The following is a 57,671-nucleotide window of genomic DNA, read 5'->3' on the forward strand; positions in this document are numbered from 1 at the left end:
AGTAGCTATGACCGGGATCCCGGCCCCCAAGCTGGTGGCGGCGACGCCGGATTGGCTGGCTTCCATGTGGGAAAGAACAACGGCATGATAACGAGACAGTATCGCTGCGATTTCCCGCTCTGTAAGCCAGCGATTTATCACTTCAGCGCCGAGTGCGGCGAGACGCCGTTTGTTGTCACCAAGCGCGCCCTCGCCGAAGACTCCTAGTTCGACCTGAAAGCCTTCTCTGCGTAAGGCCTCGATGGAATCGAGAAGCAAGGTTAGCCCCTTATAGGGCATGATGCGACCCAGGAACGCAAGCCTGATCGGCTTGCCTTCGGTGAGACTGATCGTCCTCCGCTGCGCGCCATAGTCGAGATCTGGATGAAACAGCGTGAACAATTTGTGCTGAGGGACGCGCCGGGCCGTCAGGAGTCTCTTCGTCACTGCGTCGCTCAGAGTGAGGACCGCATCAGCTTGCGCAATCGTCCGATCGAGGAAAGGGTCTATCAGCGCCGACCTGTAGTCACCCGGGTGGATTTCCGCATCGTGAATGATTGAAGAATAGAGAACTCCATGCGGCTTCAAAACGGAGAATACGACGGACGACCAGACGTGGGGCATGAATTCAATCACGGCCTCAATCTTCCGATTGACAATCTCGCGCGTGATGCGGCTCCGCAGCATCGGAATGCGCCAGGCTTGGCCGAGAGCGCCAAGATCATTGGAAAAGGTGTCCACGGCGACCAGCCGGTCTTCAAACTCCGAAAAAGCCGCAAAGCTCTCATTTTGGCGAGATATGGATATCGTGGCGTCGATTGAAGGACATGAGATCGCTACGGTCGCCGCGTCCTGCACGAAGCGGGATAGTCCGCGCCGCCCCCAATAGACCAGCATGATGCGAGCTCTATCAGACCGCTCCAACATGATTAGCTGTCGCCTTGAGAACGTGACCGAGGCCCACGTGATGCGTGTTGAGCGCCGGGCCCACCAGAACTCGGAGAGCAGCCTGTGGCTTTGACCGGATCCAGCCACGTCATACGAGAGCACCGCGTGCCCATAGTTCGGCAAGTGTGAGCTTGTATTGAAAGTCGATGGGGAAGCTTCGTTCCTCTCGGCGCAAGCGATCACCATCAATGACGCCGTGCGACACGAGCATGCTTTCGTTTCTCCAAAGCGGTCCGTGTCGTTCGATCAGCTTCATCATCCATTGTTGGACTGGAGGTGTGAAGCCCTGCTTGGGTCGCTGGCTGACTTCATCTGGCAGCAGATGACCAAAGGATGACAGCAAAAGCCATTTGTGCGGCTTCTCGAAATCCTCGAGGCCGCCGTGACGCATAGCGGATACCGCGTTGATGAGGTCGATGTCCAGGAACGGCACGCGCATTTCGATGGAGTGGGCCATGCTCATACGGTCGAGCAGCGTGAGGCAGTTGCAGAGGAGCCAGGTCCTCGAAAGCGCCTCCGTCACGGCTGGACCGCTGGGATATCCTTCAATCGGCCGAGTGCGCGCGAGCCAATGATTGGGTTCGACCGAAGCAGGATCGGCGAGAAGTGAGCGTGATAGCGCGGCTGACCGGCCGATTTCCTTCAATGGAGCCAGAATGGAGGTTTCCCGGGGGGCGCCATGTCCGAACGTTCGGCGTGCCCATTCTTTGATTCCTCCATTGACGCCCTTCTTGCGATGCTCCGCAGCTGCATTGCGGACCCACTCGTACCCCCAAAAAAACTCGTCTCCGCCCATGCCCGAAAGCAGAACCGGCACCTTTGCGGCTCGGGCTGCGCGGCAGACCTCGAAGTACCCATATGCTGCTATGTCGGCGATCGGGGTGTCCATCGCTTGCACCAGCTGCGGGAATTGCTCGACCATTTGGTCGACATCAATTTCCACTTCCGTGAATTCGATGCCGAGAGAGCGCGCGAAGCGCTGAGCGATCAGCCGTTCGTCCGTCGGTGGTCGTCCCTTATAGCCGATCGTGAAAGCATGAATCTGGCCGGGATAGTGTTTCGCCGAAATGGCGGCGACCAGGGACGAGTCGATCCCACCCGAAAGTGCAACGCCGACCGGAACATCGGCGCTCCCCATCCGCCGGCATGCCGTATCCAGCAGGTCTCTCACCTGCGCAACCGGATCTGGACAGTGAATAGCCTCGACGTCGAGCATACTCCAATAGGGGCGCGGTTCCGCAGAGAGCTGCTTTGGCGAAAGAGTTATCAGATGACCTGGTGGCAACTGATGAATTCCCTCTATCAGGGAGTTCGGCTCCAAGCAGTACTGAAAGGTCAGAAACTCGTGCAGTGCCACTGGGGAGATGCGCCGTTGCGCTGCTGGCACGAGGCGTAGCAGCGGCTTCAGCTCGCTGCACCACCAGACTCGCTCGGCACCGTCGTCTCGCCGGTCTCGCAACATGTAGAGCGGCTTTTCGCCCAGGCGGTCGCGCCCGAGCACGAGCCGCCCCTTGCGATCATCCCAGATGGCAAAAGCAAACATCCCCCGCAAATCTGCGATGCAGTCCTCACCTTTGTCCTCGTAGCCGTGAACAATCGTTTCCACGTCTGAGTGGGTTCTCAGATCGTGGCCGCGAGCCTGAAGCGCGCTGCGTAGCTCGTGGTGATTGTAGATTTCGCCGTTGCAAACCATTGCAACCGACCGGTCCTCGTTATAAAGCGGCTGTCCTCCTCCTGCCAGATCGATAATCGACAGGCGTCGCATGGCCATCGCCACGTGAGTCGATGCGAACAGTCCATCGGAGTCCGGGCCACGATGATACAGGGCTCCATTGATCTCGCTTAGTAGAGCGAGCTCGCTTTGCCGAAGTGGAGCACTGCAGATCACGCCGCTGATGCCGCACATGAGTTTAGTCCCCCATTTCCGCCGTCCGAAGATCGTTCGCTTCAGACGTGGTTGTCTCGCCAGCGCTCCGCGCGGCTAGCAAAAGGTTCACGCAGTGATCGCGGGCTTGCCGCGTGTCACGCCGGCCTTCCCTTCGATCGCAATAGCTCGTTCGACAAGGTCAACGAAGGATCGTGCAGCAGCGAGCCGCTGCCGGAGATTTCGCTCCTGGGCACGTCGTTCCGAAGCAGGATCGGGACCGTCCGGGAGTTCGCGCCAAGCGCTCGAAAGCGTTTCCGCCAGAATTGCGTCATCGTCAGGTGGAAAGAACCTGACCGGCAGACCCTTCTCGCCTTCGAGCTGCTCACGGTGCACGGGAATATCAGAAGCGATGATTGGTCGTCCCAGCGTCTTTGCATCTTCAACGACAGTACTCCAGCCCTCGAAGAGGGATGGTTGAAGAACCAGCGTAGCGTGGCGGAAAATCTCGATCTGGTCAGCTCGAGGAACCAGTCCCAATCGCAGTATCCTGTCTTGAAGCTCGGATTTGGCGATGAACTCGAGTAATTCAGGTACATATTCCTTGTCGCGATAGTCGTCTTCCCGGCCCGTGCAGACGAGTACCAGATCCGGGTGCCTTGCCTTCAAGCGACGCAGCGCCTCGAATGCAACTCGGTGGTTCTTGTGGGCCCAGAATTGATTTGCGATGTAGGCGTAGCGCCGGGGCAGGCGGTATTGCGTGTGTGGATTGCGACCGCCCCGCTCATGATCCGTGATGACAGAGCAGAAGCGCCAGACATGTGGCTCGACCTCAGGATTCGGGCAGAGATTGAGGAAGTCCCTCTTGGCCATTTCACTGCTCAGGACCAGGACGCCAGGCTCGGACGCGATCAAAGCGATGCCACGGTCGCGTGCATCGCGCTCATCCTCAGTAAAGAAATGAGGCAGGTGCACATGTTGAAAATCAGGTATCCATCGGATCGCCGGAACGCCCTGCACCTTCCCGCCAATTGTAGGATAGGTGGCATCCAGCTTCTGCCAAGCCGGATCTGGCGGAATGTAGGTTTGCAGAAACTTCCTATGGACACGGCGCCAGAAGTGGGCGATCGCGCCATGCCTGCGCGGGCGCCGGTCCCGGTCGACGAACGGAAAAGAGCGCAGTTCAACGGCGAGCGGCATCGCGTCGTCCGGTACGCCGAGCAGCCTGACCTCCGGTCTCTCCGCTTCTGGCAGGCTTTCAAGACAGTAGACGAGATTGCGAATATAGATAATGCCGCCCATCCACTTGGGATCGGTGATCACGTCGAGCCCGATCACCCGGGTGGGGCGCTTGCCGCTGCTTTGGCCGATCATTCAATTCCTCGGTGCCGTAATGGGCAATTACTTTGATCGCCGGGCAACGCGCCACCGTCGTATCCCGCCGAGCCAGCTCCCGCCGGGGGAAGGCGACGAAACCACCTGGCTTGGCCCAAGAAATTCCGAGTAGACCTTTTCACGTGTCGCAATCTGTTCCGGCGTCCCTTCATGCTGTCCCTCCGTGCAAGTCGCGCACGGCGAAAGCTTGGGACCATAGCGAAGCAGCTCCTTTCGCCATTCCGCCATCGCCTGGCTGGCATAAGCCGCAAAAATCGTTGGAAAATCTGTCAATTTTCCAATTGCATAGCGTTGGGTATGCTCTGCAAAGTCGACGAACATCTGGCAGCAAGGGAATAGCGTGCCGTCGTAGGAAACCGTAAAGTCATTGAAGGGACGGGAGCACGGCGCGGACCGGCTGAACGCGCCGGAGCTCAGTCCGACGGATTCCGCCCGGTTCGATCCCAGGGTGTAGTAGTTCGTAGCAAAGACATGGATCGGCAATTTTTCGATATTGACATGACCCTGCATCGTCTCTCCGGGACGTAGGATGTCGACCTTTATCGCCTTCTGCAAACGTCGGGAAAGGTCGTTGAAGCGCGTCGCTGCATAGGCATCGTCGTACGGCTTGCCGGCCGGGGCATGGATGGAAATGTACAGTTCGGACAGGCCGGCTGAGATCAGTTCGCGAACGTAGTCGCGATCCAGATAGTCTCCGTTGCTACTGAAGTATATGCGGGCCGCCGGCAACAGCTCTCGAGCGCGCCTGATGCGATTGAGCAGCAGCGACTTGTCTGAAGTTGGCTCGTTATACAGATTTAAGCACAAGCCCTCGTCATAGGAGATTTCTGCGAGGTCGCGCAGGATAAGTTCATAGGTATCGTGAGGCAGCAGTTTGTTGGTCGAGGCACGATCGACCTTCGACACGGGGCAGTAGGAGCATGCCCGATTGCAGTGTGATGAAATTTCGACAACGACGTTGCGTACTGACCTTCGAAACAGCTCTCGCGCCGCTTCAGCGCTCGTCGGCGCGAAAAAGTGGTCCCGCGCGAAATGGTCCAACGCTTCGTTCATGAGCTGACCTGGTCAAGATGAAAATCTGCATCGAAGTGAACGACGGCATTCGGGTCCGAGTAGAGGAACTTGTCGCTTGGATTCAGGACGACGACGTTTCCACACTTGAGCGCGAGAAAGAGATGAAGTCCTGCATGGCGCGTGATCGCGGCGATGTTCAAATCGTAACTTCCCGGCCGCAGATTTTGCGCTGGAACGGAAATCCTCAGACTATAGCGACCTGGCATCACGCGTCCGACCAGAAGACCTTGCTCGTGACTGTCGATAGTGCAGATATTTCTATAATGTGCCGCATCGAGCACGGCGCGGATGACGAGGTCATCGATAGCTGAATGAACCGTCACATCCATGACGATGTCGAACGGCTCCTTGAAGTGCAGCTCCTTCTTGGCCGTATTGCCGTCCTTTGCGACGATCTTGATATTGTCGCAGACAACGTCGCCGGTGCCGGAGATCAGCTCGCTCGCGCCATCCGGACCAGGAAGCGCACTCTCCCGAGTACGGGCGGCGTTGCGAGCGTTCTGATCGTCATAGGCGCGGATCACCCTCTCGATTTCGCCGAGGACCTTCACCTCGCCCTTGTCCATGAACAGTCCGCGATCGCAAACCGCCCAAATCGCTCCAATGGAATGCGAAACCAGGACGATCGACGTGCCCTTGCGCTTCAATCCAAAGAGGTAATCGTAGCACTTCTTCTGGAAGTTCAAGTCACCCACAGCGAGCACTTCATCGACCAGCAGCACCTCCGGCTCGCTCACGGCAGCCACCGCGAAACCGAGGCGCACCTGCATGCCGCTCGAGTAATGCTTGACGGGCATGTCGATGAATTGTTCGAGTTCAGAGAATGCAACGATCTCATCCATGTGGGAGCGGATCTCCCGGGGAGAGAGTCCGAGGAGTGCGGCGTTTATATAGATGTTTTCGCGGCCGGTGAGCATCGGTGAGAAGCCAGCGCCGGCCGCAATCAATGCGCCAACACGTCCGCGCAGCATGACGCGACCGGCATCCGGCTTGTAGATGCCAGTCAGGATGCGCAGAAGGGTCGTCTTTCCACAGCCGTTGACCCCCATGATGCCAAGGCTCTGGCCGCGTTCGAGGGTGAAGCTGATGTCCTTGACGGCCCAGAACTCCCCGTCACGCAACAGGCTCGAATCGCTGCCGGCGCCAACAAGCCGACCGAGGCCGTCACGAAGGCCGTGTGCCATCGATCGGCGCAGCGACAGGCCGAACTTCTTGGAGACGCTCTCGGCGCGAACTGTCCAGTCCTTATCGCTCACAACTGTCTGCTAACCTTTGGTGGTAAGGATGCGGGTGTACACTGCCGGAGGGAGGCATAAAAGCGAAATGCAAAAAGAGCAACCGGCCGACCGGTCTGCGGAGCCGACCAGTTCGGCAGCCCCTCACTTGATGTTCGCGCCTCTGTTGCCCGTCCGCCACCATGCGGCATAGGCGGCAAGCCCATCTCTCAAGCTCCAACGATGCTCGAAGCCCAGGCTTCTTGACCGTGTGGCCGAGGCCTGCAGGTGGTTCGGATCGCCAATGCGCGAATGTCCATTGAATCGGATCCGACAATCGACTCCCAATGCGCGGGCAAGCTCACTGGCAATGGACTCAACACTGGATGCGACGCCAGTTCCGCCATTGACGATGAGGCACTGCGACGTTGCGTGCTGGGCCGCGATGAACCCGAGTTCGGCTGCGTCCTCAACGTACAGCATGTCCCTGGTCTCAGCCCCCGTCCCAAAGAGGGTAATTTCGTCGGACGCCTGCGAGAGTTTTCCTGCGACGTCCCATAGCAGCTGCTTCTGCAAGCCGGGACCGTACAGAGAGAAATAGCGGATCACGGCCGTTTTCAAGCCGAATGAGTGTGACGCCGATCGACATAGCCATTCGGCACAGAGCTTGTGTGCGCCATAGGGCGATACAGGAGCCAGCGAAGCGTCTTCGGCGATCGGTCCCGGCGCGGCGCTGCCATACACTGCCGCGCTGGAGGGAAGCACGAACACCGCTTCCGGCGCTGACCTGCGCAACGTATCAAGCAGCAGCGCGGTGCTGTCTACCGAGAGACGGAAGTCTCGGTAAGGGTCCGCAAGCGATGCGCCGATTGCGCCGCTGCCCGCGGCATGGAATACGACGTCGGGGGGGCCGACAAGCTTCAGGAGCTCCTTGATCGCTTCGTTGTCGATGATCTTCTCGATCCAGGCAGCCCTGCCTGAGACTTTGGCGAGAGGGAGTGCTGCGATATCGACATCGGCAGCGCCGCCAAGCCCAATGCCAGCAATATCCCAGCCCCCCGCCGCAAAACGCGCGGCCACATGTCGGCCCAGGAAGCCACGGGCGCCGGTTATCCAAACGAGTGCCATACGTCAGAATTGCTCTTAGAGGTTCCGAAAAGGGATCGTCTCTATCGAATTGATCGCCACGGTTAAGACGAGAGGGCGCGCGCCCCTGGGCGCAGGGTCAGCTCGGACGCTTGTGCGACGGCGAAACCCGTGGACGCGGAGGGCATTTTCTACTTTCACGTGTGGATGCGCCAACTTGCAAACATGCCGGTCGTGGAGGTATACACCGTCTGAGGATTGTTTCCAACGATATCCATGCCTTCAGGCCGATTGCGGAGGAGGACAGCTGGTGAGTTCCTTCAAGGTGCCTGTGAGCGGGGTAGTGGAGCGCTTGATCGGATCTGAAGATGCGTGCGGCGGCACTGACAATCCGGTTTCGATCGATCGTGCAACCAAAGGGTGCGTTCACGTCGTTATTCCCGTCTTTAATCGTTGGCAGTTCACGCAGCAGTGCGTCGAAGATCTGCGCCGTCAGACCTATCGACATTTGACGATCAACGTATCGGACGGCGGATCGACCGACGGCACGCGAGACAAGCTCGCTCGACTCTATCCGGACGTGGAGGTGATCTACGATGGGAAGGAGCGTTGGTGGGCCGGCTCTTGTGCGCTGGCCATTGAGCGGATACTGGCCAAAGCTGCGACGGATGACTTCGTTCTTTTGCTGAACAATGACACGAGAGTCCCTGAAAACTACATCGAAACGCTGGTTGCCTGGTCGCGGACCCATGACGCGGCCGTTGGCGCAAAGGTCGTTGACAGTCGCGATCCGACGAGGGTCCTCGATGCCGGCGAGATGATTGATTGGGAGCGCTACGATTTCCCCATCAAAACAGAGATCGCCTCAGGCGAGCGGCATTGTGAAGACGTCGACACGCTTCCGGGCCGAGGTACTTTGATTCCGATCAAGATGATAAGAGCGGTCGGCAACATCGACGATCGGACCTTTCCACATTATATTTCAGATTACGACTTCTTTTGCCGGATCAAGTCTGCTGGTTTCAAGCTGCTCGTGTGTTACGACACAATGATTCTGGCTCATATCGAGGAGACCGGTATCGTACCGCAAGCCCAGTTGACCTTGCGGCAAGCCTGGCGCGAAATCTTCGACCGCAGGTCGATGACCAATCTCGGCGATCACTGGCGCTTCGTCTCCCGACATGCGCCCGCGTTGCTGCGCCCGCGGTTGCATCGCCTTTTGGTGGCGCAGGCGGCCGCAAAATTGCTGTTGCGCACGGAACTCGGCATTTTTTTTCTACCGCCGTATAAAGGCGCGCGTCTCGTCAGGAGAGTCGCGCGAGCAGTTGTCCGCTTGATTAACGAGCCGGATGCTGCGCTCGAGTTCGCGCACTGGCCGCATGCGGTGAAGCTCGTTGCGCTGATGACCTTTGCTCCACGTCCCTTCCAAGGCGATGAGGCCGCCGCCAAAGGGTTGGATGTGTCGCGGCTTGTGCGCGATGGCGTATTGATCCTGCGGTTGCCGCCTGACTGGTATTGCTTCGGCACGCTGCAATGGGCAGGCCGGTCGGATGCCGCGCAACTGAACGATCTGCTGCGCGCGTGCCGAGGGCCGAGCCTGTTGCAATATAGGGCTCTTGTTTCCTACAAGAGGGCACGCCAAGCGCATATACGGCTGGGTGATGATAGCGCGGCAGACCCAGGGCAAGCATCATGCAATCATTGAAACAGTACATCAAAGGGCGCCTCAAGGCGCCGCTCGCGGAATCAAATTACAAACGATTTCTCGCGGACGGCAACCCGCCTTGGAAGCCAGGTTACGATACGCATAAGATCAAGTCGGTAACCGCCGCAATCAACGATCCCGCCTACGATCCCTACAAACTCCCGGACGGTTTTGGTTGGCGCCTCGATGAACGTATCGTTGAGTATCCCTGGTTCATGGCGCGCCTTCCAGCGGGGAAGGGGCGATTGCTCGACGCGGGGTCTACCCTCAACCACGCGCATGTGCTCGGTCATCCGAAGCTGCGCGAAAAGACCTGCACCGTTTCGACTTTGGCGCCGGAGCAGTGGTCTGCGTGGCAGTGGGGCGTGTCCTACGTTTATGAAGATCTGCGCGAAAGCTGTTTCCGGGACGCGTATTTCGATTGGATTGCCTGCATCTCGACGATCGAGCACGTTGGCCTGGACAACACGATGCTCTACACGAGCGACGGCACAAAGAACGAGACGGATACCGACGGGTACGTCTCTTGTCTGATGGAATTGCGCCGAATGTTGAAGCCAGGTGGGGTGCTCTTTCTGAGCATGCCATTCGGTCGACGAGCCAACCACGGTTGGTTCCAGATTTTTGACGCCGAAATGGTCGACCGGCTCGTCGAGCGATTCGCGCCGCAATCGTGCATCGAGACCATCTATCGTTACAGGGCGGAAGGGTGGACCGTTGGCGACCGGGAGAGCGCAAAGGACGCAACGTATTTCGACATACATAAGCAAAGCACTTATGATGATGATTACGCGGCAGCCTCCCGGGCTGTCGTGTGTCTTGAGCTGACGAAGTAGCGGCTTCCGTGACGCGCCGTGTTCGTGCATTTGCCGAAGGACTACTTGCTCGGCTCGTCCGGCCGCGGCATATGCCGTCGGCCGACGGAAGGATTGATCGCGCTCTGGCAGATATCGACCAGACTGCCGTTTTCTATCCGACGGCCAGTCTGCATACGCACGGGCACCCGCCAGAGGCGCTGCGGATTGGCGCTCACACGCACGTCCGTGGCGAGTTGTTGTTGTTCGGACACGGCGGACGTATTCGCCTTGGCGAGTATTGTTATGTTGGCGAGCAGACCAGAATCTGGTCCGCCAGGGACATCAGCATCGGCAACCGCGTTCTGATCTCGCATATGTGCACAATCATGGATAATCTGACCCACCCGTTGGATGCGAGCGAGCGGCATCAGCAGTTCCGCGATATCATTACCGCTGGTCATCCACGCAAAATCGACCTGGACGAGCAACCTGTCATCATTGAGGACGATGCGTTGATCAGTTGCCATTGCGTGGTGCTGCGAGGCGTGCGAATCGGCCGCGGCGCCGTCATTGGAGCGGGCAGCGTCGTCACCAAGGACGTTCCTCCGATGGTGATTGCGGCGGGCAATCCGGCCAAGGTCATTCGCGAACTCGATATGGAAGCTGTAAAATGACCGATGGCGCGATGAGCTGGGAGCAGGCGGTCTCCTGGTTGCGCAACCAGCCTGACCAGGCCAGTCTTGTGAAGGCGTGTTTCTTCGATGACCCGCTGTTGGCGGCTGCGCAGCGATTTCACGCCAGCTCCGAGTGGATTGCGACGCGATCATTGCTGACGAGCCCACCAGGGCGCGCCTTGGATGTCGGGGCGGGCAGGGGCATCGCGAGCTACGCGCTCGCGGCTGATGGCTGGCAAGTGACGGCGTTGGAGCCTGACCCGAGCGCGCTGGTGGGGGGCGGGGCGATCCGGGCGCTCGCGGGCGAGAGTGGATTGCCGATCAACGTTGTGCAGGAGTGGGGTGAGACCCTGCCATTCGATAGCAATAGCTTCGATGTCGTACTCTGCCGTCAAGTGCTGCACCATGCGCGTGACCTGGGGCAGCTCTGTGCCGAGATTGGTCGCGTTCTGAAGCCGGGTGGAATTTTACTTGCCACGCGCGAGCATGTCATTTCACGACCCGAAGATTTGCCGGCATTCTTGGCGTCGCATCCGCTTCACAAGCATTATGGTGGCGAGCACGCCTATTTACTTGCGGACTATCACTCCGCCATCGCCAATGCGGGCCTTGCTCTCGATCTTTCGTTGAACCCACTTCAGTCCGATATCAATCTGTTTCCAATGACCATGAGTGATCACCGAAGGCTTCTCGCCAAGCGGCTCAGATTGCCCTTGGCGTTCGTTCGACCGTGGCTGATGACGTGGTACGGTAGCCACCTCAACGATCCAGGACGTCTTTACACGTTCAGAGCGCGCAAGCCTGCAAGCTGATGCCGGGGCACGAATTGTGAAGAGACCATTGTCCAACATTTGCAGAAGGCTCTCTTCGCAACAGATACGATCGGGGAGCCGCGGCGTGGATGATTCAACCAGCCTATTCCGGGCCTATCCGTTGCGCAGCGGGTCGTGGTGTCATGATCGCGAGGTCCTCTCGTGACTGACCGCGTGCCGCTCGCGCTTTTCACGTACAACCGCCCGCTGCACACGCGACGGGCGCTCGATGCGCTGCTTCGGAACGCGCGCTTAGAGGACGTCAAGATCATCATCTACTCGGACGCCCCGAAGCGGCCTGAGCACGCCGATGCGGTCGAGGCGACGCGTCGGTTAGTTGCAGACTGGGCCGTGACGAACGGCGCCGAGGTCGTCGTGCGCCCAGAGAACTTTGGTCTTGCTCGCTCGATCGCCGGTGCGGTCGACGAGCTCACGCGCGCTTACGGCCGGGTGATTGTCCTCGAGGACGACCTCGTTGCAGCTCCCGATTTTGTCCGCTTCATGCTCGAAGGGCTGGACCGTTATGCTGATGCCTCCGGTGTTGCGCAGATCTCCGGTTGCCACCTCAAAGGTACGGCCCAAGTATCCGGAGATGCCTTCTTCATGCCGCTGACGACGACATGGGGGTGGGCGACATGGGCGCGGGCATGGTCGCTATTTGATTGGCAGACGGACGGTATGCTCGATGAGCTTGCCCGCGATGCCGGGTTCCGCAGCCGCTTCAGCCTCAATGGTGCAGCGGATTATGAAGCGATGCTGTCCGATCGCATTGCCGGCAAAAATGACTCTTGGGGCATTCTGTGGTGGTATGCCGTCGCCAAGGCCGGCGCGCAGGTTCTCTACCCGCGTACGAGCCTGATATGGAACGGCGGATTCGACAATTCCGGCGTTCATTGTGCGGGTAACCTCCCCTTCCAGCTCGAAGCTCCAGCTCAGTTCAGGCGGACTATCTTGCCGGCGACGCTGCGAATGCCCGATCGGGTTGAGCCGGACATGGCAGCATTCAACGAGGTCTGTCTTTGGCTGCGGGCAGGTGTCTCTCCAGCCGTTGATCGTGGCGGCCTCGCAACACGATTGCGAGGGGCTTTGAAGCGTTGGGCCGGCCGCCGCTGATCAGGAGAAATCTGCGCCTGTGCGAGTCAGGATGACCGAATTGAAGAGCCGAAACCGGACTTCGTAATTCCTAGCGAGAAGATATCTGAGAGCGGGATCCTGGTGCATTTCGGCGAACGGTGTCGATAGCGCTTCGATGATGATCACGGCGGGCGCGTACACGTCCCAATTGCCCGAACGCAAGACGGCCAGTTCTGCGCCCTCCACATCGACGCTGAGGAGATCGACGTTGATTCCGGGAGGCACGAACTCGTCCATGATAGTTGCGAGCGTTTTCGGGCGAAGCTCGATTTCACCAGTCTTGTCCCATCCAGCCGCGACGTAGCTGTCGGCGAGCTCTGCGTTGGTCGTGTTGAGGGCGCCCTCGCGAAAGAGGTGCATCCGCAGGGGATCTGTCTGGTCCGACACCGCGAGTTCGAGGTTGACGTCTCGGGGCCGGAGCAGGCCGAACGAGCTCATGCTCCCGGGTGTTGCGTCGACATTGATGCCGCGCCATCCACGGCGGTAGAGCGCAAACGTATTGGAGAACCTGGTGGCGTGATGAGCGCCGATGTCGACATAGAAGCCGGAGCGACGATCACCGAACAGCCGCTTGAGCAGGATATCCTCTCCCTCCTGGCTGTAGTGGTGGCTGCTTCCGCCGAGCGCAGAGAAATGCTCGAGCAGAGCGTCAGGAATGTCGGCCGGGTCCAGGCCCGCACAGGCCCGCGTCAATAATTGCTTCCTCAAATCGAGCGGCAAGTGGTCCGCATCAGCAGCAGAAAAAGCCGCCGAAAGCAGCCGCCCGAGCTGGCTCGCATCCAGCTTCTGCTCGCTGAGTGCTTTTTCGAGGATTTGTAAGCAGGAGTCGATATCCATATGAGCGCCGATCCTGGCGAGCTGGACCGCCAATCTGGCGCGGTGCTCGGGGGCCATTCGGCGTCCGACGAACTGAATCAGCGATCGCGCCATGCTCGACAATCGAAAGCTAAGCGCCGTCACCAGTTGCTGCCCCTGCACGCTTCAATGCCTCCGACTGGTCGCGGATGATTGAGCCGGCCGTTGAGAATACTATCCGATCGCACCAGCAGCGATGTTGTCCAGCAATAGATGTTGATTGGGCCAAATCCGCTGAAGTCCACCTGAAGGAAACCTTCACCACGAAAGAACTCTGCTACGTCGGTGTACCAGTCTGAATTGTCGAGCACGATGCAGCCGCCCGCACTCAGGTGAGGCAAGGCTGCCCGCGCGCATTGATTGCGCCAGACCCCGTCGATGATGATGACATCAAATTCTCCTCCGATTTCGGATATGGCCCCAGCATATTCCGTGACCCCCTCCCGGAGAATGAGCTTTTCCAGTCGACTTGACCGATGCAGCATCTTCTCAAACCAGGCGGGATCATGCTCGACGGCGGTCACCTTGGCTCCCTTATTCGCCCAAAACAGGGACGAATTGCCGCAACCAAACTCGAAGATTCGTAATCCTCTGGCGTCGAGCTGCTCGAAGTATTCCAGTGCGGGATATGTGTACCAGGGAACAGGTTTCCCATCCACGGCGACCGGCAGTTTCAGCTCGAGCGTACGTCCATAGCCGTACTTGTTCACGAGGATGTCGAGAGCAGGCTCGAATGCCTTCGGCTCGGGTTTGGGCGTGGCATGCGCCAATGCGTTCGCGACCGTCCTCTGGACATAGGCGTTGATCCGATCTTTGAGCCATCTCATCTCGAGCATACTCCTGCGAGCTGGCCGGCGTCCGCCAAGCGAGTTGCTCGATGGATGGGCTCGCACGTGAATTGGGACTCGGGCCGCAACATTGCCTAACGGGGGGTCTTGTTTCTGTTCAATTTGCTGTCGCTGCCTGTAGTCGGCTAAGCTACAGCCGCTCCGCTACGAGGTCCTCGAGCAGGTAGAAGATCTTCAGCCCAACGACGACCAGAATCACGGTCGCGACGATCACCAGCAAAAACACCGGAATGTCGTTGGCTTGGTCGAGGCAGATCAGCGCACGAGGAACATCGATGAGGTATGTCAACGGATTGCACTTGATCAGAAACTGTATGGTTGGGCTCTCGATGCTCGAGTGCAAGTATACTGCAGGCGTCAAGTACATCAGCAGAGAGAGCCCTTGCGTGGCGAGCGGCGTAAGGTCGCGCGCAATTGTGCCGAGCACTGCGAGCATCAAGCCAATTGCCGTCCCGAGCAGTACCATGGGCAGAACCAGCAATGGATAGGCGAGTATCCAGAGGCTGGGCCACCGACCCATGATCAAGAATACCGCCATCATCGTGATCATGCTGATGGCGATGGAATAGAAAACGCCTGCCAGCGAGCTCATGGCCAGTGCTAGCTTTGGAATCTTGGTTCGCAGAATGAGATCAGCCTGCGACTGCAGCCCACTGCTGACCGCTCCCATTGCGCCCGGTAGACATGCCCAGATGGTGGTGCCGACGAGAACATAAAGAGGGTATGGAATCTCTCCTTGGCCTGGCTTGAGAACGCCAATGGAATAGAGAAACAGGAAGCTGACGATCCCCAGGATCGGATTGAGAAGAGCCCAGAAATACCCGAGAATTTTCTGTCGGAATTGAGCGATGAAGTCGCGCCAGAAAAGGCGAGTTATCACGTGGCGAGAGTTCGATAGATCGAAGTAGGCTTGGCGCAGGCTCGACGTTAGTCCACCGCTGCGCTGTGTTGCCTCATAAATTGTAATCGTGTCCTGGCGGTCAGACTTGATCATCGCCACCTCGCGGGCTTCTCTCGTGTGGTCAAATTGTGATTCGCTGGCTGCCTCGTCGTCGATTTACGAGAGGCGGAATTCGCTGAGATCCCGCGCTATCGATCGAGGCTTCCTGTACATGCGGGTGCAAAGCCGGACGTGCCTTCTGAAACGCTGTCCTCCACATCAGTGGATCTTTGAAGGTTTTCCCGACATCGCGACAATTGCTCCACCACCGCGATAGCCAGCCGACGGCGCTGAGCGCCGCACCTTTGGGTCCGTGTCACACACGAGGACGCTTTGAGCAAGTGGAATTCGCAATCACTCCCTGAGGCACGGCCGGGTCGATGCAGCAGCAGCCCGGTGCGCTATCGGACCCTTTGAGGGGCTTCGCGTCTCCAGCCTTTATGGAGCGTCGTCGCGCCTGGAGATACCCCATGGGCCAACGGGCGAGCGGTTTGCGGCGAGATTGGCTGGACGCCGCCGTTGGATACATGAACGACGTCTGGTGCAGCGCAGCCCGAGGGCAACAGCTTCGGGTCGTACGGTCGACCTTATCGAAATACCGATTAGAACGCTAGGTCGTCCATCCCGCTTTTGCAATTGTAGATTTTTATATCCCGGAGAGTAAGCTCTTGGTTGAGGAGACTGTAGCGGCACCAGGAAGCGCTAGTCACGTACACCACCTTAGCGCCGCGCAGAACGCTCCCGCTCTTCCAGTTGCCGCTGGCATGGTGATGATCCCGACCGGTTGCATTGTCGTAAACGTGCAAATTGCTGCGATCTAACATGGACCTCGGCGCACGGAGCCGACCGATCCGGGCGGCGCGACGGTGCGACATGGTGAGTTGATCGTTCGCCTGCCGAGTTGGCTCGAGCAGCCGAGAGTCAGCAGACCAGGGGGGAATGCGGCATGGCAGGGGGCGCGGCTTGGTGACATGCCCAGTCCCTGCAGAAATTGATTTCAGCTGGCCGCAGAGCAAGCGGGAGCGTCAAGTGGCCGGCCGCGCTGCGCAGAGGGTGTTCAGACCTTCGTCTCCCGGCAGGCGGCCATTAACCTGCAGGAAACGCTGATGACTGATAGCTAGATTCGCGGTTTCGGGGCTGCTCGAGCTTGGAATCGTGCGCTGGGATTTGAAAGGCTGGGAGTTTAGCCAATGGCCGGATCGCCCAATTTGCAAGGCTCCGACGTAGTCCAGGCCTCCGGCCCGGCAATCGATCCGCCTCCGTCAAACCCGGTCGAGCTCCCAGATGAGGCGGTGGAAGCTCAGCTCGCGCAAGGCGATTTCGGCGGGGTTGGTGCGGTGACGGCCGTGAGCGCCGGTGGGCTCACCATCAACCTTCTGTTCGATGCGGCCGCAATGGCCGCTCCAGCCAGCTTCCGGGCCGGGATTCAACAGGCCGCCGCGATCCTGACCTCCATGATCTCCGACCGAATCACGGTCAACATCAAGATCGACTACAGCGGAATCGGCGGAGGCGCTGCTGCAGGTCCTGATGGTGGCCAGTGGATGACCTACTCGAGCGTTCGGTCCAACCTCGTTGGGAACGCTAGCCCCGGTGACACCACCTTCAACGCCCTACCGGCTGTATCGAGCATCCAAGGGCAATCCTATGTTGCCGTCTGGAATTCGCAGCTGAAGCTCTGGGGAGGACTTGGCGCCAACGATACCACGACCGACGACGGCAGCGCGACGTTCGCGACCGACATCAATTCAGGCCTGCTCGTCGGAGTGGCCCTTCACGAGCTTACGCACGCATTCGGCCGCGTGCCCTACGGCCCGCAGCCTGACGTGTTCGATCTCTTCCGGTTCTCAACCCCAGGCGTCCGTCTCATGACGGGCGGCGCGACGGCGTCGACAGCCTACTTCTCAATTGATGGGGGGCAAACGAAGCTTGCCGACTACGGCCAGTCCTCCGATCCGAGCGACTTCCTGAACAGTGGCGTTCAGGGCGCCAACGATCCGTTTAACGAATTCTACACTTTCAACACACTTCAGACGCTGACGTCCGTCGACCTCAAGCAAATGGACGCTCTCGGCTTTCATCTCGTCTCCGCAACGCCTGTAACCATAGAGGCGTTGGGAACGACCAGCCTGGTGCAGCTGGGATCAAGCTATTTCCTCAATCCAGCTGGTGGGGGATTTGGCCCCCAACTCAAGCTCAACGGCGCCACGGTTCAGCCTGGGCAAATTGGTGGCTGGACGCCAATCGGTGCAGAAGCCGTGGGCGCGGGTTATGAGCTTGCCTGGAAGTTGGCCGGATCCGACCTTTACGCAGTGTGGACCCTCGACAGCAGCGGAAATTACGCAAGTAGCGCGATCGGAGGTGTCTCTGGACGGTCAGCCTCGTTCGAAACATTCGAGAATGTTTTTCATCAGGATCTCAACGGTGACGGTACGATCGGTATTCCGACCATCGTCATTGAGGGACTGGGATCGACCAGTCTGGTCCAGGTTGGCGATGGATATCTTTTGAATCCGGTCGGTGGCGGCACGGGCCCGCAAGTGAAGCTTGGCGGCGCGAACCTCGTGGCCGGTCAACTCGGCGGCTGGATGCCGATTGGCGCAGAAGCCGTGGGTGGCGGCTATGAGGTCGCCTGGAAGGTGGCGGGAGCCGATCTTTACGCAGTGTGGAATCTCGACAGCAACGGAAACTATACGAGCAGCGCGGTCGGAGGTGTCTCCGGAAGCTCGGTCTCGCTGGAAGCGTTCGAGAGCGTGTTTCACCAGGATCTCAATGGTGACGGCACGATCGGCATTCCGACGACGGTCATCGAGGCACTGGGATCAACCAGTCTCGTTCAGGCCGGCAACGGATATATCCTGAATCCGGTTGGTGGCGGCACGGGCCCGCAAGTGAAGCTTGGCGGTGCCAACCTCGTGGCCGGCCAACTCGGCAGCTGGATGCCGATTGGCGCAGAAGCCGTGGGTGGTGGCTATGAGATCGCCTGGAAGGTGGCGGGAGCCGATCTTTACGCAGTGTGGAATCTTGACAGCAACGGAAACTATACGAGCAGTGCGATCGGAGGTGTCTCTGGGAGCTCCGCTTCGTTCGAGGCAATCGAGACCATCTTTCACCAAGACCTCAACGGTGATGGTACGATCGGGATTCCCACGATAGTCATCGAGGGGCTAGGATCGACGAGCCTCACCCAGGTCGGCAATGGATATTTTATGAATCCGGTCGGCGGCGGCGCGGGTCCGCAAGTGAAGCTTGGCGGCGCCAATGTTGTGGTCGGACAACTCGGCAGCTGGATGCCAATCGGCGCAGAAGCCGTGGGTAGCGGCTACGAGGTCGCCTGGAAGGTCGCGGGAGCTGATGTTTATGCAGTTTGGAGCCTGGACAGCGGCGGCAACTACACAGGCAGCGCGATTGGAGGTGTGTCGGGAAGCTCGGCCTCGTTCGAGGCGTTCGAAACCACTTTCCATCAAGACCTCAACGGAGACGGTACGATCGGTGTAACCGCCCAAGTTTCAGCGGGCTACCCGCAAGGCAATCTCAGCGTCGCAAATGGTGTCCTCTCTTCGGGAAAAACCGCAAATCAAGCAGCGACTTACCCCTCCGACCTGTTCAGCCAGGACGGATTCCATTTCGCTGAAGGCGTCCAAGGCCAGACGATCATCTCCAGTCCCCAGCCATCGCTTGGTGGCCCACAGCAGACGGCATTGTGGGCACCGCATGACGTTTTCGTATTCAACCAAGAGCTTGGGCAGAGTATCGCCGCCAACTTCGCATCGGAGGCAGACATCGTCTGGCTCAATCACAATCGCGCTGCCACGCAAGCGGCGATATTCTCGGCGAGTCACGACAATACGCCTGGCAACATTGTTGTTTCTGATTCGGCACAGGACGTGCTTACGACACATCAGTCCATCACGGAGACAGTTCTGAGCCATCTTGCCGGCTTTCATCTTGTCTAGTTCAGTGCTCCGACCGGATTGGCAGCATCTTGGATGCGGGCGGGTCAGTGCATCGCGTCGCACTTTCAACGCCACCTCTCTGCACGGTACAGAGATCGACGGAGATGATTGCTGGGGCCGCCAACAATCGTGGCGGCATCGGCGAGCTCCGGCATCGAAACCTCCTCGCTCATCCTTGAGCGATGTCGAGGCCCTTCCTGGGTGTCGAATGCGATCTGCTCCTTCCGCTTGGGCCGAAGATTGTATCCGAGTCCACGAGCGCTGCTCGTGGATGACGCTGCGGTTTGCTGGCAGCAGTTGATTTTGCCGCAAGACCGATGATCTACCAGCTGGAAAGGTAGATCGTCGCCTGACCTCCTTTAAAGCCGTGGCTCCGAACTTGCTCCCGTCCAGACCCGGGCATGCAGAAAAGCAAGCGCATCAAAGCCTCTGATCTTGCATTCAATCTGGGGGGGGGGGCGACTGAGCGGTCGACCGTCAAGGCGACCGTGGCATGCAGGATGTCCTCCTCGCGCAGTTGTCCCTTCGCCTGAGAATGGCAGCCGGTGTGAAGGAGCTAAACGTTATCGGTCGAGCTGCTGCCGGATTTCGCGCGACGATTTTGTCAGAGTTCCGTCCCGAAGCGGCTCGTGCCGGTTCTCTTGCGAATGGACACCCTGGCGTCCCCCTGAGTGTCAGCGGAGTTTGGATCGGTCAGGCTCGCGTCCATAGGGCCGGCCATTAGACTTTAGCGATCGCAAATGGTATCGCGTAGCGCAAGCTGGAATGGCTGTGCACGTGTATGACCAGAACACGAGGACAATTGTCATCCAGGGCGGGGTTTCTGGACTCCCTTTAATCGTTGAAAAAATGCCGAGCGCCCACGGCCGCGGCGGTGTCGAGTGGAGAAAATGGTGGATCAAGATCGTAAACGACGTGTGGCGCTCATTACTGGTGTGACTGGTCAGGACGGTGCCTACCTGGCTGAGTATCTGCTCGGACTCGGCTACACGGTCCATGGAATCAAACGGCGTTCGTCCTCCTTCAACACTGCTCGTGTGGATCATCTCTACCAGGATCCTCACGTCGGAGACGTCCCGTTTCTGATGCACTATGGCGACATGACGGACTCGACCAATCTTATCCGTTTGGTCCAGCAGATCAGGCCCACCGAGATATATAACCTCGCAGCTCAAAGTCATGTCGCCGTGAGCTTTGAGAGCCCGGAATACACCGCCAATGCGGACGCAGTAGGGGTCTTGCGGCTGTTGGAAGCTATTCGCATTCTCGGCTTGGAGAAGGACACGCGATTTTATCAGGCTTCGACCTCGGAGCTGTACGGTTTGGTGCAGGAGGTTCCGCAACGGGAGACGACGCCGTTCTATCCGCGGTCTCCATATGCAGTCGCAAAGCTATATGGCTATTGGATCACGGTAAACTACCGTGAGGCATATGGCATGTTTGCTTCCAATGGCATCTTGTTCAACCATGAAAGCCCCATACGCGGAGAGACTTTCGTAACTCGCAAGATCACGCGGGGAGTTGCAAGAATAGAAGTCGGTCTGGAGGACGCGATCTATCTTGGTAACCTCGAAGCAAAGCGCGATTGGGGGCACGCGCGGGACTACGTCAGGGGAATGCACGCAATCCTGCAGGCGGACAAACCGGATGATTTTGTGCTTGCAACGGGAGAGACGCGCTCTGTGCGCGAATTCGTTGAGCTTGCCTTTGGTGAAGTTGGTCGTCGCGTCGAGTGGCAAGGTGAGGGCGTCGACGAGGTGGGGCGCGATGTGGCTTCGGGCAAGATCGTCGTGCGCATCGACCCGGCCTATTTCCGCCCGACCGAGGTCGATCTCCTGATCGGAGATGCGACAAAGGCGCGGCAGAAGCTCGGTTGGACGGCGCAAACGAGCTTTCGAGATCTGGTGAAGGAGATGGTCGCCAGCGATCTGGCTGATGCTCGTCGTGATGTGAGCGGCAGCAAGCGCGCTTAGCGGCTGTAACCTTGAACATCGACCGCGGCAGAATTCACCGAGACTGAGGAGAATGTCATCGAGGCGTGCGGACTCTGAAGCCGCCGCCGGATCTTGGTGGGCGGGTGAATTTGCTTCCAAGCATCACCCTTGCCGACGGTTGATGACGGGGCAATCTCAGGTTGGTGGCGGGAGCTTCCGTGTACGTGTCGGAATCTGCCAGATGAGATATCGGCCATGACATGGGTTCGAGCTCAGCCAGCTGGCCAGACGACGACCAACCCGACAGCGTCCACTCGTGAGGGGATCCTGGATGCGTCGCATGGTCAGCTCTTGGCCGAGAACCAGGCGCGATCCCTGGACGAGCTTGAGGCCTCAGCCGGATGGGGCCTGGCAATGCTCCACATGTGATCCATTAGGGGGACGGGACTCTCTCATCTGTGAGATCTGAAAGCGCTGTGGCCAGGAGCCACGGGCGTCGGTGTCGTCTGCAAAGCCAATCATTCCAGCGAGACGCTCAATCGTCCATGCTCGACCTTGGGCAGGCGTCGCCGTGCTGCGAGATTGGCAGTTGCAAACCAGGGGTAGGCAAATTGAGCCGCGTGCATTAACAGAACAGCATGACCGTCTGTCAGAGGGCCGAGAGTTGAGTGGTCGCGATATTTCAGCACCCGAGAGCAAGAACATTCCTCACGTCCCTGCGCTCGACGAGCTGCGGGGGATTGCTGCCCTGATGGTGTTGTTCGCGCATCTCACCCATAATTTGACGAGAGGTGTCGACCCGAGCATTGGTGCATGGCTATACCCCTCCAATCCGTTCTTTGCCGTGCTTGCCGAAGGGCATGCGGGCGTATCGCTTTTCCTTGTTCTGAGTGGCTTTCTGTTTTCTTACGGCGCGCATAACCGCCAAGTTTCGTATCGAGGCTTTATCCGCAATAGAATCCTGCGTATTTTTCCTATGTACGTGCTACTGCTGTTTCTGGAAGCCTATACATATCCAGCTCAGTTCTCATTTAGCGCATTCGCGTCCAGCTTGTTCTTGATGGGGAATACTCCCGCCGGTCTCGCGGGCGGCGCGTTCACAATCCTGTTGTGGACCATATGTGTCGAATTTCAGTTCTATCTGGTCTTCCCTTTTCTGAATTCTTTCAAATTGAAATACGGGGTTAAGTACCTGGTTCACCTGCTGGGGCTTGCAATCCTGCTTCGCATTCTTTGTGTTGGTCTGGGTGCCTCTCCTCGCAACCTGTCGTACTTCACAATTGTGGGGCGCATCGATCAGTTTCTCATCGGGATGATTGCTGCTCATCTTTACCGAGAGGGTGTGTTGGCAACCAGGAAATCCGGAGTTCTTCTCGTCGGCGTATCCTGCCTCATTGTGTTGTCGCTTTTTGCGTTCAACAGGCTTGGCGGGTGGGAGCGAGACGCCAACTGGAAGGCTCTGTGGCACACCTATGAAGGCTTCCTGTTCGCCTCTTTGATCGTGATATATGTTCAGGCGCACGGATCGTTTCATGATTACTATACGACCTTGCTCAGGAAAATAGGACTGGTGAGCTATTCACTTTACCTGATCCATATGCCCATCCTTCTCATGTTTCAAAAGCACAATTGGTATTTGACGTTGACCGGAAGCCCGTATGTCAATGCGCTACTATCGGGAGTCTATCTCGTTCCTGTTGCGGTCTTGGTGGCTACAGCCACTTATTGGCTTATTGAGCGGCCATTCATCGATCTCAGGGGGGAGTACCTTAAGCCAGTTTCAGCTCCTGCTCGGTCGGCCAAAGTGGAATAAAGGCATGAAGTGGTTGCTGAGAGCGATATTGGCTTCGAACCTTGTGAGTTTGTGCTCCAATCAAGCAAGCGCGTTTGATTGGGATTACAAGGATGCCAGGTTTGACCTGAGCGCCTCGGCGATCTTGGGGGATCGAGCTGCTTTCGAGTCCTGGAGAAACGAGCCGCTCAATTACATCAAGGAGCAATTCGAGGGTGCAGTCAACGTCGCGCCGGAGCTGGTCGGTGTTCATGATCCGATAAAGAAGGCCGGTTTTGCGATCGAGCAGATCGATCTGCTGTTCCCCCATGTGGCTCAAGACGGAGCTGATCTTCGATATACCGTTGCCGTGGCGCGACCGGACAATCCAAATCCTGATCTGCCGACGATCGTGGCGATCAATGGTCACGGCGAGGTGGGCGGCGAGGGGAGCGGTCAGGCGCCCACAACGCTGTTCGACGATAATGGACATGGCGCGTATCTGGCTAGAGGCGGGTTTACCGTGGTTGCGTTTCCGAACACGATCCATGCGCCGTTTGCCGACCTTTCGAGGCGCGTGGACTATTCGATCATCTGGGCGAGGCTTGCGGATCTAGCGCTGACGCGGATAAAGCCTTTGCTGAACTCGAATCCCGACTACATTGGACTAGGAAACGCGGCTGGCGGACTAACGAGCCTTGTGTTGGCGATCGTTCGGCCGGATATCAAGGCAATGGCTGCGAATGGCGCGTTCTTCTCGCTCGAACATACGCGGCGGGAGTATCGGATCTTCACGCATCCATTCTGCCATGACTTTCGTGCGTTCTTTTCGTATTCCGCTCTCTATGCATTGCTCGCGCCGAAACCGCTACTGATCGAAGAAGGTCGGCGCGATGGTCTTTGGTTGGGTTATGGAGCGTCTCATCCTGAGTCCTGGTTCAGTGGCACGAAACGGGGCGCAATTAGTGATGAGACGATCGGAGCGTACCTCGAGCTGAAACAGATCTGGATGAAGTTTGGCTCGCTTATCGAGCTGGATATCCACGATAAGGGGCACGAAGATGTGGATACGTCAGAATTCGTTGGTTTTGTGCAACGAGTTCGTGCGGCTTCGCCTTGAAGACAGTCGGACGATCGATGCTTAGAAGTCTGATCTACTATCTCTTCGTAGCCGTTGCGGCTGCAGCTTGCAGCATTGGAGTGCTCTATTCTGCGGGGTGGCGTTCTCGCTCGCAGATCTCGGAGGTGACTGCGAAGGCACGGGCAGAGAGTCTTGTTCCATACTGCCTGGAGTCCGCCAAGGCCGATCCGTGGCGCTATTACTATCTTGGGAAGATGAAGAGCGCCTCGGTGGAAATGAGGGTCCAGGTCGTCAGGGCGGCCGGCTGGGCTACACCTCTCGGGCAGGATCAGCCGAATGGCTGGCTCGCCGAAGCATGTTTGCGCGAGCTTGATGTCAGATAGCACCTCTGCGGCTGCATCAAGGATGCGGTGTCCCAGAGGTGACCGCCGATACGGCCCAAATCGAGTGGATTTATGCAGTCGGTGAGTATCGCAGGTAGGCGGTCCACCAGTAACCAGCATCCGCAGCCCGTCTTGGCGGCATTGGCGTGGCGAGCTGAATGCGGTGAACCGCTGCCTTGTACGCTTCGACAGCTTCCATGAATGCGCGCCAGAGCCAGGCTCTGATTCGAAGAATGCAGGCTGGTCGCGTTGTCTGGCGACCGCCGGGAAGCTGACGGTGGGATCATCGCCCAAAGGCGCGGTGGTTCTTAGCGTCGTGCACCGTCCGCGCTGGACCGCCCACTCGTCGTTCTGCTCGAGCAGGATGGCGCCGACCAGGCGGGTGATAGCGTCCGCGTTGGGGAAGATGCCGACCACTTCAGTTCGTCGCTTGGCCTCGTCGTTGAGGCGTTCGAGTTGATTGGTCGAGTGTAGTGTGGCCCGATGCGCGGCGGAGAATCTCATATTGGCCGGCACGTCGGTCTCGGCCTCCTCGAGGAAGATCGCTAGCGTTGGCTATTGCGGGCGCAGCTGATCGGCGATGCGCCGCCGTTGCGTCCGCGCGGCTTTAGCGTCGTCCTGGGCAAAGGCGGTGGCAATGAAGGCGGAGACGACGCGTCGCCCGCACTTGCCGGCATGCGCCAGGGTGTTGCGCATGAAGTGCACGCGGCAGCGCTGCCAGGAGGCGTTGACGACCTTTGCGACCGTCGCCTTGATCCCCTCATGCGCGTCGGAGACGATGAGCTTGACGCCACGCAGGCCGCGCCGGGCGAGCTTGCGCAGGAATGCCGTCCAGAACGTCTCGGCCTCGGACGGGCCAATGTCCATCCCGGAGACCTTGCGCCAGCCATCGCTGTTGACCCCGACCGCGATGATCACCGCGACCGAGACGATGAGCCCGTTCTGGCGCATCCTCACGTAGGTGGCGTCGATCTACAGATACGGCCAGTCGCCCTCGATCGGCCGCGTGAGGAAGGCCTTCACCTTGTCGTTGATCTCGGCACGCAGCCGCGACACCTGGCTCTTGGAGATGCCGCCCATCCCCCCCATGGCCTGCACCAGGTCGTCGACCGAACGGGTAGAGACGCCCTGGACATGTGTCGACCGCCGAGCTGCTGTCGCATCTATCGAGCTTGCGCATCGTCTGACTGCGAAGCTTGTCCAGAAGTTCGTCTCGGTCGACCAAACTTTGAGCTCCGTGACCGCCGCCGCCTCTAAGAAGTCGGCCAATACGCGCAATATGAGGAGAATGGCGACCGGCTCCCGCTGCTCTCGACTCAACGCGCGAATTGCGCGGCCGCTGGTCCCGCCGCTCTCAATTGTGATGTTGATTCTCGATAACGGTTGCGTGCCTTAGACCATGCGAGATGTGGAAACGAAGTCACGGGTTGAGCTACCAAGGCACCGGCAGACGAGGGCGGCGGGGCGGATGCCTTCGACCTGCGACGAACGGACCACATCTCGGCCTGCCCAAGGGGGTGAATTCATAGCGAGCGTTTCAGTCTGCTTCACGCCAGCGCAACACTGTCGAGACAGACGTTCTTATGCACACCGAAGCCCAGCAGATTCGGAGCAATCTTGTGGCTCAGTTCGGAGGTGCCGTTCGGGAAATGCCGCCGGGCCTCTGGAAGGTCATCACGTCCTCTGTTGCCACGGGGCGCGATGCCGGTTGGCAACCCGTCATGATGCTCGCAATGGATCCCCTGCTGCACGGAGGACCACCAGGATCTTTGTCGGCCGCCAATTTGGCCAGCGCGAAGAAGGCCAAGCAAAGAAGAAACAGCCCCAACATTAAAGACAATCGACGTAGAATCGGCACTCCGTTACCCCTCCCGCGTACCATCTGCGATGGCACGGAAGCTGGATTGCAGCCAGTCCTCTGTGGTTAGTAATGTGAATATAGCCAGTTGGTGTGGCCGGTGTGCCGCAGTCTCGATATCAAAAAGTAGCGATGCGCTTTTGCTCTCGTTAAAGTGGCGGCTTGTCCGCCAAGCTAGGGAGTTTGTGCAGACGAGTGCGTCGGTCTCGGCGGAAGGGATATTATCAGTGCCTTGCACCATGTGGGCGTTGGGGTCGTTCCGGGGGAATGCAGCGGCAATGAGCGCCGAGAATGCGTAGCCGTCCGCTCTTGCCGTAACCCTCCGCCGAAGCCCGCCTTGGCAATTTGGTGTTGGTGCTGAGAACTGTCCTTATGGACAGAGATAAGGACCGTGCCCGGATCGGGCGACTTGAGGTGGTCGAGACGGGTCGGCGGCGGCGCTGGTCTGAGGATGAGAAGCTCAAGATCGTGCTGGAGAGCCTGCAGGGGGCCCGGCAGGTGTCGGCAACAGCCCGGCGGTACGGCATCTCACGTTCGTTGCTCCTCAACTGGCGACGGCCTCGACAGAATGAAGCTGGGCTGCGATTGGACTTCGTTCCGGCAAAGGTGGTTGCAGATCCAGTGGCCGCGCCTCTGCCGATCGAGCCGACCGTCGGCGGCGCAATTGAGATCGAGTTTGCGGCCGGAGCCATGATGCGGATCACGTGCGTCGTCGATGAGAGGACGCCGAAGGCTGCTGTTGCCGCATTGACGGACGGGCGGACGTGATGATCCCGAGTCCGTCAGGAGTGCGCGTGTGGATCGCTGCCGGCCACACCGACATGCGCCGCGTTGGCCATGATCATGTTCGAGAAGTTCGGCCAGCATCAGCCAATGAACCGCCAGGCCGAGCGCTACGCTTTGGAAGGCGTGCCGATCGCGCTGTCGACGATGGCGGACGCAGTTGGATCGGTCTGTGCCGCGCTTGATCCCCTGCTGCGCCTGGTCGAAGCCCATGTCATGGCGCCCGCTCTTCGTCATGGCCGACATCGAGGAGAACGCGCGACGCAAGGCTTCCGGCAAGAAGGACATCCCGCTCTCGCCGATCGCGGTCGAGATGATGCGACGGATCGATGCGCTGTTCGAGATCGAACGCTCCATCAATGGCAGGAGTGCCGAGGAGCGCGTTCGGGTGCGGCAGACGCTGAGCCGGCCTCTGGTCGAGGATCTGCAGGTCTACATGCGCGAGCAGCTCGCCAAACTGTCCCGTGGCCACGACATCGCCAAGGCGTTCAACTACATCCTCAAGCGCTGGACGAGCTTCACCACGTTCCTCGATGACGGGCCGATTTGCCTCTCGAACAATGCTGCTGAGCGTGGCCTGCGAGGCATCGCTCTCGGTCGAAAATCCTGGCTGTTCTGCGGCTCCGATCGCGGAGGTCGGCGCGCCGCGGCCATGTACAGCCTGATCGTCACGGCCAAAATGAACGGCATCGATCCGCAAGCCTGGCTTGCGGATGTCCTCGCGCGCATCGCTGCTCATCCGGCGCATCGGCTGGATAGATTTCTGCCCTGGAAGTGGGGGCCTCAGGCCAAAGCGCTCTCGGCTCAAGCAGCATGACCACGCACGTCAACAAAGTGCATCACGTCACCACCGTGGCCAAGGTCGCGAAGGACCTCGGCGGAGATGAAGACTGGCTGCAGGACGTCGCCAGTGAAATGGACATCGAGGACGGCGTCATCTGGGTCTACGTCGTCGCCGACGACGACGTCATGGCCCTCACCGACTTCGGCATCGAGAACTTGATCGAGATCCTCAAGATGCGCAGGGAAATCTGAGAACCGCTGACCCGCTGACAGCCAGCGGCTGCTTCCTCCGCGGCCTACGACGGATGCTTACCGTGTTTTCCGAGAACGCGAAATTGATGCGCGTTCCGCGGGAGCTGGACATGCCCGATTGGTTTGAAGGGAAAGCGGAAACCGATTCCTCGGGCCGTGTCGATGCTGCAGCGCTCTGATCCAGCGCAACGTGTGCAGGTCGGCTTCTGACGTGAGCTGCAGACCTGCGGGCGGTGCAAGGCTCACAAAGGTCGGCATCGAGTTCACAGCGAGGCAGGGCGTGCAGCAAAAGCGTTGAGTCTGATTCGTCCAATTCGTGCACGCGCGAGGACGTCATGGAGTTATTCTGTACTCAGCGTTGTGTGTCGTGTCGTCGAGTGCGGCGATGGGTGCGTCATGCGAACAACCTTTGCTCGCAAATGTAGAGGAGGGTGCGGCACCTGGAGATGTAGGTTGTATTTATAGACCATGCTCATCCACATGTTGTGAAAAAATTCGAATGTCAGTTGATCGTGAAATACAAATAATGTCTGTTGTGTTTCGGGGTGTATAGAGACTGCGGGGGCAGGGGTGACGAGAGATCTGGAGTTCGGCGCTCGACGTCGTCGCGCGCGTAGAGCAATCAGTGCTGCGCTTGCGTACGCGAGTGCATTTTTTTGTTTTCAGAATACAACTATAAGTTATGCCGAGACAATGTCGCTACCGGGAAAGGTCTCGGTCGGCCAGAGCGGCTCTGCAAGCTATTCGCTTCCGATCGCGCTGCCGCCGGGATCTGCAGGTGTCGCGCCATCTTTGTCGCTCGACTACAACAGTCAGGGCGGAAACGGCATCGTCGGGGTCGGTTGGTCGCTGGGGGGCTTGCCCTCGATCGGGCGTTGTGCCCGGACTATCGTGCAGGATGGCGTGCTGGGCAGCGTCAATTTCGATGCAAACGATCGCTTCTGTCTCGACGGGCAGAGGCTTGTTGCAGTGAGCGGCGCCTACGGGGGCGAAGGTACCGAATATCGGACCGAAGTCGAATCGTTCTCGAGGGTGATCTCGCATGGAGTCGCGGGTACCGGCCCGTCGTGGTTTGAGGTTCGCACGAAATCGGGGCAGGTCATGGAATTTGGCCATACGACCGATTCGCAGATCCTTGCGGTTGGTAAGTCGACCGCGAGGGCCTGGGCCCTTAGCAAGTTGACCGACACGAAGGGGAATTATTTGAGTCTGACCTACAATGTCGATGCGGCAAACGGCCAGGCCTTACCAAGCAGGATCGACTACACGGGAAACGGTGTCGCCGGGGTCAGTCCATATAATTCTGTTCAGTTTACCTATGCGTCGCGACCGGACGTCATTCAGCATTACCAGGCTGGGTCTATCGTCCGAACTGTAGTTCGCCTGACCAATGTGAAGACCTATGCCGGTGCAAATATGGTCTCGGACTACCGACTTTCCTATCAGCAGAGCAGCACGAGCGGCAATTCCGAATTGACATCAGTGACGGCGTGCGCCGCTTCGGGAAATTGTCTTCCGGCAACGACGTTCCAGTGGAGTAACGGTGGCGGCGGGTCATTCTCGCCGTCTGTTGCGACGAATCCGAATAATCTCGTCGCATCGTCATACGTGCGAATGCAGTATTGGACGCCGGTTCTGATGGATCTTAACGGCGACGGAAAGACCGATTTTGTCCTGACGAAGAACAAGTCGATTTTTGCGTATCTGAGTAATGGCGATGGCAGCTACACCAATGTGAATTCGACGCAGAACGTCTGGGACTTCGGCGGCTATCCGGCCGCGGTGTATGTGACGTTCGTTGGAGACTTCGATGGAGACGGGAAAAGCGATTTCGCTTTCGTGAACTCATCGCAGATCTTTCCGTTTCTGGGTAACGGTGACGGCACGTTTCGCGTCGGAGTCGTTCAGACTCCGGCCAACTGGCCCATCTTGGATCAGGGTTCGTTCGCTCCGATTTCCGGCGATTTCAACGGGGATGGCCGTACCGATTTCATCCTGATCAATCAGGATTATCTCTACGAGTGCATCAGCAATGCAGCTGGTTCGTTTGGCTGCAGCTCGATCTGGATCAATAATGGATGGAATTTCGGGAATCCGAATACCCGTTATGTGCCGATCACGGGCGACTTCAATGGTGATGGCAAGACCGATTTCATCATGCTTGGAGGCACGACGCTTTACGAGGCGTTTGGCAACGGCGACGGCACCTTCAGTTATCGGCAGATTGATCTAACCAATGGCTGGCGGTTCGGCTGGCCCGAGGATGGAATCCCCCCGTCCGATTACATGCCTGTCGTGGGCGACTTCAATGGAGATGGTAAGACTGACTGGCTGATGCTCAAAGCGGGGACGCTCTATATGTTCCAGAGCAGGGGGGACGGCAATTTCGACTACGTGCAGATCGCAATTCCGGGATGGAATTTCGGTACTCCGCCGACGACCGGATTTGACGTGATTGCCGGTGACTTCAATTTGGACGGTAGATCCGATTTTGTTCTGATCGGGGGTAATGGGCCATATATCTACCAGTTTCTGAGCAAGGGAGATGGATCCTTTGCCTACAATACGATCTCCATGCCAAACAACTGGAACTTTGGAGCGCCGCCGAGTGCCAACTACTTCGTGTTTGGGGGGGACTTCAACGGTGACGGGCGGTCTGACTTCGCGCTGATGGACAACGGTTACATCTACACTCTTGCGGCGAACGGCGGCTCGGGCGATCTCGTCAGCCAGGTGACCAGTGGGCTCGGTGCAACGGCATCGATCACCTATACACCTATGACTAGCCGATCAGTCTATACCAAGGACACGAATGGTAGCTATCCCATCCTGGACATGCAGATGGCCCTCTACGTGGCGTCCAGGCTGGACCAATCCAACGGCGTCGGCGGTACCTACAGCTCGTCCTACAGCTATGCAGGCGCCAAGCTCGATTTGGGTGGTCGCGGCTACCTTGGCTTTCGCCAGATGACTGTGAAAGACCTGGCAACCGGCATTGCTGACACGACGACCTTTCGTCAGGATTTCCCCTTCATCGGCATGGTGTCCTCAGCTACCCGAACGCTTGGCGCGCAGACGCTCGGCCAGTCGGTCAACACCTATCTGTGCCTGAACGTAGGCGGTGGGACGGGAATCAGTCCGTCCAGTGCGCCATACCGTGTCTTTCTGACGCAAAACACGTCTAGCGGCACGGATCTGGATGGCTCTGGGCTGCCGACGGTCACGACGACAAATCAGTATGACGACTTCGGCAATGCGACACAGGTCGTGGTGGCGACGCCCGATGGTAACAGCAAGACCACGGTCAACACGTACGCCAATGATACGTCGAACTGGTATCTCGGCAGGTTGACGCGGGCGACAGTCACGAGTCGCAGACCGCAATAGCGGCCCATCTTCCCCATTCAGATCGAAATCGAGCTCACGCTGGCCGTTGCAGGCCGAGGAATTGACCATGTTCAAGGCCGTGTCATTTCGTGTGTCGCGTTCAAGTCGTTTCGCTGGTTTGAAGAGGCTGGCGCTCGCTCTGTTGATGAGCTCCGCCGTCCCGTCAGGCGCCGGCGCTGCGCAGATATTCCTCACCAGCGGCTCGACCTGGACGGTCCCGAGTGATTGGAACAGCGCGAACAACACCATCGAGGTCATCGGCGGCGGCGGCGGCGGCGCGGGGTCGAACGCGTCGACGGAAGGCGCCGGTGGCGGCGGCGGCGGTGGCTATTCGAAGATATCGAATCTCCCGTTGCAGCCGGGCGCCTCGATCACCTACCGGGTGGGTGCCGGCGGCGCGGGCGGCAGCGCCGCGAATGCCGGTGCCGGTGGAGGTGACACCTACTTCAACGGGTCCGGAACGATCTGTCAGGCGCAGTCGGTCTGTGCCAAAGGCGGCGGCGCGGGGCTGAACAGCAGCGGGTTGAATGCGGCGGCTGGCGGGCAGGGCGGCGCGTTGGCCAACGGCATCGGGACCGTAAGATATTCAGGCGGCGCCGGTGGCAATTCGGGGACCAGCAGCAACGGCGGCGGCGGCGGCGGCGGAGCCGCGGGCCCGTTGGGGCATGGCGGCAATGGCGGCGCCTCCGGCCAGAACGGCTCGGGCGCCGGCGGCGGCGGCAACGGCGGCGGCGCGAGCGGTGTCGGCGCCGGCGCCGGCGGCAACAACAACTCCGGCGTCGGTGGAGGAACTGCAGGCTCCGCCGGAGCTCCGGGCGGCAATGGCAGTGGTGGCGGTGGCGGCGGGGCGGGCTACTGGAATGCCAGCGCCTGGGTGAATAATGCCGGCGGCAGCGGCAGCACCGGAACGGAGTGGGACGCCTCCCATGGTTCTGGAGGCGGTGGTGGCAGTGGGGCAGGCGGCGGCGGTGGCGCCGGTGCCGCGAACGGCGCAGCCGCGCTTTATGGCGCGGGCGGCCCCGGCGGCTCCGGCAACAACACCGCCGGCATGCCCGGTGCGTCCGGCATCATCGTCATAAACTACACGCCCGCTCCGCCGCCGCCCTCATCGGCAACGCGGATTTATCTGACGAGCGGCTCGAGCTGGACGGTCCCGAGCGATTGGAACAGCGCGAACAATACCGTCGAGGTGATCGCCGGCGGTGGTGGCGGCGCCGGATCCAATGCCTCTTCCGAGGGAGCAGGCGGCGGTGGCGGCGGCGCCTATTCGAAGGCCGTCAACCTGTCGCTGCAACCTGGCGCGAGCGTCAGCTATCGGATCGGTCTTGGCGGCGCTGGCGGCGGCGCCGCCAATGCAGGCGCGGGCGGTGGTGACACGTATTTCAATGGCACCGGCACCACATGTCTGTGGCAGTCGGTCTGCGCCAAGGGCGGGAACCCTGGGCAGGCCAGCAGCGGCCTCAACGCGGCCGGTGGCGGTGCTGGCGGCACCGCAGGCAGCGGCGTCGGCACGGTCAAATACTCGGGCGGCGCTGGCGGCAACTCCGGTGCGAGCAGTAATGGTGGCGGTGGCGGCGGCGGCGCTGCGGGACCGAACGGCAATGGCGGCAATGGCGGCTCCAGCGGACAGAACGGCTCGGGCGCCGGCGGCGGCGGCAATGGCGGCGGCACGAACGGCGCCGGCGCGGGCACGGGCGGCAACAACTACGTGGGAACGGGAGGCGGTAGCGCAGGCACGATCCGCGTTCCCGGCGGTGTCGGCAGCAACGGCGGCGGCGGTGGTGCGGGCTATTGGGACGGCAGCGCCTGGATCAATAACGCTGGTGGCAGCGGCAGCACCGGGTCCGAGTGGGATGCGACACATGGCTCGGGCGGCGGCGGTGGCAGTGGTGGCGGCGGCGGTGGCGGACCAGGCGCAGCGAACGGGTCTGCGGGTCTCTACGGCGCCGGTGGTCCGGGCGGCTCCGGCGTCAACACGGCGGGAACGGCCGGCGCGCAGGGCATCATCGTCATCACCTACATGCCGTCGACCGGCTCAGGGTCAGGATCGACGCCGGTCGCCGACATCTACACCATCACCCGGACATCGTCGTTCTCCTACGACGCTGCCTCGGGATTGCTGACGCAGGAAGTCGTCGAGCCAGATACACCGGCGGCGCGGTTGCAGACCGATTATGTCTACGACGCTTTCGGCCACAAGCAGTCGGTGACCGTCAGCGGTGCCGATATCGTCAGTCGTTCGAGCTCGAGCACCTATGATGCGCGGGGGCAGTTCGGCACGTCGAACACCAACGCGCTCGGGCAGAGCGAGAGCTTCCAATATGACCTGCGTTTCGGCCAGCCGACCAGCCACACCGGACCGAACGGTCTGACCACGACCTTCAGCTATGACGAGTTCGGCCGCAAGACTCAGGTCGTGTCGCCGGACGGCACCCAGACCCGCTGGTCCTACCAGTTCTGCAGCGGCGTCAATGGCGGCACCGCGAGCTGTATTTCAGGCGCGAGCTATCTGATTCAGGAGACCTCCTACGCAGCCGACGGCTCGACCGTGATCGCACCGGTGGCGACCGTGTTCTTCGATGCACTGGAGCGCGAGATCGGTCGCCAGACCCAGGGCTTCGACGGCAGCATTGTCCAGGCCACCAAGGCCTATGATGCACTCGGACGGGTGACGCAGACCAGTCGGCCGTATTTCGCGAACGGCGGCACGCCGCGCTATACGACCTTCACCTACGATACGCTGGGCCGGGTGGTGACGACGACGCAGCCAGACGGCAGCGTGTCGCAGGCGGCCTTTCATGGTCTCACGACCACTGAGACCAACGCGCTCAACCAGACGCGCACGACGGTCAAGAACAGCCAGGGCCAGGTGGTCTCTGTCACCGATGCGCTCGGCCAGACATTGACCGCCGCCTATGACGCGGTCGGCAACATGGTGCAGACCACGGATCCGGTCGGCAATGTCGTCACTGCGAGCTACGACATCAGGGGGCGCAAGATATCGAGCTCCGATCCGGATCTCGGCGTCTGGAGCTACACCTACAATACGCTGGGGCAGCTGACCACGCAAACCGACGCCAAGGGGCAGGTCGTCAGCATGAGCTACGATAAGCTGGGGCGGACGGTGCAGCGGGTCGAGCCGGACATGACCTCGGTCTGGACCTACGACACCGCCGCCAATGGCATCGGCAAGCTGGCCTCGACCGGCATCACCTCAGGCTCCGGCAACGGCTTTGCCCGCAGCGTCAGTTATGACAGCCTCGGCCGTCCCTTGCAGGTCGTGACCACCATCGATGGCGCGACCTACACTATGGGTGCGACCTACGACGCCAACAGCCGGCTGACCAAGGTCAGCTATCCCTCCGGCTTCACCGCGCGCTATGGCTACAACAGCCTCGGCTTCTCCAACCTGCTGCAGGACGATGCCAGCGGCCAGTCCTACTGGACGGCCTATGCGATGGATGCCGAGGGGCACCTCACCCAGCAGACGGCAGGTAATGGCCTGGTCACGACCCGTGGCTTCGATCCGCTGACGGGATCGCTGCTCAGCATCGCCACCGGCGTCAACGGCGCCGTGCAGAACCAGAGCTTCGGCTACGACCGGCTCGGCAATCTCACCTCGCGGAGCGATGCCAATACAAATGTCAGCGAGAGCTTTGTCTATGACGCGCTAAGCCGGCTGACGACGTCGACCACCAGCGTCAACACGGCGCCGCTGGTCAAGACGTTCGCCTACAGCCCGATAGGCAACATTCTGACCAAGTCGGATGTCGGCACCTACACCTATCCGGCGGCGGGGCAGCCGCGCCCCCACGCGGTCACCAGCGTCTCGGGTGGCACGATCAGCGCCACCTTCACCTATGATGCCAACGGCAACCAGACCTCCGGTCTCGGCCGCAGTATCGTCTACACTTCCTACAACAAGCCCGCGAGCATCACGCAGGGGGCGCGGACGATCTCCTTCGTCGACGACACCGACCACCAGCGCGTCAAGCAGGTGACACCGGAGGGCACGACGCTCTACATTGCCGCCTTTGGCGTCGCGGCCGAGGTGCAGAACCCCGGTACGATCACACAGAAATGGACCGACTATCTCCTGGTCGGCAACGCTAGGGTCGGCATGCGCGTGGCGCAGACATCGGGCAGCGGCACGACGGTCACCACGCGCTACTTCCATACCGACCATCTTGGCTCGATCTCGGCGATCTCAGACGAGAATGGCCTGCTGGTCGAGCGCCTGAGCTACGACGCCTGGGGCAAGCGCCGCAACGTCGACGGCTCTGACGATACCACCGGCAGCATCACCAGCCAGACCACGCGCGGCTTCACCGACCACGAACAGCTGTCGGTCGCTGGCCTCGTTCACATGAACGGCCGTGTCTACGATCCACTGCTGGCACGCTTCACCAGCGCCGACACGGTCACTCAGTTTCCGTTCAGCACACAGGGCTGGAACCGCTATTCCTATGTCGGCAACGACCCCCTGACCTTCACCGATCCCAACGGCCACTGCATCCTCGGCTGCTTCTGGAATGCGATCGGCAAGGCGTTCAGCAGCGCTTGGCGTGCAGTCACCCACTTCTTCCAGACCAACGCGATTGCTCGGTCGATCCTGCAGATCGCGCTGACGATCGGCATGGGAGGGAGTCCGATCGCGGCTGGTTTGGCGGCGGCGATCGTGACCGGCCTGTCCGGTGGCAATCTGGGCGATATCATCAAAGCCGGCGCAATCGCGGCGATGTCGACATTCGCGTTCCAACAACTCGGTGGCGCCACCTTCGCTGGGACGCTTCCGTTCGCCAGCAAAGCGTTCGATCCGGGTCTCTATCTCGCGAATGTCGCAGGCAGTGCTGCTATCGGCTGCGCGTCTGCTGTCGTATCCGGCGGATCATGCGGGGCGGGAGCCGCTGCTGCGGCGGTGAGTGCTGCGTTCAATCCGCTGACGAATACGCTGTTCCCTGACGCGAGAACGAATATGGGAGAGCGTATAGGAGGCACTATTCTGCAAGCGGCTGTTGGCGGCCTCGCCGCGGTCGCGGGTGGCGATAAGTTCGCCAATGGAGCTGTGACAGGAGCATTTCAGTACTTAGCAACGCTAGGTCTTGAGAAGTTCGAAGAGCAATCCAAGCCGGAACCGAGACAGTTGATTATGGCAGGCGCAGAGGTACTTGCGTTTGATAAGAACGATCGCAGCACTTGGCAGTGCCTTAAGTCGTGTGCTTATGATCAGCTCGGGTTGGATACACTATTCGGGACAGCATTAGTCGGGGCAGGCCAGCCTATCCTTTCTAAGCCCGTGGTCCTCGGCGGCAGCTCAGAGGGTACGTCAATTGCGTCAAAGTATCTTTCCGAATGGTTTCCAGAGCGGCTACCGTTCCGGGTTTGGGCGCCGACTACCGTAAATCCGTGGGCTCGGTCGATGGTCGTCGGTCGGATAGCCGGACGATGGGTGCCTTTCGTGGGTTGGGGTATCGTGGGCTACGATGCGGCAAGGATTGGATACTGCACATATCAGTGTGCGTCGAAGTGACAGATAGCAGGGAGATGTGACTATGGCGCAGGAACTGGCGGAGGGTGATGTTTACAATCGTATCTTATCCTTTGTAGTTCGAGAGACGAATACGCGAAGGTCGCTAACGGAGCAAACAGACATAGCAAGAGATCTTGGTGTAGACGGGGATGACGCTGTTGAGTTTCTTCAACGGTTCCAGTCCGAGTTCGGAGTCGATATGTCTGGATTCCGGTTTGATCAGTACTTTGGCGGCGAAGGCTTCAGCCTGATAGGATTCTTGAGGGGGCTCTCATCAGCTGCGCGGAAGAAGCCGCTAACGATCAAGATGTTATGTGATGTCGTGGCAAGAGGTCGGTGGACAGCAGGGCTGCCATGAAATGAATTACTGTGACGCTGCACTTAATTAGTTGGGCTCCGGGTTTTGGAAGGCCCGCAGGCTCCTCGGACAGGCGGAGCTAAGAAGGCGGGCGCTCGAATCGCTGCAATCATGGGTTGTGTCGGGCCAAATTCTTTGGAGCGTTCGGCGAAAGGGTGTGCATGACTCGCCGGGACGTCGCGCATTCAATATCCCTCGCGATCAAAACCGCTTAAACTGCGGCGGTTATTAGTTGTTCGGCAGTCGGGCTGCGTGGGGGCGGGGTGGTTGTGTTGCGCGGCGGGGGTCGCAGAATTCGGTTGATGGCGCTTCCCGTCGTGCTGGCGCTGTCGGCGTGCCAGACGATGGAGGAGGGCGCGTCGTCGTTCGCCTGGAGCACGAGTGGTGCGGATGCCGGAGCGGCGGCGCAGGCGCGGGCGGCGATGCGCTCGCCGGCTGCAGGCGCGCGTGCGGGCAAGGTGTCGGGTTCGCCGCTGCTCGACGACAACAGAGGCGGGCCCACGACGATGGTCGAGGGCACCGGGCGCTTCGTCGGCGAGTCGCCGACGGGGGCGGTGTCGCGGGGCGCGGAGGATGTTGCTGACGGCGTCACTATCAATCTTGCTGGCGTCCCGGTGCCGCAGGCGGCGAAGACGGTGCTCGGGGATATTCTCGGGGTGAAATACACGGTCGATCCGGGGATCGAGGGGCGGATCACGATCCAGACGCCGAAGCCGGTGGCGCGGGCGGCGGTGATCGATCTGTTCCAGGCGGCGCTGCGGGCCAACAATGCGGTGGTGGTCAACAATCGCGGGATCTATCGCATCGTGGCGGCGGACCAGACGGCGGTGTCGGCGGCGTATCGCACCGATGATCCGGCCGATGGCGGCGAGATGGTCGGCAACGGGCTGCAGGTGGTGCAGCTGAAATATGTCTCGGCGTCCGAGATCAGGCGCGTGGTCGAGCCGATCGCGCCGCGCGGCGGCGTGGTGCGGGTCGATGATGCGCGCAATCTGATCACGCTCTCGGGCAATCGTCAGGAGATCGCGGCGATGATGGATGCGATCGCGCTGTTCGACGTCGACACCATGAAGGGGATGTCGTTCGCGCTGATCCCAGTCAAGACCTCGGCGCCAGATGCGATCGCAAGCGAGCTGAAAAGCGTGTTTGCCTCAGACCGCGACGGGCCGATGGCCGGCATGGTGCAGTTCGTGCCCAACAAGCGGCTGCGCTCGATTCTGGTGATCTCGCCGCAGGTCCAGTATCTGCGCCGCGCCGAGACCTGGATCCGCAAGCTCGACGCGCAGGCGCAAGGGTCCGAGAAGCAGCTGTTCACTTATGCGGTGCAGAACCGGCGCGCGCAGGAGCTGGTCGACGTGCTGCAGTCGATGTTCCCGACGGACACCCAGACCGCGACGGCCGGGCGGCGTACGGTGGCGCCGAACTATCAGGAGGCGAGCGTGCAGTCGCAGCCTGCATCGTCCGGCGGTGGGTTCTCCGGGGCATCGTCATCGGGATTCACCGGCGGTCTCGGATCGTCCAGCGGCGGGATGGGGGGACTGCGGACCCCGGCGCCGACCACGTCCACGCCCAGCGTCACGGCGGCGGCGCCCGCGCCCTCCGGCCGCGACGGCGATGCGGATGGGCCGCGGCTGCGGATCGTGGCCGACGAGGCCAAGAACGCGATCCTGATTGAGGCGGCGAATGCCGATTACAAGCGCGTGCTGCAGGTGATCGAGCGGCTGGATCAGATGCCGAACCAGGTACTGATCGAAGCCACCATCGCCGAGGTGACGCTCAACGACGAGCTGCGCTTCGGCGTGCAATGGTACATGCAGAAGCACAGCTCGAAATTCACCCTGACGGAGGCGGCCTCCGGCGCCGTCAGCTCGGTGTTTCCCGGCTTTTCCTACGCGCTGACAGCGGCCAACATCGCCGCCACGATCGACACACTGAACCAGATCACCAACGTCAACATCGTGTCCTCGCCGTCGCTGGCGGTCATGGACAACAAGCCGGCGGTGCTGCAGATCGGCGATCAGGTGCCGATCACGACGCAGTCGGCGACCGGCACCCTGACGCCCGGCGCGCCGATCGTCAATTCCGTGAGCTACAAGGATACGGGCGTGATCCTGTCGATCATCCCGCGCATAAATGAGAGCGGGCGGGTGCTGCTCGACATCGAGCAGGAGGTGTCGAGCGTGGCGCCGACCACGTCGTCGAACATCGATTCGCCGACCATCAGGCAGCGCAAGATCAGGACATCGGTGGTCGTGAACGACAATGACGCGCTGGTGCTGGGCGGGCTGATCCAGGAGGGCCGCACCACCGGCCGGAGCCAGCTGCCGATCATTGGCGACATCCCGTTCATCGGCAATTTCGCCGGCAGCCGCGACAACGTCATCGGCAAGACCGAGCTGATCATCCTGATCCGGCCGCACGTGATGCGCAGCCTCGACGAGGCGCGCAGCGTGACCGAGGAGTACCGCCACTTCATGGCGATCGAGGGCCCGCATCGCCGTCCGCCGGTGCGGCGGCGTGTCGAGGACACCGGACGCAGGATTCTCGACTGATGCCGCGCTTCCGCTATCGCGCCTACGGCACCGACGGCTCCTTCGCGGAGGGGACGATCGAGGCCGCGTCCGCGGATGCGGCGAGCGCGACGCTGTGGGCGCAGGGGTTGTCGCCGTTCCAGATGCAGGCCGCCGATAGCGCCGGCACGGCATGGTGGAACCGCGAGATCACGCTCGGCAACGGCGCGGCGCGCGCGGACCTCTTGGCCTTCACGCGCGAGTTCGCCACGCTCTGCGCGGCCGACATTCCAATGGACGACGCCTTGCGCATCGTGCAGACGCAGGCCTCGGCAGCGCGGCTGCGCACCCTGGTCGAGGCACTGCTCGCCGATGTCCTCAATGGCCGCCCGTTGTCGGAGGCGATGCAGGGCCAGCCGCGCATCTTCCCGGCCGACTATGTCGCTGTCGTGCGCGCCGGCGAGAGCGGCGGGCGGCTGGCACAGGTGCTGACCGAGCTCGCCGAGCTCCTGGAGCGGCGGGCGGAGATCCGTGCGCGCATCCAGTCGGCGCTGATCTATCCCGCGATGCTGATCGTGCTGAGCCTCGCAACGCTCGCGATCATCGTTGGCGGCGTGATCCCGTCGATGGCCCCGATCTTCACCCAGAGCGGCAAGCCGCTGCCATTGACCATCCAGCTGATGCTGGCCTTGAAGGCGCATTGGCTCGAGATCGTGGTCGGCGGCGTTGCCGCCATCGTGGCTGGGGGGGCGGTCGTCGCATTCGTGCTGGCCGATCCCGGCCGCCGCCGGCGTCTCGACCGGCTCGCGCTGCGGCTGCCGCTGTTCGGCGGCTTCCTGCTGCAGCAGGACACGGCACGCTTTGCGCGCACCCTCGGCACGATGATGATGGCCGGCGTGCCGCTGATCGCGGCTACGAAATCGGCGAGCGACGTCGTCGACAACCGTCATCTCCGCGCCGGCATGGAACAGGCGATCGAGAAGGTCCAGCAGGGCACAGCGCTGCACCGCGCGCTGCGCAACGAGGTCGCCTTGCCGGCCGTGGCGCTGCAGATGATCGCGGTCGGCGAGGAGGCGGGCAAGCTCGACCGCATGCTGTTGCGCGTGGCGCAGATGCTGGAGAAGCAGCTGCAGACCAGCGTCGATCGCTTCATGGCGGCGTTGACGCCGGCGATGACGGTCGGCATCGCATTGATCATCGGCGCGCTGATCATGCCGGTGATGAACGCCGTCCTCAGCATCAATGATCTGGCGGGGCGATGAGCGCGCGGGCGGCAGTGGGACGGGACGAGGCGAGCGCCGGCTTCACGCTGGTCGAGATGCTTGCCGTGCTCGTCATCCTGGCGCTGACGGTATCCGCCGCCGTCCCTTTGCTATCACGCGGCGCCGGCACCGTGAGCCTCGATGCGGCGACAGGCGAGATTGCGTCGGCGCTGCGCGCCACGCGCTCCGCTGCGATCGTGCAGAACCGCGTGATGACCCTGAGCATCGACGTCGACCGCCGGGCCTTCAGCTCGGATGTCGTCCGGCCGCGCACCTTCGCGCCGGACATCCAGGCGAAGCTGACCTATGCCGCCGCGACGCGCGTGGGCGCCGCCGTGGGCGGCTTCCGGTTCTTTCCGGACGGCTCGTCGACCGGCGGCGATCTGAGCCTGGAGTTGAACGGGCATCATATCAGGCTCTGTGTCGAATGGCTGACAGGGACGGTGCGGACCGCCGCGACGTGTTGAGGGGAGGGGACGATCATGCTGGGATGGATGGAATGTCGTGATGTCGTGAAGCTGCGCGTGGCCGCGTGGCGCGGGCAAATCCGGCTTCGTCTGCGCAGAGGCCGCGATGGCGAGGCCGGCTTCACCTTGGTCGAGATGCTTGTCGTCATCACCATCATCGGCCTGATCATGGGTCTCGTCGGCCCGCGCGTGCTGAGCTATCTCTCCGACTCCAAGCTCAAGACGGCGCGGATCCAGATCCGCAGCCTGTCCTCGGCGCTCGACCTCTATCACCTTGACAACGGCCGCTACCCGACCGCAGCCGAAGGGCTCGGTGCGCTGGTGCAGAAGCCGGCCACCGCTGCCACCTGGAACGGGCCCTATCTCAGCGGCACTCTGGTCCCGAACGATCCGTGGGGACGGCCCTATGTCTACAAATTCCCGGGACAGCACGGCACCTACGACATCGTCTCGCTCGGGCCCGAGGGACGTGAGGACGAAACCTCGGCCGCGGCCAATGTGACGAGCTGGCAGCCGTGACTCCCGCCACGGCAGAGATGAAGCACGCGGACGGCGGCGACGCCGGCTTCACGCTGGTGGAGGTCCTCGTCGCACTGGCCATGCTGTCGGTCGGCCTCACTTTGGTGATGAGCCTGTTCTCGACCGGACTGTCGCGAACGGGCATGGCCGAACGCGTGGCTGGTGCAGTTGCGCTGGCGCAGTCGCTCATGGCCCAAGTCGGCAATTCGATTCCGCTGCGCACCGAGACGCGCGATGGCGCCGAGGCGAACGGCTATCGGTGGCGCCTTGCGATGCAGCCCTATCGGCCGGCGCCAGGCGGCGTTGCACGCCCGGTCGAGCTGTATCAGGTCTCGGTCGAGATCGGCTGGCAGGAAGGGCAGGACCCGCGCTCCTATGCGCTCTCGACGCTTCGCCTCGGGCCCAGTGTCTCCAAGTCGCAGTGAGCCAGACCGATGACGTCGCCGAAAGCAAGCGGGATGGATGATCGCGACGCCGGCTTCACCCTGGTCGAGGTTCTCGTTGCGCTGGCGCTGTTCAGCCTGCTCGCCGTCCTGCTGTTCGACAATCTCAAATTCGGCGTGCAGGCCTGGCGCAGCGGCAGCGCCCGCGCGGAGTCGTTCCAGCGCGAGCTCGCAGCGCAGGACGTGCTGCGGCGGCTGATCGGCAATCTCTATCCGATGATGCTGGGCGAAGGCGCGGCGCAGCGGCGCATCGATATCGACGGCCAGGCCGAGAGCCTCGAGTTCCTCAGCGACGCGCCGGCCGTGTCCGGTGGGGCCGGCCGCTTCCGCTTCAAGCTGCTCGCCGACCGCAGGCGTGATGGGGTCGATCTCGTTCTGCAGTCCCGACCCGAACTGGCGGTGAAGCAGGACACCGAGCGGACGCTGCTGGTGTCCGACATCGATCGGATCGAGCTCAGTTATGCGGCAAGAGCAACGGGAGACGCCAATGCGGCCTGGAGCACAAGCTGGAAGGATCAGAGCGAGGCTCCCGGCCTGATCCGGCTGCGGGTCCTGATGCGTCCCGGCGATGCCCGTCACTGGCCGGAGCTCGTGATCGCGCCGCGGGTGCAGGCCGATGTGGCCTGCGTCTACGACGCGCTCACGATGCGCTGTCGCGGGCGATAGGGGGCGACATGCCGGTGCTGTCGGTTCTCTGGGGGCTCGCGCTACTGACGGCGATTGCGCTGTCGCTGTCATGGTCGAGCAGCGTGTCCTATGGCCTTGCCCGTAACGGGGTCGATCAGGCCTCTCTCGGTGCGCTCGTCGAGGCCGGCGTGAACGCCGCCATCGACGGTCTGCTCGATGCCCGGGCGGACCACCGCTGGCGCGCCGACGGCCGTCTCTACACGCTCGATTTCAACGGCACGCGGATCGGCATCAGGATTCAGGACGAGCTCGGACGGGTCGACCTCAACCAGACCGATGAGGCCATGCTGAACAGCCTGCTGCTATCAGCAGGGCTGGATGCGCGGGCCGCCGCCGGCCTGGCCGACAAGATCGTGGACTGGCGAACTGCAACGTCTCTGAAGCATCTGAACGGCGCCAAGGACCGGGACTACGCGTCGCGCAACGCCGCCTATCATCCGCGCAACGGTCCGTTCCAGAGCGTCGATGAGCTGCTCCTGGTCATGGACATGACACCTTCGATCTTCGCCCGGATCGCGCCGGCGCTCACGGTCCATTCGGGACGGCAGTTCGTCGATCCGCAATTGGCGCCGCGCGAGGTGCTGCGCGCGCTGCCTGGCATGACCGTGCAGAGCGCCGAAGCGACGCTGGCCGCGCGTGACGGTGCCAGATCTGGCCTCGCCGAAGGCAACCCCATGACGGTGCTGCGTGGCCGCGCCTTCACGATTCGGACCGAGTTTTCCTACGCGTCACGCGTGGTCGCAGGCGAGGTCGCGGTGCGCCTGACGGAGAATCCGCAGCAGCCCTATTGGGTGCTGAGCTGGGGGACGCGATGACCGGACGCGCAGGGCCAGCGATGCAGCAGGACGCCGCCTTCGCCGCAGACATTGAGGAGCCGCGAGCGCAGCTGCACCGGTCCATGCCCGACATGGGCCGGACCGCGCTGTTGCAGAGTTTTGGCGACTTCCTGCGGGCCGAAGGCATCGTCGATCGTATGAGCCTCGACCGTGCCGGACGCGCGGCGCAAACCACCGGAGACAGGCTCGACACCGTGCTGACCAAGCTCGGTCTGGTGTCGGAGGCCGGTCTGGTCGCGGCGTTGGCGAAATTCCTGGCACTCGATCTGGTGCGTCCGGATCAGATTCCGATCGACCCTGTGTTGCCCGAACTGGTCGAAGCGGAGTTCGTGCGTCACAATCATGTGCTGCCGCTCGGCTGCAGCGATGGCCGGCTTGCCGTCGGCGTGACCGATCCGTTCAACCACGATCCGATCCGGGCCCTTGCATTCCTCACGGGCCTTTCGGTCGACATGCGGCTGTTCACGGCGGCGGATTTCGACAAGGCCTGCGCGGGGCTCTATCCCGCCATGTCGCGTAGCGACGAGACCCGCGCCACCGGCGGCGCCGAGGCCAACGAAGCCGACGTGCAGCGGCTGCGCGATCTTGCGAGCGAGGCGCCGATCATCCGCCTCGTCAACCAGATCATCACCAGTGCCGTCGAGGCGAGGGCGTCGGACATCCATATCGAGCCCAATGTGGACCAGGTGCTCGTCCGCTATCGCATCGACGGCGCCTTGCGCTCGGTCCAGGTGCTCGCGGCGGACCTGCGTGCCGCGATCACGTCCCGCGTGAAGATCATGTCGAAGCTCGACATTGCGGAGCGGCGCCTGCCGCAGGACGGGCGCATCAAGATCGCGGTCCGTGGCATCGACATCGACTTCCGCGTCTCCACGATCCCCACGGCCTTCGGCGAAAGCGTCGTGCTGCGCGTGCTCGACCGCAATCGCATCAGCCTCGATTTTGTCGAGCTTGGCTTCTCCGCGGAGCATATCGCGACGCTCCAGGCGCTGCTGCAGCAGCCCAATGGCATCATCCTGGTCACCGGACCGACCGGCAGCGGCAAGACCACGACGCTGTATACGGCGCTGAAGACGCTCAACAGCACCGAGCGCAAGATCTTCTCGGTGGAGGACCCGATCGAATATCAGATGCCGGGGATCAATCAGGTGCAGGTCCAGTCGGAGATCGGGCTGACGTTTCCTCACGCGCTGCGCTCGATGCTCCGGCAGGATCCGGATATCATCATGATCGGTGAAATCCGCGATCTCGAGACGGCGCGCATCGCCATTCAGGCCTCGCTGACCGGTCACCTCGTGCTCTCGACGCTGCACACCAACGATGCGGCGTCTGCGATCACGCGGCTGATCGACATCGGCGTCGAGAACTATCTGCTGGCCTCGACGCTGAAGGGCGTGATTGCGCAGCGCCTAGTGCGCAGGCTCTGCCCTCGTTGTTCCCATGGACATCCGCAGGCGGCCTATTGGGCGGAGAGCTTCGAGCGCTCCGTGACCGGGCTCCGTGCGCATGGGCGGCCCGACATTCGCCAGCCTCTCGGCTGCTCCGATTGCGGCAATGCCGGCTTCTCCGGTCGTTCGACCATCGCGGAGATGCTGGTCATCGACGAGGCATGTCAGAGTCTGATCCTGGCCAAGGCGTCGGACACTGCGATCGAGCGCGCCGCCCGCGAGCAGGGCATGCAGAGCATGTACGAGACCGGAGTCCGGAAGGTCTGGCGCGGCGAGACCACGATCGACGAAGTTCTGCGCGCGACGCGCATGGGATAGGGCGGCGGGACGGGCGATGCATGAGAGCAAGGATAGAGGCGCGTTGCTGGCCACGGTTCGTGCGGCGCGTCCGCGCGACTGGGCGCAATCGGCGGCCGCCTGGTGGTGCAGGGAAGCGGTCGATCTGCTGCCGCAACGGTTCGTGGCCGCGCTGGCGCCGGCCGGCCGGCCGAGACTTCTGGTCGATCGCGACGACACGGGGATCCGGCTTCAGTTGAACGATCCCCGATCAGGAGTGCAGGCTGGTGAAACGACCCATGCAGGTGAGGTGACGGCGGCGATCGCATCCATCCTGCAGCGTCATGGTCTGGATCGGCGCGACGTGGATCTGGGCTTGCGTCTGCCGGAAGAGAGCGTTTTCCGCCGCGAGCTCATGCTTCCACCCGAGGCGAAGGGCGCGATCGATACGATCGTGCCGCAGGACCTGTTGCGCCGGACGCCGTTCAAGGCGGAGGACATCTATTGCGACCACTTGACCGCCACATCGCCTGACGGTCGGATCGCGGTTCGGCAATGGGTGACGCGGCGCCATCACGTGCAGCAGGCCGCAGATCAGCTCGGGCTTGCCGTCGCGCACATCGACTTTGTCGTGTTCGGCGACGATCAAACCTCGCCGTCGATCCGACTGGCGCGTCCTGCGGCTGCCCGCAAGACCTCCACCGTTGCGATCGCTGTGCTCGGCGCGCTCGCCGTGCTTCTAGGGTCCGGCATCGCGGTCCTGACCTTTGCCCGGCAGCAGGCCACGCTCGATCGGCTCGAAGCCGAGATCGTTGTGGCCCGCAAGGGCGCCGAGCGCGTTCGCGTCCTGGTGGATCAATTGCGGGAGCGGCGGACGGCGCTGTCGCGTCTTCGGCTGCAGCGCAGCGAAGTGCCGGGATTGATCGACGTCTGGGATGAAGCCTCGCGCATTCTGCCGAAGCATTCCTGGCTGACCGAATTGCGGCTCGTGGAGGGAGCGAACCCGCGGAGCGCAACGGTCACGATGACCGGATTCTCGGCCGCGGCGCCGAGCCTGATCAACACGCTCGGTGGATCGAGACTGTTCGTGGACGCTGCCCTGACGTCGCCGGTCGCGATGGATCCGATCGAGAACCGGGAACGCTTTTCATTGCAGGCCAGGATTCGTGTGCCCGATGCCATCAAGGAGGTGGCGCCATGAACGAATGGACGAAGCGCAGGGGCGCGCTCGGACGCCGCAGCCTGTTCATCGTCGTCAACCTCGCGCTTCTTGCGCTGTTGTTCTGGCGCTTCGTGGCGCCGATCGCGGCGATGTTCGCCGAGCGGGAGGCGCGGATCCAGCAACAGCAGGCGCTGCTGGCACGGTTGAGCGCGATCGCAGCCCAGGCATCGGCCATCGAGGGCCTTGCCTCCGAAACCGAGGCGCAGCTCCAGAACGGGGAGTTCCTGACGGGTGCGAATGAGAACGTGATCGCCGCCGACCTGCAGACGAAGCTGAAGACGATCATGGGCAATGCCGGCGCCCAGTCCCGCGCGATTCAATCGCTGCCGGGCCGGACCGTCGATCAGATCAAGTACAGCGGCGCGCGCATCGACCTGTCTGGGCCGTTGCCCGCCGTCATGCGCGCGGTCCACGCGGTCGAGAGCGCAAGGCCATATTTGTTCATTGCCAATGCGGTGCTGAAGAGCGCGCCTGCGATGCGCCCGGGAACGGCCGAGGAGCCGGTGCTTCAGGCGCAGCTCGATATCTACGGTGCCGTGCAATGAGGAGCTTTGTGCGATGGCGGGTGAGGCCGCATGCCGCCGTTCTGGCGCTCCTGGCGGGTCTTGATCTAGTGCTCGGCGCCTGGCTCGCGACGTCGGTCGGAGGCGGAGAAGCGCCCGGTGCCCGCCGCGCGGCTTGGCAAGCGCCGGTGCCCCGGACCATGGCGGGCGTGGCTGGACGGCAGCCGCTGCAGACATATGCCGAGATCCTGGCCCATCCGGTGTTCCAGAAGTCGCGCGAGCCGTTCGTTCCGCCCCCACCCGCGCCGCCACCGCCGATGCCGGTGGCCGCTCCTCCCCCGGTGGCCATTGACCCGGGGCTCCTGGTCGGCGGCGTCATGATCAACGGCGGCACGAGCAAGGCCTATCTGCTCAGCAAGGTGGGAGGTGGCGCAGGCTCCTGGGTCAACGAGAACGAGACGTTTCAGGGCTGGCGGGTGACGTCGATCGACGCGTCAGGTGTTCGGATCGAGCAGGCGGGGCGCGCGATCGACTTGCAGCTCTACCCCAAGAATTGAAGAATACAGGCCGCGCTGCGGCCCCTCGAGCCGGAGTAGAATAGCCTTGTTCGCACAGACGAAAGATCAAGGGCCAATCCGCAGACAGCCGCTCGTAGAGGAGGAGCGCGAATTGTTCGTTCCTGCTTGGCTCGGCTTCTCGGTGCTCTCAAATGAGCTAGGTCTCTTACATGTCTTCTCGAAACCGTCGTCCGCCAAGCGATCTTCGGACCATGGCAGTCCCAGAGATCAGAAATGCCAGTCATAGCGGTCCTGTGGATCCTAGGATTATTGACAACGTTGTCACTGTCGCTGCTCTGGGGCAGCGAGGTGTCGTACCGCCTCGCCCGCAACGATTGTGAACTTGCGATTCTGAGTGCGACTGCAGACGGGGCGCTGGACTACGCCGTGTCGGGATTGTTTGATCAAAAATCTGATCGCCTCTTGCGTCCAGGTGTAGGCGAGGTTCACCTGCTCCACTTTGGCGAAGCCGAGATCCGGATCGTGATCCAGGACGAGCTCGGCAAGATCGACATCAACCAGGCCGACCCCGCCTTGCTTGCCAGTTTGCTGCGGTCGGCGGGGCTAAACGCCGATGCGGCAAGTGGGCTTGCAGACAAGATCGTGGACTGGCGAACCGCGAGCGAATTGAAGCATCTTAATGGCGCCAAGGAGTTCGACTATCGCGCGGCGAATAGTCCCCACCGGCCGCGCAACGGTCCGTTTCAGAGCGTCGACGAGCTTCTTCTCGTAATGGACATGACGCCTGCTCTCTTCCAGCGGATCGAACCAGCCGTGACCGTGTATTCCGGAAGCCAGTTCGTTGACCCACGACGTGCCACACCTGAAGCTCTGGCGGCGATGCCCGAGATGATCAGTACGCAAGGGACAGCCTCCGATCGCCCGCCTCCATTTCCGATCGGCGCAAACGAAGAGCCAACGTCATCCTTGCGCGGTCGCGCCTTCACGATCTGTATCGAAGTCGTAAAGTCAGGCCAGGTTTCTCGATATCGAGCTGTTATTCGAATGACGGACAATCCGGTACATCCCTATTTCCTTCTCAGCTGGAAGATGACGTAGGCTCGCGACCAGTGCTCTGTCAGAGACGTAGTGTCTGTGGAACACCTTCCTGGCCGCGAGCTTGGCGAGGACGTCGACTATCGACCGGAAGACGCTCGACGCAGCTGTCAATGGCTTGTGCGAAAGCGGGACGCCGCGGCGCCGTACCCCGCGGACCAAATAGGCGTCAAGCGCCAGTCAGTAGGGCCGCAGAGCTACGCTTACGTTGGAGCGACGAAGACGAGGCCGCAATGTCACGGAAACATGGGACGGCTCAGTCCGCGCGGTGGCAAGGTGCTACGTATTGCTGCCGCAGCAAATGTTTGATCCGCACCGGCAATCGAGAGATGCGGCTGGCAACCGGGAGGCTAGCTAGCCGCGGTGGCGCAGGCACTTCACTGATAGGCCACGCTTTCTCGTGAAGTGCGCCGCGTCTTGTCGCCGAACGGGGGGCTCGCCGCTATCAACAACAGCTGTCGGACGGAGGAGTGTGAGGCTCTCATGGCAGCCGAGCACTTCATCAGGGCCGAGAATCCGGATTATTCGCGGCACTATCGGGGTCTTGACATCGTTGCTGAGATCGAGGCTTACGGCAGCTTCAACGAGATCCAGCGCCGAATGGCCTTTGGTGGTCTCGCCCTTGCCAATGATGACTAACGACTGCGTCGTCGCTTCGCGCAGAATGCCCGATAGGCGAGCCCGACTCCCACTTCCAGGGAAGTCGTCGCGCGCCAGCCAAGCTTCGAGAAGCTTGCGTGGTGTGCCATCCGGCCGTGACCGGTCAAAGCTGATGCTGCCCTTGAAGCCTACTACGGTGGCAACCACGCGGGCGAAGTCGGCAATGGTGATATCCTCGCCAGTGCCGATGTTGACCAGCGCGGTGTCCGAATAGGTCTTCATTAGGTGCACGCAGGCATCCGCCATGTCGTCGGCATAGAGGAACTCGCGCCGCGGCGTGCCGGTGCCCCAGACCACGACCTCCGGCGCATCCGCGAGCTTGGCCTCATGGAAGCGGCGGATCAGCGCCGCGTTTGCGCCGATGGATGGGGTCGGCTAAATCCCATGATCTGCGATCGCCGAAAATCTCGGCTGGAAGCTCCCGGGCGTTGTCAGGGACATTAGATCGATGGCGCTGCTCGACACGTACGAGGCGCAGCGCCATCGGACGTCGCTCAACACCGACCATCCTTGACGCTCTACGGATTTGCTCGGCCTTTTCGCTGCGATGCTCAAGACCAAAGACGCAAAGGGGGAGCTGGCGACGAGTCTCGTCGTGTTGCCGACGGCCATCTCGACCTTTACGCGTGCGTCTAGTTCAACTTTGCCGGTATCGGGTAACCCACTGTTGGTTCGCCAGCCATCGTCTCGGATTGCACAACCTTGCCGCCCGATGCTTTGACGGCGTTCGCTCTGCCGCGTGCTTTGTGTAGATCTCTAGGCGATCTCACAATGATCCGCCCTGATTAGATCCTGCGGCATTGCTAAAGCTGCTCGGCTCGCTGGACGGCGCGTTGATGCAGGCATTGGACCATGGTCGCGGCTAGCCTCCCACGCATCTTACGTGCGGACCACAAGTTCCACTGACGAACACCTCCTCGATTTCGGGCATCAAGGTAACGGCCTCATCGACGGTCGCTTCGATATCCGCCTCTGTTGGCGCCGAACCCAGCCACCCCCGCGCATCGAACCAGCGCCTGAAGAATGGGCGACGATACACCTGGAAGTATTGTTCGAGATACTGGACCCATACGTCCTCTGCAGGAATGCGCCCTGACGCATGGACAATCCCCTCTCGAGGGACGATGCCAAGGTTGAGGCGAAACGCGGGGCGGCCGCACTTGTCGAGCTGGATTTCGACGATCTGAAATCCTTGAATGCCTTCGCGCCGCAGTCTCCCAAATGGGAATGCGGAACGAATCTCCCGGCTCCGCGCATCACTGCCCGTAAGCGGGATCGTCCGGAATCCTCGCTGCTCAAGCGCTGGGACGATTCTCAATTGAACGACCCGTCTCAGCGCATGCCTAACCTTTTCCGTCATTAGCCATCGATTCGGTCGCCGACAAGTATCAACATCATTGGTATGAGCCGGTCCATCAGTTAACCGCCGTATCACTGCAATGTAGTGGTGAAGTCATGCTGGTTTTTTCGAGGAATCAGGACCCAGCAATGAGCGCGTCGAGGCAGTCTAACGGCGCCGGTGCTCCCAGGGCGTCAAAGAGCTCTGACGCCGTTGACGACCGGGCCGCTTGACTTACAGCCTGTTCAGGATCCGTCTTGTCAAAGTACTGCTCAACGAGTGCGGGACGTTTTGTTATATAGTTGACGGCGCGCTGCCGCATCTCACTAAAGCGAACTTCAGGCGCCTGGCGCAGAGTTACCGATATCTTCCTGGTCCCACCATTCAAAAAGCTGAATATTCTTCGCCAACGGCTTTCACCCCAAAGATGCTCGAAGCGAATCTCATCAATCCGCCAGATTGTCCCGTCACGATCCAAAACAGTTACCCCGAGATAGCGCTCAAGGACCCGTTCTCTCGGACCCGTCGAGACTTTGAACGCATCGCTGCTATATGGCAGGATCGTTTCTCTTCTCTCATCAAAGAACAGCAAGGTACGTGGCCCACTATCTGCAGTCACATCCGCCTCCCCGGGGTGAAGTGCCCGCTAAAATTGCGCCGATCGTTAGGCTCTTAGACCATCCGGGGCCAGCCACCCAAGCCAGCTCGGGATACTGCGCGAGCGTCGAATTGAGGGACGCGGAGATGGGATTGGTGTTCCAGGGCTGGTTCTTAATCCAATCCGGTACCATCCGTCCTATGCCTTGGTTCCGCTCCAATAGCCAATGATGTCTTACCTGCCCTTCCCCGAGCAGCTGAATGCCTTCCCTGTTCATCCATTTGCGTGTCGCGTTCCAAGTATGACTCCCAAAATCCTTAAATCGGAACGCTCCCTTCTCCAAGGCGCCAGCGAGGCCCCCCCCGACGAGGCTGAGTCCAACCTCTCCGAGGTTAATGCACCGCCAGTTTCCGCCGTTCTCGTAGAGCTGAAGTCCAATATCTGCTGCGGCAAAAGCGAGGCCCCACGCGAATTCTCCCGTCGGATCTGTAAAAGAGACAGGATTCCCGCCAGCGTAAACATAGAGGCTCGGCCCTGCGACGAGCCCAAGCGGATCTGCCTGCGTGTATCTCCCAATCGATGCATCGTAATGCCGATGCCAGTTGTAGTGAAGCCCTGACTCGACGAGAAAATACTGACCCGGATATCGCAGGTTGTTGCTTGCGGTTCCGGTGATCGAGCGGACCTCACCGTAAGGCCAGTACCATGCGTCCCAAACCACGGTCTGGTTTGCGTCGGTCATCTTGCTCGGGCGATCGAGATGATCAGGATGCACGTACCATTGTTTAGGCGTTGCCGTGTCTAGATCGGCAAAAAGCGCAAGGGGTGTATCATCCAGCCAGACGTATTCCCGCTGCGTCGTGCCGTTCGCGCCAGCCTCGGCCAATAGCCGCCCAGAGCTGTCATAGATATAGTGGGTCGTCGTCGATGGCGTCATATTCTGGGTGGTCCGAACGGCCATCCGCTCGAGCCCGTCATAGACGTAGCTCGCGGTCACCGTCGTGCCGATTGTGAGCTGATCGAGCCGATTACGATTATTATAGCGGTAGTTGTAGGTCGTAGTGCCCCTGACATCAGTGACGATATTGCCGGCTCCGTCATTCGTGACGCTGCGCAGCGTATTCGTGCCCTCAGTGGTGCCGACGTAGAGATTGCTGTTGTAAGGATAGCCTAAAACTCTTGTCGTGGTGGTTGTACCATTTGTAAAGACGTCGCCGGTCCGATTGCCGACCGGGTCCTGCCAATAGGTCTGCGTCCCCCAGTCCCCGTAGACATTCTGCAGCCGATGACTCGGAGTGAAGACATAGTTGTCGGTCCGACCGGCGACATTGTTGTCCCAGACATTGGTGATGTCGAAATCATCGTACCAGTAGGTATAGGCGCGGTTGATGACCGAATTCGATCCCTGCTCGACCACGAAGGTGCTCAAATTGTAGTCCTGCGTGAATGTCTTCCACAGGATTAGGTCATTGCCGTACGAGAGCGACTGCAATGGACCGAAGGGTTGGTAAGTCACCCACTTAGCGAGCAGCATTTCGGCAGTTGCGGCGCCCGGCTGCTGCGTCACGGTGTTCACGAGCCCCGTTGCACCGCGGTAATAGTTGACGATCCGGCCGGATGGATAGGTGATGCGGGTCAGATTGCCGTCGAGATCATAGGCATAGCCAACGAGGTAGACGATCCCGGCTGTTGTCTTCTTCTCCTGAATGGCCTGTCCCAGCGAATTGAAGGTCCACTCGATGCTCCCGGAGGCGTCGTCGATCCGTGTCAGGCGCCCAACGCCCTTGTTTCCGCCAGATGTCCCATCCCAGGAAAATGTGACGTTCTCCCCCGGTGCAGCCGGATATTGCTTGCTCAACACGCGCCCTGCCGCGTCATAGGTCAGATTGGTAACGACGCCACGCCCGTCAGTCATTTGCGTCGGTCGGCCGGCGGCATCGTAGACATAGGTGGTCGTGCCCGTATCGGGGCTCGTTCGCTGGATTACGTCGCCGAAGCCGTTCCGCACGAAAGTGGTGTTGAGAGAGCGGGGATCGCTATAGCTGGTTACTTCATCTCTGCCATCGAGGGTGACCGTCTCGCTGTTGCCCTCCTCGTCTTTCGAATTGATCAACCTGTTCAGCGAATCGAATGACCAGCCGAAGACATTCGAGCGCGGGTCGGTGATCGAGACGCGATTATTGGTCTTGTCGTAGCCGTGAACCCAAGTCTGCTTTGAAGCCCCGATGAACTTCAACAGTCGGCCGAGTTCGTCGAATACGGCCGTCTGCGCCAACTGGATGGTTCCGTCAGATCCCTTGATCTGCCGCGCTGTGACGTTGCCCATCGCATCGCGCGTCAGTGAGATGGATGCGCCAGTATTATCCTGGATCTGAACCACCCGCCGCGCATCATCATAGGTATAAGACAGATAGGCGCCGTTCGCGCGCGTCACTCTGGTGACATCGCCAACTGCATTGTATGTCAGCGACATCGTCGCGGCCAATCCCGATGGGTCGACGGTGACAGTCAGTAGTCGGCCGAGCGCGTCGTAGGTAAGGCTGGTGGTGACGCCGTTGGGATCGGTGACGAGCGTCGGCTGTCCGCGGTAATTGACCGAGTTGATGATCGTGACCTGTCCGATCTCGTTTGTGTAGGAGGCAGGATAGCCGTTGGCATCGTACGAGAAAGAGACCGTATCGCCTGGGCCGGGGAGGGGGCCGTCAACGCTCGACAGCAGCGTCCCGGTATAGTTGAACGTCCAGGTCCGCGTCTGTCCATTGGTCGAATACGGCGCCGTCTGCGACGTCGTGTCGGTCTGGGTCACTTGCGACAGCTGACCGGCCGCGCTCCAGGTGTATGTCGTGGTCAGGCCAGGTTCGACCTGTTGCGCGACCACATTAAAGGTGTTGTCGTACACGAAACCCGTGGTAGTCGCCGCTGCGGTGCCACTTCCGCGTACGATCGAGGTCGGGCGTCCGTAAGAATCCCTCGTATAGGCTGTGACGCGTCCCTCGTCATCGGCGACCTGACTGACCTGCCCAAGCGTATTGTAGCTGACGGATCGGGCCGAAGCGGGGCAATTGGTGGTCGCCTGGCCGACCACTCCTGCTGACTTCATCGTCCCCTCTCGCTTTGCAAACGAGTAGGTAGCCTGCTTTCCAAGAGCATTGGTGACCGTACGGGTCACGGCAGCATCGTCATAAACAACCGTGGTCAGGTCTGCGCCACCCGCGTGCGAGCTGGAGATCGGTCGCCCATCCGGATCGTATGTCCAAGTTGCGTAACGTACGCCTCGGGCGTCAGTCACTCCGGTGAGAAGGTCCGGAAAGGTCGTGTTCTCGTAGTGATACGTCGTCACATCGAGCTGCTGCCATACTCCGTTGTTCTTTTCCGACCTCGTGACAGTCGTCAGGTTGCCGTTCGTATATCCGTAGTCGATCTTGAAGTATTCAGTGGGGCCTGTGCTCTGCGCATAGGTGTAAAATGTTGCGGTCGAGACATGGAGAGGGGCTCCCGAGGCGCTCGTCTCGTAGCGAAAATCGATATGCCTCGAATCGGCGAATCCTATGGAGTCGATTCGCGTGGGATGCACGGCTGTGTTGGCGATGATGTCCTTGCTGACGCCGTTCCTTTCCGTGATCGATTTGGGCCAATAGGTATTCCCGCTCTGTATGAAAATGACCGTTCGATCATTCTCGTCCTTGAACGAGAAGAGCTTCGTGCCGCCATTGTCGAAGCTCGTCAGCGATACTTTCGAGTCGCTGTAGGCGCTCGCGTAGACCCCCGGCGTCGGCTGGTTGAAATCGTATTCGACGCCGTCTGGCGAGAACACGGCAACGGTGTTGCCAACGAGTATCTCGTACTCGAAGTCGAAGTGCCACCGTGCCGTGCCTAGCCGTTGTCCCGGCGTTCCGCGGCTTCGATAGTGGCGTACAAGCCCGAGCGGGCGCGCTCCTCCCGACACGAAGTCGACGGCATCCTCAGACTTCGAAGATCCCGAGAGTGAGATCGGATTGCCAACGCTCGGATCAGTTGTGCACGGATCGGGGTTGTTCTGCGGCGCGGGGGCGTGGCTGTTCGGGGGGCCGCGGCTCGGATCCTTTGTGCACACTCCTCTCTGCAGTGCGTAGCCGGAGACGCAGTCGGGCGATGTGATGTTGATCTCGTACGCCACTCGGGTGGCGTCGGCAACGTAGCATATAAGGCTGCCGTTCGGGCGAACTTCGACGCCGTTGAATTTCAACGGCAAATGAACGTCATAATCGTAAAAGCCGATGATGATATATTGCGGGTACAAAGCTGCGAGCTGACAAGCGGCGGCTGGCTCGGTGACGTACTGGGTAGTCAGAGGGATATTGTTGACGACGATCGGATATCCCAATTGCGGGTTTGCATCGGCTGCGGTTGCGGCGCACGCGAGAATGAAACAGGTTCGTCCCAGGCAACGAAACTGACGCGCCGCCCCGAGAAACATCTGGAAAATCGGAGCAAGAACCTTCAAGCCAAAAGTACAGCCAGAATCAGTATTTCTAATCCAAGAGGATACGAAATATTGGATTGTAGAGTGCTCGATCGCTCTTTGTCCCGCCGCTCCGATCGCTGACGACATCCCATGCCCCTCGCCTGCTTCCCCGTAGATTTACGGGGGACATAAGATAGAAGTCGCATTATACCTTCAACGGTTGTGTGGCTTTATCAACAACGTTAGGGTGAGCCGCTAGAATTGGTCTGAATGATTGCAGGAGCTATCGCCGAAAGTTGGTGACGGCGGGAGTCCGAAGTCGGCATCGAAAGGCTGCGGGGCCAAAGGCTTGAGCGGATCATTGAGACCAGGCCGAGGCAAGGTGTGATTCCGCTGGGGGAGGTGCGCAGCTGCGGGGGGCGCTCGGCTTCTGAGTTCATCGTCGGAGCTATCGGAGATCGAAGAGGCGGTACCTATTGGAATCGCCGGGCCACGAACTCTCGGCACTCCCATATTCTCTTATGTCCTGGTTCTGGTGCTGGGGTGGCTGACCCTATCGATTCTTTTGGTTGTGCGGCTACAGTTGTTCAATTCGCGGGTCCTAACCCTTGAGGAGGCAAGGCCCTCGTGATCAAGTCGATCAAAGAGTCGTCGATGGATCAGGAGGACGCAGATCGCTTGGGGGAGCAGGTTCGCGGGTCAAATCGGTTCACCGCATAGCCCAAGCCGTCGCCGAGGCACGCGGTTGAAAGCAGGCCGGCCTGCCGACGTACCTCGATCGCCGTGTGAGTGAGGTCCGGCCGACGTTCTGATACGATGCCCCGGACGCTCTGTATCAGCTTCGTGCCGTCCATCAGCGACGCAATGAGCTCCCCGGTTAGTTCGCGCAGGCGCGGCAGATCGTTGTCATATGCGTCGATATCGAATGCCGTCAGCCCGGGATTTCCCTGCACGGCCTGAGGCGCTCGCTAAATCGGAGACGTGGCATGTTTCAGTTTCAGGACAAGAATTATCGAGGGTTCCCGACGGATCATCGTCTCGTACGCTAATGCTTCGCTTGGACGCGAGGTGCGACGGGCCGCGGTGGCACCGAAACTTTGCAGGACGTCCGAATGAGGAAATGTCTCGATTTCTAGCAGATTGGAAGGCTCGGAACCCGATGCCGACCGTCTTCAAGCTGCAGTGGGATCGCATTCCAAGGTCTACAAGGGCATAGGCGTGGGGACCGCTGAGTTGGGAAGCGGCGGGGGCGATTTCTCATGCAGGTAATCAGAGCTCTTCTCGCCTGGCTATCTGGGGCCGATTCGCGCCTATCGTGGCTTGAGAAGCAGGTTCTCGATTGTGTGCGAGCGCGGCTGGATGATCGAATTCGATATTTGTGGGATCGTCAGGTTCAGACTATCAACAAGGTCCAACGGCTGCCAAACGGCGTTGAGGTGGACT

General features: G+C 60.7%; 41 protein-coding genes and 3 pseudogenes (1 of these 44 only partly in view). 29 read left to right on the top strand and 15 right to left on the bottom strand.

The window, feature by feature from the left end; all coding sequences use genetic code 11:
• The 6 genes from QX048_RS20080 to QX048_RS20105 form a co-directional block, all read right to left on the bottom strand.
• Positions 1-876, bottom strand: partial view of a glycosyltransferase family 4 protein gene (locus tag QX048_RS20080; protein WP_315716390.1) — the 5' portion only. 240 nt of this gene lie to the left of the window's left edge; only the first 876 of its 1,116 coding nucleotides appear in the window; the start codon lies at positions 874-876; its stop codon lies off the left edge, out of view.
• A 139-nt stretch (positions 877-1,015) separates the two neighbouring features.
• Positions 1,016-2,833 carry an asparagine synthase (glutamine-hydrolyzing) gene (gene asnB / locus QX048_RS20085; protein WP_315716389.1) on the bottom strand — a complete coding sequence of 606 codons (1,818 nt, stop codon included), beginning with the start codon at positions 2,831-2,833 and terminating at the stop codon, positions 1,016-1,018.
• A gap of 87 nt (positions 2,834-2,920) precedes the next feature.
• Positions 2,921-4,165: a glycosyltransferase family 1 protein gene (locus QX048_RS20090; protein WP_315716388.1), complete on the bottom strand. Its 1,245-nt coding sequence runs from the start codon at positions 4,163-4,165 to the stop codon at positions 2,921-2,923.
• A 27-nt stretch (positions 4,166-4,192) separates the two neighbouring features.
• The gene (locus tag QX048_RS20095; RefSeq protein WP_315716387.1) at positions 4,193-5,239 is read right to left on the bottom strand and encodes a radical SAM protein; all 1,047 of its coding nucleotides are present in this window, start codon (positions 5,237-5,239) and stop codon (positions 4,193-4,195) included.
• Positions 5,236-6,516 carry an ABC transporter ATP-binding protein gene (locus tag QX048_RS20100; RefSeq protein WP_315716386.1) on the bottom strand — a complete coding sequence of 427 codons (1,281 nt, stop codon included), beginning with the start codon at positions 6,514-6,516 and terminating at the stop codon, positions 5,236-5,238. Before QX048_RS20100 ends, QX048_RS20095 begins: the two co-directional genes overlap by 4 nt.
• A gap of 123 nt (positions 6,517-6,639) precedes the next feature.
• Positions 6,640-7,602: an NAD(P)-dependent oxidoreductase gene (locus QX048_RS20105; protein ID WP_315716385.1), complete on the bottom strand. Its 963-nt coding sequence runs from the start codon at positions 7,600-7,602 to the stop codon at positions 6,640-6,642.
• 268 nt (positions 7,603-7,870) lie between these two features.
• Here QX048_RS20105 and QX048_RS20110 point away from each other — a divergent pair, with 268 nt between their 5' ends.
• From QX048_RS20110 to QX048_RS20130, 5 genes are all read left to right on the top strand, one after another.
• Positions 7,871-9,265 (top strand): glycosyltransferase family 2 protein, encoded by a 1,395-nt coding sequence (locus QX048_RS20110; protein ID WP_315826507.1) that lies wholly within the window; start codon positions 7,871-7,873, stop codon positions 9,263-9,265.
• Positions 9,253-10,101 (top strand): DUF268 domain-containing protein, encoded by an 849-nt coding sequence (locus QX048_RS20115; RefSeq protein ID WP_315716383.1) that lies wholly within the window; start codon positions 9,253-9,255, stop codon positions 10,099-10,101. Before QX048_RS20110 ends, QX048_RS20115 begins: the two co-directional genes overlap by 13 nt.
• An 8-nt stretch (positions 10,102-10,109) precedes the next feature.
• Positions 10,110-10,736, top strand: a complete 627-nt coding sequence (locus QX048_RS20120) for an acyltransferase (protein ID WP_315716382.1) — start codon at positions 10,110-10,112, stop codon at positions 10,734-10,736.
• On the top strand, positions 10,733-11,548 hold the full coding sequence (locus QX048_RS20125; protein ID WP_315716381.1) for a class I SAM-dependent methyltransferase: 816 nt from the start codon (positions 10,733-10,735) through the stop codon (positions 11,546-11,548). Before QX048_RS20120 ends, QX048_RS20125 begins: the two co-directional genes overlap by 4 nt.
• A gap of 162 nt (positions 11,549-11,710) precedes the next feature.
• Positions 11,711-12,661, top strand: coding sequence for a glycosyltransferase (locus QX048_RS20130; protein WP_315716380.1), 951 nt, complete (start codon positions 11,711-11,713; stop codon positions 12,659-12,661).
• Here QX048_RS20130 and QX048_RS20135 read toward each other — a convergent pair whose 3' ends face one another.
• The 3 genes from QX048_RS20135 to QX048_RS20145 form a co-directional block, all read right to left on the bottom strand.
• The gene (locus tag QX048_RS20135; RefSeq protein ID WP_316200633.1) at positions 12,662-13,660 is read right to left on the bottom strand and encodes an FkbM family methyltransferase; all 999 of its coding nucleotides are present in this window, start codon (positions 13,658-13,660) and stop codon (positions 12,662-12,664) included.
• Positions 13,639-14,364 (bottom strand): hypothetical protein, encoded by a 726-nt coding sequence (locus tag QX048_RS20140; RefSeq protein ID WP_315716378.1) that lies wholly within the window; start codon positions 14,362-14,364, stop codon positions 13,639-13,641. Before QX048_RS20140 ends, QX048_RS20135 begins: the two co-directional genes overlap by 22 nt.
• Positions 14,365-14,515: 151 nt before the next feature.
• The gene (locus QX048_RS20145) at positions 14,516-15,379 is read right to left on the bottom strand and encodes an ABC transporter permease (RefSeq protein ID WP_315716377.1); all 864 of its coding nucleotides are present in this window, start codon (positions 15,377-15,379) and stop codon (positions 14,516-14,518) included.
• A 1,136-nt stretch (positions 15,380-16,515) separates the two neighbouring features.
• On the opposite strand from QX048_RS20145, the gene QX048_RS20150 reads away from it, so the two are divergent.
• From QX048_RS20150 to QX048_RS20165, 4 genes are all read left to right on the top strand, one after another.
• Positions 16,516-19,281, top strand: coding sequence for an NF038122 family metalloprotease (locus tag QX048_RS20150; protein ID WP_316200634.1), 2,766 nt, complete (start codon positions 16,516-16,518; stop codon positions 19,279-19,281).
• A gap of 890 nt (positions 19,282-20,171) precedes the next feature.
• Complete coding sequence (gmd, locus tag QX048_RS20155; RefSeq protein WP_315716375.1) at positions 20,172-21,254, top strand: GDP-mannose 4,6-dehydratase; 1,083 nt, start codon at positions 20,172-20,174, stop codon at positions 21,252-21,254.
• A 532-nt stretch (positions 21,255-21,786) separates the two neighbouring features.
• Positions 21,787-23,028, top strand: a complete 1,242-nt coding sequence (locus QX048_RS20160) for an acyltransferase (protein ID WP_315716374.1) — start codon at positions 21,787-21,789, stop codon at positions 23,026-23,028.
• A 4-nt stretch (positions 23,029-23,032) separates the two neighbouring features.
• Entirely contained in the window at positions 23,033-24,106 is a 1,074-nt protein-coding gene (locus QX048_RS20165) for a hypothetical protein (RefSeq protein ID WP_316200635.1), read from the top strand.
• Positions 24,107-24,705: 599 nt separating this feature from the next.
• Here QX048_RS20165 and QX048_RS20170 read toward each other — a convergent pair.
• Together QX048_RS20170 and QX048_RS20175 are read right to left on the bottom strand one after the other, a co-directional pair.
• Positions 24,706-25,584, bottom strand: a pseudogene (locus QX048_RS20170) (IS256 family transposase); the annotation flags it as partial.
• Between the two features lie 413 nt (positions 25,585-25,997).
• Positions 25,998-26,201 carry a hypothetical protein gene (locus QX048_RS20175; RefSeq protein WP_315716372.1) on the bottom strand — a complete coding sequence of 68 codons (204 nt, stop codon included), beginning with the start codon at positions 26,199-26,201 and terminating at the stop codon, positions 25,998-26,000.
• A 479-nt stretch (positions 26,202-26,680) separates the two neighbouring features.
• Between QX048_RS20175 and tnpA the strand changes: the two genes are divergently transcribed.
• From tnpA to QX048_RS20265, 19 genes and pseudogenes are all read left to right on the top strand, one after another.
• The gene (gene tnpA / locus QX048_RS20180; RefSeq protein ID WP_315716371.1) at positions 26,681-27,076 is read left to right on the top strand and encodes an IS66-like element accessory protein TnpA; all 396 of its coding nucleotides are present in this window, start codon (positions 26,681-26,683) and stop codon (positions 27,074-27,076) included.
• 63 nt (positions 27,077-27,139) lie between these two features.
• Positions 27,140-27,908, top strand: a pseudogene (locus QX048_RS20185) (transposase); the annotation flags it as partial.
• On the top strand, positions 27,905-28,126 hold the full coding sequence (locus QX048_RS20190) for a hypothetical protein (protein WP_315716370.1): 222 nt from the start codon (positions 27,905-27,907) through the stop codon (positions 28,124-28,126). The pseudogene QX048_RS20185 and the gene QX048_RS20190, both read left to right, overlap by 4 nt.
• 693 nt (positions 28,127-28,819) lie before the next feature.
• On the top strand, positions 28,820-31,513 hold the full coding sequence (locus QX048_RS20195; RefSeq protein ID WP_315716368.1) for an FG-GAP-like repeat-containing protein: 2,694 nt from the start codon (positions 28,820-28,822) through the stop codon (positions 31,511-31,513).
• Between the two features lie 67 nt (positions 31,514-31,580).
• Positions 31,581-37,043, top strand: coding sequence for an RHS repeat-associated core domain-containing protein (locus QX048_RS20200; protein WP_409999237.1), 5,463 nt, complete (start codon positions 31,581-31,583; stop codon positions 37,041-37,043).
• 22 nt (positions 37,044-37,065) lie between these two features.
• Positions 37,066-37,401 (top strand): DUF1493 family protein, encoded by a 336-nt coding sequence (locus QX048_RS35280; RefSeq protein ID WP_409998028.1) that lies wholly within the window; start codon positions 37,066-37,068, stop codon positions 37,399-37,401.
• Positions 37,402-37,703: 302 nt separating this feature from the next.
• Entirely contained in the window at positions 37,704-39,953 is a 2,250-nt protein-coding gene (gspD, locus tag QX048_RS20205; protein ID WP_316200636.1) for a type II secretion system secretin GspD, read from the top strand.
• Positions 39,953-41,173: a type II secretion system F family protein gene (locus QX048_RS20210; protein ID WP_316200637.1), complete on the top strand. Its 1,221-nt coding sequence runs from the start codon at positions 39,953-39,955 to the stop codon at positions 41,171-41,173. Before gspD ends, QX048_RS20210 begins: the two co-directional genes overlap by 1 nt.
• Complete coding sequence (locus QX048_RS20215; RefSeq protein WP_315716364.1) at positions 41,170-41,640, top strand: GspH/FimT family pseudopilin; 471 nt, start codon at positions 41,170-41,172, stop codon at positions 41,638-41,640. The genes QX048_RS20210 and QX048_RS20215 overlap by 4 nt, the downstream gene beginning before the upstream one ends.
• A gap of 15 nt (positions 41,641-41,655) precedes the next feature.
• Positions 41,656-42,159, top strand: a complete 504-nt coding sequence (gene gspG / locus QX048_RS20220; RefSeq protein ID WP_316200638.1) for a type II secretion system major pseudopilin GspG — start codon at positions 41,656-41,658, stop codon at positions 42,157-42,159.
• Positions 42,156-42,584: a type II secretion system protein gene (locus tag QX048_RS20225; protein WP_316200639.1), complete on the top strand. Its 429-nt coding sequence runs from the start codon at positions 42,156-42,158 to the stop codon at positions 42,582-42,584. The genes gspG and QX048_RS20225 overlap by 4 nt, the downstream gene beginning before the upstream one ends.
• Positions 42,585-42,593: 9 nt before the next feature.
• Complete coding sequence (locus tag QX048_RS20230) at positions 42,594-43,268, top strand: prepilin-type N-terminal cleavage/methylation domain-containing protein (protein ID WP_315786137.1); 675 nt, start codon at positions 42,594-42,596, stop codon at positions 43,266-43,268.
• An 8-nt stretch (positions 43,269-43,276) separates the two neighbouring features.
• Positions 43,277-44,104, top strand: coding sequence for a type II secretion system protein GspK (locus QX048_RS20235; protein WP_316200640.1), 828 nt, complete (start codon positions 43,277-43,279; stop codon positions 44,102-44,104).
• On the top strand, positions 44,101-45,891 hold the full coding sequence (locus QX048_RS20240; RefSeq protein ID WP_410052174.1) for a GspE/PulE family protein: 1,791 nt from the start codon (positions 44,101-44,103) through the stop codon (positions 45,889-45,891). Before QX048_RS20235 ends, QX048_RS20240 begins: the two co-directional genes overlap by 4 nt.
• A gap of 43 nt (positions 45,892-45,934) precedes the next feature.
• Positions 45,935-47,050, top strand: coding sequence for a PilN domain-containing protein (locus QX048_RS20245; RefSeq protein ID WP_316200641.1), 1,116 nt, complete (start codon positions 45,935-45,937; stop codon positions 47,048-47,050).
• A complete protein-coding gene (gspM, locus tag QX048_RS20250) occupies positions 47,047-47,616 on the top strand; it encodes a type II secretion system protein GspM (protein WP_316200642.1) in 570 nt (189 codons plus the stop codon). Before QX048_RS20245 ends, gspM begins: the two co-directional genes overlap by 4 nt.
• 158 nt (positions 47,617-47,774) lie before the next feature.
• Positions 47,775-48,131, top strand: coding sequence for a hypothetical protein (locus QX048_RS20255; protein ID WP_316200643.1), 357 nt, complete (start codon positions 47,775-47,777; stop codon positions 48,129-48,131).
• A gap of 279 nt (positions 48,132-48,410) precedes the next feature.
• Positions 48,411-49,190, top strand: a complete 780-nt coding sequence (locus QX048_RS20260) for a type II secretion system protein GspK (protein WP_315716356.1) — start codon at positions 48,411-48,413, stop codon at positions 49,188-49,190.
• 480 nt (positions 49,191-49,670) lie between these two features.
• Positions 49,671-49,826: a hypothetical protein gene (locus tag QX048_RS20265; protein WP_315716355.1), complete on the top strand. Its 156-nt coding sequence runs from the start codon at positions 49,671-49,673 to the stop codon at positions 49,824-49,826.
• Here the strand turns inward: QX048_RS20265 and QX048_RS20270 are convergent.
• Positions 49,823-50,198: pseudogene (locus QX048_RS20270) on the bottom strand (NAD-dependent epimerase/dehydratase family protein); the annotation flags it as partial. The gene QX048_RS20265 and the pseudogene QX048_RS20270 overlap by 4 nt on opposite strands.
• A gap of 748 nt (positions 50,199-50,946) precedes the next feature.
• On the opposite strand from QX048_RS20270, the gene QX048_RS20275 reads away from it, so the two are divergent.
• Positions 50,947-51,210, top strand: a complete 264-nt coding sequence (locus QX048_RS20275; RefSeq protein ID WP_315716354.1) for a hypothetical protein — start codon at positions 50,947-50,949, stop codon at positions 51,208-51,210.
• Between the two features lie 112 nt (positions 51,211-51,322).
• On the opposite strand, the gene QX048_RS20280 is transcribed toward QX048_RS20275, so the two are convergent.
• The 3 genes from QX048_RS20280 to QX048_RS20290 all read right to left on the bottom strand — a co-directional run bounded on the left by QX048_RS20280 (position 51,323) and on the right by QX048_RS20290 (position 57,181).
• The gene (locus QX048_RS20280) at positions 51,323-51,805 is read right to left on the bottom strand and encodes a hypothetical protein (RefSeq protein ID WP_315716353.1); all 483 of its coding nucleotides are present in this window, start codon (positions 51,803-51,805) and stop codon (positions 51,323-51,325) included.
• Positions 51,792-56,267, bottom strand: coding sequence for an RHS repeat-associated core domain-containing protein (locus tag QX048_RS20285; protein ID WP_315716352.1), 4,476 nt, complete (start codon positions 56,265-56,267; stop codon positions 51,792-51,794). The genes QX048_RS20280 and QX048_RS20285 overlap by 14 nt, the downstream gene beginning before the upstream one ends.
• A gap of 620 nt (positions 56,268-56,887) precedes the next feature.
• Positions 56,888-57,181, bottom strand: a complete 294-nt coding sequence (locus tag QX048_RS20290; RefSeq protein ID WP_315716351.1) for a hypothetical protein — start codon at positions 57,179-57,181, stop codon at positions 56,888-56,890.
• Positions 57,182-57,671 lie beyond the last annotated feature (490 nt).

This window comes from Bradyrhizobium sp. SZCCHNS30572, assembly GCF_032484415.1.
In the GTDB taxonomy this organism is placed as follows: Bacteria; Pseudomonadota; Alphaproteobacteria; order Rhizobiales; family Xanthobacteraceae; genus Bradyrhizobium.

What these genes read in the sequence shown, in the direction of transcription:
- asnB (WP_315716389.1), bottom strand. Translation starts at nt 2,833, where the DNA reads ATGTGCGGCATCAGCGGCGTGATCTGCAGTGCTCCACTTCGGCAAAGC.
- QX048_RS20090 (WP_315716388.1), bottom strand. Translation starts at nt 4,165, where the DNA reads ATGATCGGCCAAAGCAGCGGCAAGCGCCCCACCCGGGTGATCGGGCTC.
- QX048_RS20095 (WP_315716387.1), bottom strand. Translation starts at nt 5,239, where the DNA reads ATGAACGAAGCGTTGGACCATTTCGCGCGGGACCACTTTTTCGCGCCG.
- QX048_RS20105 (WP_315716385.1), bottom strand. Translation starts at nt 7,602, where the DNA reads ATGGCACTCGTTTGGATAACCGGCGCCCGTGGCTTCCTGGGCCGACAT.
- QX048_RS20115 (WP_315716383.1), top strand. Translation starts at nt 9,253, where the DNA reads ATGCAATCATTGAAACAGTACATCAAAGGGCGCCTCAAGGCGCCGCTC.
- QX048_RS20125 (WP_315716381.1), top strand. Translation starts at nt 10,733, where the DNA reads ATGACCGATGGCGCGATGAGCTGGGAGCAGGCGGTCTCCTGGTTGCGC.
- QX048_RS20140 (WP_315716378.1), bottom strand. Translation starts at nt 14,364, where the DNA reads ATGAGATGGCTCAAAGATCGGATCAACGCCTATGTCCAGAGGACGGTC.
- QX048_RS20145 (WP_315716377.1), bottom strand. Translation starts at nt 15,379, where the DNA reads ATGATCAAGTCTGACCGCCAGGACACGATTACAATTTATGAGGCAACA.
- QX048_RS20150 (WP_316200634.1), top strand. Translation starts at nt 16,516, where the DNA reads ATGGCCGGATCGCCCAATTTGCAAGGCTCCGACGTAGTCCAGGCCTCC.
- gmd (WP_315716375.1), top strand. Translation starts at nt 20,172, where the DNA reads ATGGTGGATCAAGATCGTAAACGACGTGTGGCGCTCATTACTGGTGTG.
- QX048_RS20165 (WP_316200635.1), top strand. Translation starts at nt 23,033, where the DNA reads ATGAAGTGGTTGCTGAGAGCGATATTGGCTTCGAACCTTGTGAGTTTG.
- tnpA (WP_315716371.1), top strand. Translation starts at nt 26,681, where the DNA reads ATGGACAGAGATAAGGACCGTGCCCGGATCGGGCGACTTGAGGTGGTC.
- QX048_RS20190 (WP_315716370.1), top strand. Translation starts at nt 27,905, where the DNA reads ATGACCACGCACGTCAACAAAGTGCATCACGTCACCACCGTGGCCAAG.
- QX048_RS20195 (WP_315716368.1), top strand. Translation starts at nt 28,820, where the DNA reads ATGTCGCTACCGGGAAAGGTCTCGGTCGGCCAGAGCGGCTCTGCAAGC.
- QX048_RS20200 (WP_409999237.1), top strand. Translation starts at nt 31,581, where the DNA reads ATGTTCAAGGCCGTGTCATTTCGTGTGTCGCGTTCAAGTCGTTTCGCT.
- QX048_RS35280 (WP_409998028.1), top strand. Translation starts at nt 37,066, where the DNA reads ATGGCGCAGGAACTGGCGGAGGGTGATGTTTACAATCGTATCTTATCC.
- gspD (WP_316200636.1), top strand. Translation starts at nt 37,704, where the DNA reads ATGGCGCTTCCCGTCGTGCTGGCGCTGTCGGCGTGCCAGACGATGGAG.
- QX048_RS20210 (WP_316200637.1), top strand. Translation starts at nt 39,953, where the DNA reads ATGCCGCGCTTCCGCTATCGCGCCTACGGCACCGACGGCTCCTTCGCG.
- QX048_RS20215 (WP_315716364.1), top strand. Translation starts at nt 41,170, where the DNA reads ATGAGCGCGCGGGCGGCAGTGGGACGGGACGAGGCGAGCGCCGGCTTC.
- gspG (WP_316200638.1), top strand. Translation starts at nt 41,656, where the DNA reads ATGCTGGGATGGATGGAATGTCGTGATGTCGTGAAGCTGCGCGTGGCC.
- QX048_RS20230 (WP_315786137.1), top strand. Translation starts at nt 42,594, where the DNA reads ATGACGTCGCCGAAAGCAAGCGGGATGGATGATCGCGACGCCGGCTTC.
- QX048_RS20235 (WP_316200640.1), top strand. Translation starts at nt 43,277, where the DNA reads ATGCCGGTGCTGTCGGTTCTCTGGGGGCTCGCGCTACTGACGGCGATT.
- QX048_RS20240 (WP_410052174.1), top strand. Translation starts at nt 44,101, where the DNA reads ATGACCGGACGCGCAGGGCCAGCGATGCAGCAGGACGCCGCCTTCGCC.
- gspM (WP_316200642.1), top strand. Translation starts at nt 47,047, where the DNA reads ATGAACGAATGGACGAAGCGCAGGGGCGCGCTCGGACGCCGCAGCCTG.
- QX048_RS20255 (WP_316200643.1), top strand. Translation starts at nt 47,775, where the DNA reads ATGGCGGGCGTGGCTGGACGGCAGCCGCTGCAGACATATGCCGAGATC.
- QX048_RS20265 (WP_315716355.1), top strand. Translation starts at nt 49,671, where the DNA reads ATGGCAGCCGAGCACTTCATCAGGGCCGAGAATCCGGATTATTCGCGG.
- QX048_RS20275 (WP_315716354.1), top strand. Translation starts at nt 50,947, where the DNA reads ATGGACAATCCCCTCTCGAGGGACGATGCCAAGGTTGAGGCGAAACGC.